Consider the following 56,225-nt stretch of genomic DNA (forward strand, 5'->3'; position numbering starts at 1 on the left):
CAGACGCTCTCCGAGGCGACGCAGCAGACGATCGACTCGGAGGTGCGGCGTCTGGTGCAGGAAGGCTATGACGACGCCAAGCGCATCCTCACCGAGAAGCGCGCCGATCTCGACGTTCTGGCCAATGGCCTGCTCGAGTTCGAGACGCTGACCGGCGACGAGCTGATCGGCCTGCTGCAAGGCAAGATACCGGTGCGCGAGGATGTGCCGCCGGCGGCGCCGCCCGCGCGTCCCTCGCCCGTGCCGACGGCCGGCGCGCGTCCCTCGCCGGAGCCGGACGCCGATGGGCTGGAGCCGCATCCGGTCTGATCGGATTTCCTCGAAAGCAAAAAAGCCCGGCGCGAGCCGGGCTTTCTTTTTTTCGCGCCTCTCGATGGCGCTTTTTGCGTCAGCGCCCCGCCGCGCGTAGCCCGGCGATGCAGCGCGCGAGATTGACGCGCGCGGTCGCGTCCCATGCCGCGCGCGTCTCCGCGCGGCGAAACACCGGCCTGTCGCCCTGCGCCAGCCCCTCCAGCATCTTCGCTTGATTGGCGGCGAATTCGGCCTCCTCGACGCCGATGGATTCCGAGCGAATCTTCTGCGTGTTGGCGGCGAAGATTTCCCAAGGCGCGGCGAGCGGGCTGAGATCGAGATCGACGAAGAGATCGAGATCGCCGGAGAAGCCGGCGTAATGCTCCGTCGTCGCGCGCGCGCGCGCGTGATCGGAGGTCGCCATCACCAGATCTTCGACGGCCTGCGCCTCGCCGCCCGTGAGAACCGTGTGGCGGCGGAAGGCCGAGACGCTGTCGCGCACATTCTGCCGGTCGAGCCGCGTCTTTCCATCCGGATCGCGCGCCAGATGCACGGCGTCGTGCCAGAAGATGGCGGCGGCGATGAGATCGGGCCGCGTGGCGAGCGAATCGAAACGCTCGAGCCCTGTCAGCAGCTCGTCTATATGCGCCCAGCTGTGATAGGCGCGATGCGGCTGGCGATAGGCTTCGTCGAGCGCCTGATAGGCGCCCGGCTCATGCGCCTCCGCGATTTGCCGCCAATAGCGCAGCCTGCGCGTCTCATCCGCGTTTTCCACTGTCGCGCCCGTCATTTGCTGTCCATCTTCCAAAAGGGCGCGCCTCCAGTCCTCGCCGGCGGAGCCGCCTCGAGAGCCGCGAGCCGCTGTTCCATAGCCATATAGCAACCACTCCAATGCGGTTCGACCGACGCCTTCAAATCCGCCGCCGCGACGCGGGCGCGGGCGAAGTCCCATTCGGCATGATAGCGCATCATCGTCACATGATCGTCACGCCACGCCACGAAGGCTTCGCTCGCCGCAAAGTTCTCGTCGCCGGCGAGCGCGTAGATGCGCGTCGGCGTCGAGCGTCCGACGACTTGCGCCGCGCCGAGATCGAGCCAGGCGAAATCAGCGGCGGCGTCACGCAAATCGCCGGAAACGAGAATATCCACGCGAAACCATTTACACAGTCCTTCGAGCCGCGATGTGAGGTTCACCACGTCGCCGAGGATCGAATAGTCGAAGCGTCGCGTCGAGCCCATATTGCCGACGCTGCACGGCCCCAGATTGAGTCCTATGCCCATCGCCGCCTTCCGATAGGCGCGTCCTTCGCGCCCGGCCTCGGCCGCGCGCTCGCCGTTGAAGCGCGTCATCGCCGCGCGCATCTCGAGCGCGGCGCGAATGGCCTTGCGCGGATGATCGGCGATATCGAGCGGCGCGTTCCAGAACGCCATGATGGCGTCGCCGATATATTTGTCGACCGTGCCCTCGCGATCGAGAATGGCGTCGGTCATCGGCGTCAGATAGGCGTTCATGAAATGTGTGAGCTCTTGCGCGCTCAGTCCCTCGGAGATGGTCGAAAAATCGCGCAGATCGGAGAACAGCACGGTGAGCTCGCGCGTCTCGCCGCCGAGCACCAGCCGCTCTGGATGCTCGACGAGGCCTTCGACGACGGCGGGCGCGATGAATTTACCGAATGCCATATGCACATGGCGCCGCGCGGCTTGATCCTGGCGCCATAACGCTACAGCGCCGACGCCATAGGCGAGCGCGACCGAGAGGCTGGGGAAAGCGGCGTCGACGAGCAGGCCGTAGCGATCGAAGGCGAGGAAAGACGCTGCGAAGAGCGCGCCGATCAAGCCGGTCGCGGCGAGCGCCGAAATCAAAGGCGTGACCAGCGGCAGCAGCGCAGCGATGAGGATGAAAGCGGCGCCGGCGACGACGAGCTCGAGGCCATTGGCCCAATCGGGCCGCGACAGCAGCGCGCCCGAGAGCAGCGATTCGAGAATCTGCGCATGAATTTCGACGCCGGGAATGGTCGGCTGCAACGGCGTCGCGCGAATATCGCCGAGGCCGACGGCGGTGGTGCCGATGAAGAGGATGCGCCCGTCGATCTCGTCGCGCGGGGCGCGATCCTCGAGAATCGCGGCCGCCGAGACGAGACGCCGAGGCGCCTCGGCGCCATAGCGCGGGCGAATGTCCGCTGCGGCGCCGACGGCGATCTCGAAGGCGCCGACCTTGACCGCATTGACGCCTGTCTGGCGTCCGAATGCGGTCTCGCCGCTGGCGTTGGAGGAGCGGACGATGATCGTCGAGGCGCCCTGGGCGACGCGCAGCGCCTCTAGAGCGAGGGAGGGCGTGACGCCGCCGCCGGGTCCTATGGCGAGCAGCGGAATGCGGCGCACGACGCCATCGCGATCGGGCGCCCAATTGGTCGCGCCGAGGCCGCGCGCCGCCGCCGCCAGCTCCGCGATCGGCGCGACGGCGGCGGGGAATTCGGCGAGGAAGGCGGAAGGATCGTCGCCGGCGATGGCGACGCCCGCCTTTTGCGGCGGCGCTCGCTTTTGCCCGGCGCCGGAGAGGGTGAGGCCGAGCGCCGCCGGCGCGGCGGCGATGGATCGCGCGAAAATCTGGTCATTGGGAATGGCGTCGGCGGCGATGGCGGCGATCTGCGTCTTGGCGGGACCGTCCGGCAGGCGTTGCGCATAATGATCGAGGCTCGTCTGATCCGTCTCGGCGAAGACGATATCGAAGGCGACGGCCGCCGCGCCCGCTTCGGCGAGCTTATCGACGAGCGCGGCGAGCCGCGTGCGCGGCCACGGCCATTGGCCGAAGGCGGCGAGGCTCTCCTCGTCCACCGCGATCACGCGCACGGGAAGGCCGGGATCATAAGGGCGCGGAGCGAGGCGCTGAAACGAGTCGAAGACGAAATTGCGCAGATCGTCCAGCGCCGGCGGCTGCAGCCGGCCGATCGCGACGATGCCGAGCGCCGCTGCGGCCGTCGCGAGGAGATAGGCCGGCCTGCGTTGCCGCGACCGTTTCAATCGCGCCTCCCTTCTCGGAACGAGTCTTCGTCAGATCGCTTATAGAACCGGGCCGCCGGGATCGGGCGGGGCGTAATAATAGTAGTCCTCGCTCGGCTCGGTCGGCGGCAGGGGCTGATGATGGACGCTCGCCTTGCTGCGCGCCAGCGCCTGCCCCGTCCAGAACGGGCTCAGAGTCTCGAGCCCCGGCTGCTGATCGATGGCGGCGAGGCCGAGCGGCGGGCGGGCGTCGTCCAATCCGAGCTCGGCCTCCTGCGCCGACGGCGCGCGCTTCGCCCCGGCGTGCTGACCGGGGCCGCTCGCCAGCCGGGCGGTCAGCCGGCGGATCGTCTCGATGCCGAAGAGGGCGGGCTCGCCCAGCTCGCCCTCGGCGGAGACGCACAGGCCGACGCCTGGGCGCGACAGACTGCGGGCCGCGCCTCGCGCGGCGATGGTCAGCACGCCGTACTGATTGATGACGAGCGCGCCGCAGCCCGGCTCGTCGAGCGCGATCAGCGCCGCGCCGCCGCGCACGCCGATCGTCGCCGAAGGGATGCGCAGCTCGGCGCCGCCGCCATGGCTGACGCCGCCGCCGACGAAGCGCAGCGCGCCCTTGGCCATGGACACGGCCTGCTCGCCGCCGCCGCCCGAATAGACGAAACGGTCGATCGTCACCTGGCTGCTGCGGCCGATCGACAAAGTGGAGGAATCGCGGAAGACGATTTGCGCGCCGCCCTCCGCGCCGGTCTCGACGCGCTCGCGATCGACGATATCGGCGCCCAGCGTCAGCGGTCGGGCCGGCGCTCCGGGAGGCGCGCTCTTCGCGCTCTGATTGACCGCGCCGACATTGCCGACGGCCTCGGCCAGGGCGCCGGAGGCGGTCGCCGTGAGCAGGGCCGCTATAGCGATTCTCTGCGCCATTCTGGACATCGGGGCTCCTCCTTCAGAATCGCGCGACGGGGCCGAACCATACGGAAAGATTATCCGTGCGGAAATTCGGCAGGTTGGACTCGTTGCGGGCGTATTCGAAAGCGGCCGAGAGGCCGATCTCGCGCGTGACCGGCGCCTCCACCAGCACGCCCGCCGCCCAGCCGACATCGCGGCGCGGCCGCCAGGGATCGACCATCGGATCGACGGCGTCGAAGGCGAGCTGGAAAATGCGGCCATAGGGCGCGATCGACCATTTGAGGCCGAGCGCGGCGAAAGGCGGATCGAAATCGATCCGCGCCAGCGCCTGCGCGTCGATCTCGTCGAAGGATTGCGAGCGCAGATCGGCGTTGTGGCGCGTGAAGGAGGCGCGCGTCTCCAGCCGCAGCGCGTCGGAATGACGCCAGATCGTCCCGATCGAGGCGGTGACGGCGCTGCCGGTGGAGATGGCGCTCAGCGAGGCGAAGGGGCCGCCGATGGAGACGCCGAGATAGCGATATTCGACGCCGGGCTCGAGGGTGAGCGCCGCGCCGGCGAGTGGCAGCCGCGCGACGACGCCGGCGCCGCCGGAATTGAGGAAATTGCCGCCGCCGACATAAGAGGTGAGGCCGGTGACATAGGGCTTGACGCTGGCGCCGGGGAGAAAATTCTCCTCGAGCGCGAAGCGCGGCCCGGCGGAGAGGCCAAAGACCCCGACATTATAGCTCGCCAGATGGAATTGCTGCGTGGCGTAGCCCTTGAAGCGTGTCTCCAGCTGCGCCGAGCGCGCGGCGTCGAGATCCGTGTCATTGGCGATGTCGACGCGCTCGAATGCGTTGAAATCGGCGCGGCGCGGCGCAGGCGACAGCACGCCGACGCCGCCGACCATGAACAGCCCATCGGTCGGAAAGAAGGAGGCGTTGGACTGCGAGCGCAGTCCCGTCTGCAGCCGCGCCGACCAGCGGCTCGATTCGGTCTGCCGCTCGACATCCGGCAGCACGGCCTCGATCTGCGCCTTTTGCGCGGGATCGAGATCGGGCGCCTCGAGCGCGGCGCGCAAATGCAGCGCGGCGGTCTGATAGGCGCCGAGGCGGGCGTAGAGCAGGCCCAGCTCCTTGCGCGCTCGCGCCAGCGACGGATCGAAGGCGAGGAGGCGCTCCAGCGCGCCAATGGCCGCCTCATGGTCGCCGAGATCGCGCGAGATCAGCACGTAACGATAGGTCGCGGCATAGTCGGTCGGATGCCGCCGCAAATGGTCGGACAGGCGCGTCTGTTCCGCGCGCTCTTCTGGCTCCGCCGCCGCCGGCCCTGCGACGATGGCCCCGCACAGCAGGACGGCCGTCAAAGTCGTCTGTCGAAACAAATCCACCACGGCCCCGCCCCTCGCGAAATTCGTCGGCGCCGGCAATGGCGCGGAAAGAAAAAGAAATTTCGCCGAAGGCGCGGTCAAGCTGACTCGAATCGCAGCCGGGCGCAAGCCACGCCTCGGCGCGCCACGGAATAACCTCTCGGTTGTCGCTGGCCGCCCTGCGCGAGACCGGATCGGGAGAGACGCGACGAGCTGGACGCGGGACGCATCGCCGCGAGCCTCTCGATGACGCCGAGGGCCGCGTCGAGCGCCATCGCGTCCGGCGGCGTCGCCCGGAAGCGCGGAGCGCCGCGCGGAACCGCGAGGAAGCGCCGGAGCACCAGCAGCAATTCCGCGGCGAGCCGGGTCGCGCCGATGTCGAGCGCCCTGCGCATGTCGGAAACGATGAGATCACGGACGAAATCCGCGCCGCGATCGCAGAGCATCAGATAGCTCTCATAGAGTGACTGATGAAAAGGCGAGGGCGTCGCGCCGTCGATCATCTCATGGGGGCCGAGCCCGCAGAGCGCGGCGCATCGGGAAAGCGGAATGAGGGCGAAGGACATTGCGGGCTCGTCTAGCGGGTCGAATGCTCGCATGGGGCGAGCCTCGCCACACTAAGCGGCGCGCCGCCGTGTTTCTGTGCGAGAACGCACAGAGATCGGGACTCAGCCGGCCTGCTCGAGGCAGGCGGTCAGACGCTGCTCCAGCGTCGAGGGGCGCAGCAGCACCAGCCCGCCGCGAATCTTCTCGGCGAGGCCCTCGTGGATCATCGCCTGCACCTCGCGATTGACCTGCTCGCGCCGGCAGCCGATGCGCGCGGCGAGATCGTGCTGCAGCGGCGGCGGCGAGATGATCGACTGGCCCTCATGGCCCTTGCGCGGCAGAGCGAGACGCAGCAGCTCGGCATAGAGCCGGTGGCGCAGATCGAGCACGGAGCGCTCGAACAGACGCGAGTTGAGATCGCGAATGCGCTTCGTCAGCAGGCGCAGCACCTTCTCGCAGACCGCCGGCTGGCTGAACAGCACGGTTTTGAACACGCTCGACGGCATGATGCACAGCTCGGATTTTGTCAGAGCCGAGACATTGGCCGAGCGCTCCGCGCCGTCGATCGCCGCCATCTCCCCGAAAATCTGGCCGGGATGGAGGTCGCAGAGAATGACCTCCTTGCCCGCCGGCGTGCGGATGAGCACGCGCAGATCGCCGGAGACGATGAAATAGACGTCGGTCGAGCGGTCGTCGTAATCGACGACGAGCTCGCGCTCATCGACGCGCCGCCAAATGCATTTGCGGGCGATCCGCTCCGCCTCGGCGGGGTCGAGCCCCTCGAAATAAGCAATGCGTAACAAAGAATTCGACACGGTATCGCCCCGCCCAGAGCCACAATCGCACTTTGACGAGTATTTCGCCGCGCGTCGAGGGGAAAGCGCTCACTGTTCGTGGACATAGTTTCCAGGCGCGGCGCAGAGCGGCGCGAAACCCTGCATCGCCGCTCCCATGGGCGGCGGCGAAACGCGCCCCGCCGAGCCGCGCGCGGCGAGCCATTCCGCCCAGAGCGGCCACCAGGAGCCTTCCTCCCGCCGCGCCGCGGCCAGCCATTTGTCGGCGGAGACATAGTGGCCGCCCGCCGGGCGCAGGCCGACATGATAGGAGCGGCCGCGACGGCCGGGCTCCGAGACCACTCCGGCGTTATGGCCGCCGGTGGTGAGCGCGAAGGTCAGCTCATTGTCGGTGAAGAGATGGACCTTATACACGGAGCGCCAGGGCGCGATATGGTCGGTCTCCGTGCCGATGACGAACATTGGCGCGGAAATATCCTTCAGCGCCACCACCTCGCCCTCCACGGCGTAGCGGCCGGCGGTGAGGCGGTTCTCGAGGAACAGGCCGCGCAAATATTGCGAATGCATGCGATAGGGCATTCGCGTCTGATCGGCGCTCCAGGCCATCAGATCATTGGGCTTCTGCCGCTCGCCGAGCAGATATTCGCGCACCGCCTTGGCCCAGACCAGCTCATTGGAGCGCAGCGCAGCGAAGGCGCCCGCCATCTGCCGCGTGTCGAGCACGCCCTGGTCCCACATCATGTCTTCCAAAAACGCCACTTGCGCCGCATCGACGAACAGCATCAGCTCGCCGGGCTCGCTGAAATCGGTCTGCGCGGCGAGCAGAGTGAGGCTGGCGAGACGCTCGTCGTGATCGCGCGCCATCGCCGCCGCGGCGATGGAGAGCAGCGTGCCGCCGAGGCAATAGCCGCAGCCGTGGACCTTGCGGCCGGGCAGCACGGCGTCGATCGCATTCAGCGCGGCGAGCACGCCGGAGACGCGATAATCGTCGAAGGAGAGATCGCGATCTTCCGGCGTCGGATTGCGCCAGGAGATCATGAAGACGGTAAAGCCCTGCGCGACGAGATAACGCGCCAGCGAATTCTGCGGCCGCAGATCGAGCACGTAATATTTCATGATCCAGGCCGGCACGATCAATATCGGCTCGGCGTGGACGGTCTCGGTCGAGGGGCCGTATTGGATGAGCTCGATCAGCTCATTGCGGAAGATCACCTCGCCCGGCGTCGCCGCCACATCGATTCCGACGCGAAAGCCATTGCCGCCATTGGGCGTGTTCAGAAGCGCGCGTGTATAGTCCTCGATGAAATTTTCCGCGCCGCGCAGGAGATTGGCGCCGCCTTCCTTCATCGTGCGGTCGATGACCGTGGGATTGAGCCAGAAGGCGTTGGAGGGCGAGAACAGCGCCAGCCATTGCTGCGCCATGAAGGCGACGCGCGCGGCGTCATTGGGCGTCATGCCGCGCGCCTCGCGCGTCGCCTGCCGCCACCAATGCTCGCTCGCGAGAAAACCCTGCTTCCAAAAGGCGAAAGGTGGCGCGTCCCAGGCGGGATCGTCGAAACGCTTGTCGAAAGGCGCGGGCGCGAAGGGCGCCGCGACGGTCTCGCCGCGCGCCGCATGAGCGACGAAGTGCGCGTATCTGGCGGCGTCCTGCATGGCGGCGAGCGATAATTCGATCTGCCGCCCTGGCGCGCGTGTCAGATGCGTCGCCCAATCGAGCCAGGCCGACATTTGCGCCAGCGGCGAGACGCCATGCGTGATGCGCGCCGTGAAGGCGCGGGCGGCGCGATCCAGCGTGTCGAAGGAGGGGATTTCGCCGCTACGGTCGATCTCCCGCGGCGTCGCTTCTGCGAGCGGCGGCGAAATGACGGTGGGGGAGACGATGTTCATCCGCGGTCGCTCCTGTGGAGGTGAGGGCTTATGTCGCCTATTTCATGAAATGCTAATGACCGCGCGCGGCGTCCCGCAGAGACCGTGGAAATTTATACCGCGAGTCGGGGATGCGCCATGCGCGATCTGCCGCGCTTAGGGAAACGGCGTCGAAGCCGCATTCTGTCATTGCTCGCGGGCAAATCTCGTCTCTATGTCGCGTCCCCGATAGAAACCGCCTTCGATCGAGACGACGTCCCGATCTATGATGAATGCGATGGTGACGCGGCGTTCGAAGCCGATCGTCCGCAAGCCGGGCAAGAGATCGTCACGCCTTCGCCCTCGCTCGGGGAAGGTGGAGAATCCCTGGCAATAGGCGACGATTCGCAGGATGAAGGCGTCGGCGACGCTTTCGCCCGCCCGGTCAGAAATCCAGGCGTGCAGACGATCGACCTCGCGCTCCGCCGCGGGCGTGAAGACGACCTTCGTCACGCGAGCTATCGCCCCGCTGCGCGCCGCGCCTTTATCCGTGCGAGCAATTCTTCGGCCGGAACGGCCCTGGAGGGGTCGGCGAGATATTCCGCATGGCCGGGGACGACGACATCGCGTAGCCATGTCTCGAGCGAAGCATCACGGTCCAGCAGAGCCTGCACGCCCTCGCTCATCAATGCGCTCGCCGAATCGTATTCGCCGCGGCGCAGCTTTTCTTCCACGACCTCGGCCATGTCGGGCGGCAAGGTGACGCTGAATTGCTGCTTGGCGGCCATGGTGGATTCTCCGAAGCTCGGAGCTTAGCAGAGCCGCGCGGCCGCGGCTATCTCTCCCTACAGCGCCCGCAGCTCATGCACGCTGAACAGCGCCTCCGCATCCGTCCATACGCGGCCGGGCGCCCAGCCGGCGTCGCTCGCCGTGACGCGAAACTCGTCCACGCCATATTTGTAGCAATCTTCCGTATGGATCGCCTCGCCGCGCGAGAAGGCGAAGTCGCGGCCGCCGATCTTCGCCGTCTGGCGGCGGCGGCTGACGAGGCGCATCTCTATGCGGCCGGCGCGCGCGTCATAGATCGCCTGATGGCCGAAGCCCGAGAGATCGAAGCCGCCGCCGAGCTCGCGATTTATGCGCGCGAGGAGATTGAGATTGAAGGCCGCCGTCACGCCATGCGCGTCATTATAGGCGGCGATGAGCCGCGACGGGTCCTTCTTCAGATCGACGCCGACGATGAGCCGGCCGCCCGGCCCGAGCAATACGCGCATGGCCAGCAGCAATGCGCGCGCTTCGTCCGGCGTGAAATTGCCGATCGTCGAGCCGGGGAAGAAGCCGATGCGGCGTCGATCGGCGAGCGCGGCGGGGAGCGGCGCCGGCCGCGAGAAATCGGCGACGATGGGGCAGACGCGCAAATGCGGGAAACGTGCGGAAAGACGTGCGCGCGCTTTCTCCAGCGCGCTGGCGCAGACGTCGATCGGCGCATAGACCGCGAGGCGCGGCGCGCTCTCGAGCAGAATTTCGGTCTTGCGGCTGGAGCCGGAGCCGAACTCGACCAGCGCTGCGTCCTCTCCGGCGCCGTCGAGCATCTCCTCGCCATGCGCGGCGAGTATGTCCGTCTCGACGCGCGTCGGATAATAATCCGGCAGACGCGTGATCTCGTCGAATAATTCGCTGCCCACCGCATCGTAGAAATAGAGGCAGGAAAGGCGCTTCTCGGCCCGTGAGAGACCGTCGAGCACATCTGCGGCGAAGCCGTGGCCCTTCGGCGCGGCTGGCTCCGCGCGATCGATATCATTGGTCATCGGCCGACATCCCTGGCGAGGCGCAGGCCGGCGAAGAGCCAGCGTTGGCGCGCATAGAGGAAGTTGCGATAGCTCGCGCGAATATGGCTCTGCGGCGTCGCGCAGCAGCCGCCACGCAGCACATGCTGGTCGCACATGAATTTGGCGTTGTATTCGCCTATGGCGCCGGCCGGCCGGCGATAGGCGGGGTAGGGGAGATAGGCGCTGCACGTCCACTCCCACACGTCGCCGAAGAGCTGGCGCGCATGGCCCTGGAATGTCTCCGCCGGCGGCAGCGGACGTAGCGCGCCGTCCTCGAGCAGATTGCCGGTGACCGCCTCCTGCTGCGCCACCGCCTCCCATTCGAATTCGGTGGGCAGGCGTGCGCCGGCCCAGCGGGCGAAAGCGTCTGCCTCATAGAAGCTCACATGGACGACAGGGGCGGCGGGCTCCAGCGGCCGCAATCCTTCCAGCGTCATGGCGAGCCAGAGGCCGCCGCGCCGCTCCCAATAGGCCGGCGCCTCCCAGCCCTCGCGCTGGATGGTCTCCCAGCCGTCGAAGAGCCAGAAGGCGGGATCGCCATAGCCGCCGTCCTCGATGAACTCCAGCCATTCGGCGTTGGTCACCGGCCGATCGGCGATCTCGAAAGGATGAATCAGCGCGTCATGGCGCGGCGCCTCATTGTCGAAGGCGAAATCCGTGTTGGCGTCGCTTCCGATGCGCACGATTCCGCCCGCGTAGCCGATCCAGCGCAGCGGCTCCGGCGCGCTGCAAAGGGCGCGCGGCGGCGCGGCGCGATAGGCCGGCCGCAGCGGATTGGCGGCGAAGAGCGCGAGAATATCGCTGAGGATCAGCTCCTGATGCTGCTGCTCATGCTGCAGGCCGAGCTCCAGCAGCCTCGCCGCCTCGCTCTGCGGCGCGAGGCCGGAGTCGAAGAGCCGCTCCAGCGCCTCCTCGACATGGCGGCGATAGGCCATGACGCGCTCGATCGAAGGCTGGCTCAGCAGGCCGCGTCGCGGCCGCGGCTGCCTGGCGCCGGCGCCCTCGTAATAGGAGTTGAAGCAATAGCCGAAAGCGGGATCGAAGAGGCGATAGCCGGGCAGAAAGCGCGCCAGCACGAAGCTCTCGAAGAACCAGCTCGTATGGGCGAGATGCCACTTTGTGGGGCTCGCTTCCTCGATCGCCTGCGCCGCCATATCCTCGGGGCCGAGCGGCGCGGCGAGCGCCAGAGTGCGCGCGCGCGTCGCCGCGAGCCGGGCGCGGCAAGTCTCGAGGGAAGACGTCTCGAGGGGAGGGTCGCCATGTGGAGGCGAAGCCAAATCCGGTCGCGCCATCGGCCGCGTCGCCATCGGCTCTCATCCTGGGCAAAGGTCGCGCCTTTTTCGGCGCCGTCGAACAGCCGGCCATATAGGCCGCGCCGGTGCGTCGGCAATCGGCGACAGCCTCGCTCGCGGCAAGGCTCGCGGCAAGGCTCGTGCGCAGGCGCACAGCCGCTCTGGATGGCGCGTCCTATGCTTCTCTCACGCTCGACGAGACGAGAGCGCGAAGCGAGGGGACGGGGCCGTGAAGACCGAAATCAAGAACAGCGAAACGTCGATCGAGATCATCCGCCGCGCCATGGACGCCAAGGGCAGTCTGCCGGTCGCCGCGGCGAGCCTTTCCGCCGAGGCCGATCTCTACGCCGCCGGGCTCTCGCCCTTCTGCGCCATTCAGGTGATGCTGTGGCTCGAGGCCACGCTCGATGTGGAGTTTCCCAAGTCCATGCTGCAGCGTCGCAGCATGGCGACCATGGGGACGATCGCCGCGCTCATCGGCGATCTGCTCCAGGCCGAGGCGCGCCAGCGGGCGGCGTGATCATCGCACCACGACGCGGGCGCCTTTGGCGACGCGCTTATAGAGATCGATCACATCCGCATTGAGCATGCGGATGCAGCCGGAAGACACCGCGCGTCCGATGCTCTCCGGCTCATTGGTTCCGTGAATGCGGAACAAAGTATCCTTCTGCCCCTGAAACAGATACAGCGCCCGCGCGCCGAGCGGATTTTTCAGCCCGCCGTCCATATGCTCGGGCAGATCGGGGCGGCGCTCCAGCATTTCCGGCGGCGGCGTCCAGCCCGGCCAGAAGGCTTTGCGGCCGATCTTCGCCTCGCCCTTCCAGGCGAAGCCCGTGCGGCCGACGCCGATCGCATATTCCACCGCCTTGCCATCCTCGAGCGAGAGATAGAGACGCCGTGCGCGCGTGTCGATCGTCAGCGTGCCGGGGTCCTCTGCGGTGGGGTCGCCTATGAAACGGCGCCGCGTCTGCCGCATGTCGACGTCGTCGTCATAGTCGATCGGCGTCGAGTAATTCGGGTCGGCGTCGGGCGGCAGGGCGGCGAGGCGGTCCCGGTCGCGATCGTCACGCTCGCGATTTTCCCTGGCGCGCGCTCGCGGGGCTTCGCGGCGTTCCTCGTCGAACGGCCAATTGGCGCGCGCGCGCTGGCGGCGCGGCTGCGCCTCGGCGTCGGGATCGGCCGCCGCGCCGTTCTGGGTCGACTCCGGCCAGAAATAATATTGCGCGGTCGCAGAGCCCGCATTGGCGAGCAGAGCGGCGACGCCGAGGACGAGACGCAGACGAAGCGACATGACGTGTATCCGATCGATTCCGACGGTCTTTGTCGACGACGAAAAAGGCGAAAAGCGGAACGGCGCCGCCAGCGACGGCGCATCCTCGCCACTAAGCTATATGGAGCGGCGGCGCGGGCGTGACAGGCTCGGCCGACTCGTCGTCGATCATCGCAGAGCCGGCGGCGAAAAGCCAAGGTCTCGTCGGATTTATTCGGCGTCCGCCTGTCGCGACGGCTCCGCTGCGGCGAAGGCGGGATGGGCGAGGCAATGCGCCTCTATGGCGAGAAGCTTCGGCAGCGTATCGAGCGGCGTCGAGAAGCGCCGCGCGGCGAAGAGCTGCGGGATGAGGCAGACATCGGCGAGCGTCGGCTGCGCGCCGAAGCAGAAGGGACCGGGCTGGACGAGCCGCTCCACCGCATCGAGCCCGCCCTGCAGGACCCAATGATGGATCCAGGCGTCGACGCCGGAATCGTCCTGCCCGAGCCGCTCGCGCAAATAGTCCAGCACGCGGCGATTGTTGAGCGGATGAATGTCGCAGGCGATGGCGAGAGCGACTCCGCGCGCCTTGGCCGCGAGCAGCGGATCTTTCGGCGTCAGCAGCGGTTGCGGCGCGAGCGTGTCGAGATAATCGATGATCGCCAATGATTGGGTGATGATGGTCCCGTCGTCGAGCTCGAGCGCCGGCGCGAGGCCTTGCGGATTCTTCGCGAGATAATCGGCTCGGCGCTGCTCGCCGCGTGCGAGATGCACGGGGATGCGCTCGACGTCCAAGCCTTTCAGCTCGATCGCGATGCGCACGCGATAGGCGGCCGAGGAACGGAAGTAGTCATAGAGCTTCATCGCCGTCGCCTCCGCCGCCGCCCGCTCTGGATTCGCTGGCCGCGCGCAATATGTTGAAGGAGAGCGTCATTCGCAAGGAGGCCGCAATGTCGCCTTCGCCGGAAAATCCGATGGGGACGGATGGTTTCGAATTCGTCGAGTTCGCCCATCCTGAGCCGGCGAAGCTCGCGGCTCTGCTCGAGCAAATGGGCTTCGTCGCCGTCGCGCGTCATCGCTCCAAGCATGTGACGTTCTATCGTCAGGGCGATGTGAATTATGTGCTCAACGCCGAGCCGGACAGCTTCGCCGCGGATTTCGCGCGCGCGCACGGGCCTTGCGCCTGCGCCATGGGCTTTCGCGTGGCGGATGCGCGCGTCGCCTATGAGCGCGCGCTCGCCTTGGGCGCGAGCGCGGCGGAGACCAAGATCGGGCCGATGGAATTGAAGATCCCGGCGCTCGTCGGCGTCGGCGGCGCGCTCATCTATCTCGTCGATCGCTATGGCGAGCGCGGCTCGATCTTCGACGTCGATTTTCGCTGGACCGGCGCGCGCGATCCGCATCCCGAAGGCGTCGGCCTCACGGTCGTCGATCACCTCACCCATAATGTCTATCGCGGCCATATGGACGAATGGGCCGGGTGGTACGAGCGCTTCTTCTCCTTCCGGCAGATTCGCTATTTCGACATAGAGGGAAAACTCACCGGCCTGCATTCGCGCGCCATGACCAGCCCCTGCGGGAAGATACGAATTCCGATCAACGAGAGCGTCGACGACAAGAGTCAGATCGAGGAATATCTCGTCGCTTATCGGGGAGAGGGCATTCAGCATGTCGCCTGCGCTTGCGACGACATTTATCGCACGGTGACGGCGCTGCGGGCGCGCGGGCTGCAATTCATGCCGGCGCCGCCGGAGTCTTATTACGCGCGCGTCGAGGAGCGGCTTCCCGGCCATGGCGAGCGGCTGGACCGATTGCGCGAGCTGGGAATTCTCATCGACGGCGAGGGGCGCAAGCTGCTGCTGCAGATTTTCTCGAAGACGGTGATCGGGCCGATCTTCTTCGAGTTCATCGAGCGCAAGGGCGACGAGGGATTCGGCGAGGGAAATTTCCGCGCTCTGTTCCAGTCGATCGAGGACGATCAGGTGAAGCGCGGCGTACTGCGCGCGGGAGGGTGAAGGGTTTCGCCGCTACGCGAACCCCACCTCCCCCTCGAGTGGGGAGGTCGACCGCCGAAGGCGGGCGGGAGGGGGTGACGCAGCAAAGACTCGCCGTCATTCGGAGATTGAGCCATGACTCTCCGCTACATGTCCGGCTTCGGCAATGAGTTCGCCAGCGAGGCATTGCCGGGCGCTCTGCCTGTCGGGCAGAACTCGCCGCAGCATTGCCCCTACAAGCTCTATGCGGAGCAATTGTCGGGCTCGCCTTTCACCGCGCCGCGCGGCGCCAATACGCGCAGCTGGCTCTATCGCATTCGCCCTTCCGTGCGGCATGTCGGGCGTTTCGAGCGGCTCGAGCTTCCCTTCTGGAAAAGCGCGCCTTTGCGCGAGGAGCATGATCTGCCGCTCGGCCGCTATCGCTGGGGGCCGCCGCCCATGCCCGATGGCGCGCTCACTTTTCTCGCCGGCGTGCGTATGATGACGACGGCCGGCGACGCCGATGCGCAGAGCGGCATGGCGGCGGCGCTCTATTTCGTCATGCGTTCTATGACCGATGATTATTTCTACGACGCCGACGGCGAATTGCTGCTGCTGCCGCAGGAAGGCGCGTTGCGTCTCGTCACCGAATTCGGCGTGATGGAAATCGCGCCCGGCGAAATCGGCGTCGTGCCGCGCGGCGTGAAATTCAAGGCGGAGCTGGTCGCCGGGCCGGCGCGCGGCTATCTGTGCGAAAATTACGGCGCGCCTTTCACTCTGCCGAATCGCGGGCCGATCGGCGCCAATTGCCTCGCCAACGCCCGCGATTTCGAGACGCCCGTCGCCGCTTTCGAGGACGTCGAGCGGCCGTGCCGGCTCACGGTGAAATGGGGCGGCAAATTCTTTATCTGCGGGCTCGATCATTCGCCGCTCGACGTCGTCGCCTGGCACGGCAATTACGCGCCCTACAAATATGATCTTCGGCGCTTTGCGCCGGTCGGCGCGCTGCTCTTCGACCATCCCGATCCGTCGATCTTCTGCGTGCTGACGGCGCCCTCGGAGCGGGAGGGGACGGCCAATATCGATTTTCTGATTTTCCCCGAGCGCTGGCTCGTCGCCGAGCACACGTTTCGTCCGCCCTGGTTCCATATCAATGTGATGAGCGAATTCATGGGGCTGATCTATGGGCGCTATGACGCCAAGCCGGAGGGATTCTCGCCCGGTGGCGTCTCGCTGCACAACAGCATGCTGCCGCATGGGCCGGACGCGCAGAGCTTCGCGCAGGCGAGCGCGGAGGCGCTGGCCCCGCAAAAGCTCGAGGGGACGCTCGCCTTCATGCTCGAGACGCGGCTGCCGCAGCATGTGACGCGCTACGCCGCGCGGCTCGAGACATATCAGAATGACTATGCCGATTGCTGGGCGGGGCTCGCGCGCCGCTTCGACGGGACGCCGTGAGGACAAGCGATGAAGCTCGCTTCTTTGAAAGCTGGACGCGATGGCAGGCTCGTCGTCGTCTCGCGGGATTTGACGCGCGCCACAGAGGCGGTGGAGGTCGCGCCCACTCTGCAGGCGGCGCTCGATGATTGGCCGCGCGCCGCGCCGCTGCTCGCCGTGATCGCCGAGCGGCTGGAGGCCGGGTTGATCCCCTCCTTTCGCTTTCGCGAGCATGAGTGCGCTTCGCCGCTGCCGCGCGCCTATCAATGGGCCGACGGCTCGGCCTATGTGAATCACGTCGCTCTGGTGCGCAAGGCGCGCGGCGTGGAGATGCCGCCCTCCTTTTGGAGCGATCCGCTGATCTATCAGGGCGGCTCGGACGGGTTTCTGGGGCCGCGCGATCCCATCCATTTTCTCGACGAGAAATTCGGCCTCGATCTCGAGGCGGAGGTCGCCGTCGTCACCGACGATGTTCCGCTCGGCCTGGACGCCGAGCCGGCGCGCGCCCATATCGCGCTCGTCATGCTGGCCAATGACGTGACCTTGCGCGGCCTCACCGCCAGCGAGCTGGCCAAGGGCTTCGGCTTTTTTCAATCCAAGCCCGCCTCGGCCTTTTCCCCCGTCGCCGTGACGCCGGACGAACTCGGCGCGGCGTGGGATGGCGCGACGCTCTCCGCGCCGCTGCTCTCCTTCATCAATGGCGCGCCGCTCGGCCGGCCCGACGCCGGCGTCGACATGACTTTCGATTTCGGCCGCCTCATCGTCCATGCGGCGCGCACGCGCGCGCTGTGCGCCGGCGCCATCATCGGCTCCGGCACTGTGTCGAATCGCGCCGCCGACGGTGGGCCGGGCCGGCCGATCGCCGATGGCGGGGTGGGCTATTCCTGCCTCGCCGAGCAGCGCGTCGTCGAGAGCCTGCTCGGCGGCGCGGCGCGCACGCGATTTTTGCTGCCGGGCGACCGCATCCGCATCGAGATGCGCGATTCCGCTGGCCATTCGATCTTTGGCGCGATCGAGCAGGAGGTGGTCGCAGCGAGCGAGATTTAGGAGTGAGGGGACAATATCTTTTTCACCGTGAGGCCGCCCAAGGGCGGCGCTCCCTCCGGGGGGAGAAGGGAGCGCCGCGCAGTGGCGGCCGACGAGAGGAGCGAGGCGGCATGGACCGGAGTGGTCCGCTCGGCGTCGCTCGAGAGGCGCAGCTGATCGGAGGGAGGTCCGATCTTCGCCTTTCAAGTCGGTCGACAGATTCCGCGAGCCTCGCCGGCCCTGAACCGCTTTTCCGTCGCCATGGCCCGCCTCGCATCGGGGGGAGATTCCGCGCCTCGGGGAAAGGCGCGTCGAGGATGAGACATGGGTGACGCAATTGCGGGGTCCGCCATCTGAGACGGCGAGCGCTCGCGGAAGTCCGCTCGAATCGTCACGACTCTCGGGAGAAGAGCGCGACAATTCGTGTTTCTTGTTCCTGTGGCCTACGTGACGCCCGCGCGTTCAGACGCGAGAGAAACGAGGAACGAATCTTAGGAGACAAGCCGGACGCATAGCGTCCGGGAGGGCCGCATCGACATCAGACGAAGGCAGGCGGCGCTCGCGAGCGGAGATTGTCCGGGCTCTCATCGAGGTCCCGACCGAGGCGAGAGGCAAAATCGAAACGCGTGGAAATCTCGAAACGATAAACGATATGCGTGATGGTCGCCGGCAGAGTCGGCGGCGCGCTGGAGACGCATGCGTCGCAGCAGACGACGAAGGGCGTCTCGGGCGCGCCATGGGCCTTTTGGAAGTCCTGGCAGAAAGCGGCGCGATCCTCGAAAATGCTGACGCCTGCTCCACCATGGCCGCGATGCGACGCGAAGCCCAGCGCGCCGACGATGATCGTCAGCGTATAGAGCCCCAGCGCCAGTCGCTGGAAAAAGGTCGAGCGTAATCTATCGGCCATGGTGAAAGAGACTTGCATTCATCGTTGTAAGAGTCAAGGAGAGCGCGAGCGGCGCTTCACCAAGAAAAGCCGCGCAGCTCGAAGGAGCGGGCGATGGAGAGGCCAGCGGTGAATTGATTGCGGGAGCCGATCTCATTGGGAATCGGGCTCGCGCCGACGCTGCCGGTCAGCCGCTGCAGGCCGCCGTAAATGGTGGCGTTGGTGTCCTTGGTGAAATCATAGCGGAAGGTGGCGAGCCCGCCGGCGGCGGTGAATCCGCCATTGGCCTCATAGGGCTCGATGCGGCCATTGGCCAGAGATTCGAAAGGCGTCACCGAGAAATAGGCGTTGGCGTATCGATTGTCGCCGAGGCTGAGGCGCGGTCCGAAGGAGAGCGTCGCGCGGCCGTCGCCGCCATAGAGATCGGCCCCCAGCGAGGCGACGAAGCCCTTGTGCCCGTCTATGCCCTGACGCAGCTCGGCGCGCGTGCGGAAATGCTCGCCCTGATATTCGGCGAAGCCGCCGATCTCATGAGTGAGCTCGACGGTGTGCACGCCGGTGAGCCCGTCGCGCTGGCCGCGCTTGAACACGAAATTGGCCACGGGACCGGCGCGAAAGCCGTTGGAGTCGAGAATGGCGAAGCCGAATCCGTCATCGGGCGTCGAGAACAGCTCCGGCTCGCCGATGCGTCGGAAGCTGATCGAGGGAAACGGATAGGGACGCAGCGTGCTCGAGCCCGGGAAGCTCGGCGTCAGGGCGCCCATGACGCCCACCGTCACGATCCAACCCTGGTCCGCCGCGGCGAATATGGGCGTCCGAGCAGGGGGCTCTGGCATGCGCAGGTCTTGCGCCTGTATGTCTTGCGCGCGCTGCTCTTCCGCATGCGCAAAAGGGGCTGTGCCGGCAAGGCCGACACAGGCGAGAAGGCCGATCATCGCGGCGTGGGCGCGAGGCATGGCGGGACCCTCGTTGCAGCGTAACCAATTCGTCATCATTATTATCAGCCGGCGGGCGAAGCTGCCAAGTCCGTGGAGGCGCGGCCACTTTTTCGCCGTCATGCGTCCACCGGGCGCGATCGGAGCGGAGCGATGGAAAAGGACAGGCTGGCGGCTTTCAGCGACGGAGTCGTCGCGATCATCGTCACCATAATGGTGTTGGAGCTGAAGGCGCCGCACAGCGCAGAATGGTCCGCGCTCCTTCCTCTGGCGCCGACTTTCGCCAGCTATGCGCTTAGCTTCGTCTATGTCGCCATCTATTGGAACAATCACCATCATCTGCTCTACGCGGTCTCGCGGGTGGATGGTCGCGTGCTATGGGCCAACACGCATCTTCTATTTTGGCTGTCGCTCATCCCCTTCGCCACCGCCTGGATGGCGGACAATGACTTCGCCCGCGCGCCCACCATTCTCTATGGCCTCGCGCTGCTGCTGCCGGCGATCGCCTATTATCTGCTGACATTGGCGATATTGCGGGCGGACGGCCCGGCCTCGCCGCTCGCCGGCGCGCTCGGCCGCGATGTGAAGACCAAAGCGTCGATCGCGCTGTATTTTTGCGCCATCGCCGGGGGATATTTCGTTTCTCCGCTGCTGGCGCTCGCCATCTATGTGGGCGTCGCGATCATGTGGTTCACGCCCGACCCGCGCATAGAGAAGGTCGTCGCCGGTCCGCGATAGATACAGAATCAGCGATAGATCCAGGCGTTGCGGGACAGCACGCCCTCGCCGCCCATCAGCCGCACGGCGACGTCGCGCGCGAGCGCCATCGGCCCCGAGAAATGGCAATTGGCGCCCTGGCGCAGCGAGGCGCGCTGAATGCGGATCGCCCGCTCGATTCGCGCCGATTGATAGGCGTGGAGCGCCGTCTCCACTTCCGCGCGCGCATCCGTGAAGGCATGGCCGAGCGCTGCGGCGTCCTCTATCGCCTGCGCCGCGCCTTGGGCGAGGAAGGGAACCATGGGATGCGCCGCGTCGCCGAGCAGCGCCACGCGGCCGCGGCCCCAGCGCGTGATCTCCGGCCGGGCGTAGAGCGGCCAGCGTCGCCAAGCGCCGCCGGCCTCCAGCAGAGCGCGCAGATCGCGGCTCCAGCGTCCAAAGCCCATGGCGCGGACCAGCTCCTCGCCGGTGCGCGTCTCGGCGGCGGGGCCGCGATCGGCGCGATCCTCGATAATGGCGACGGCGCTGACGATGCTCGCATCGCGCAGCGGATAATGGACGATATGGCCGCCCGGTCCGAGCCAAATATGAGTCTCGCGCTCGCGCAGGGCGGCGGGCGCCGAATCGATGGGCATCAGCGTCCGCCAGGCGGTGAGCCGCGCCGAGCGAGGCGCGTCGTCTGCGACGAGGCCGAGCGCATCGCGAATCGTCGAGCGCAGCCCATCGGCGCCGATCAGCGCCTCAGCCTCCAGAGTCGCCTCGCCGATCACCGGCCGCACGCAGCCCTCGTCCTGCGTGAAGCCCTCGCAGCGCGCGGCGGTGCGCGTCTCGACGCCGAGACGCAGCGCCTCGTCGAGCAGCGTCTTCTGCAAATCGGCGCGGTGGAAGACGCGAAAGGGCGCGCCCCAGCGGTCGCGCGCCTCGGCGAGCGGCAGGCGCGCCAGAACGGCGCCGTCGGCGGCGCGGCGAATATTGAGGGCGCGGGGCTCGAGGGCGACGGCGTCCAGCGCCGGGCGCATGCCGAAACCCTGCAGAATTCGCCCGGCGTTGGGCGAGATTTGCAGGCCGGCGCCCACTTCCTCTATGCGCTCGGCCTGCTCGAGGACGAGCGTTCTTTTGCCGGCGCGCGCCAGAGCGATCGCCGCGGCGAGCCCGCCTATGCCGGCGCCGACGACGATGAAGGGAGCGCCCATTCGCGCGGCGTCAGGCGGTCGGGTCGAGAACGGTCTCGGAATGGTAGACGCATTCGGCCGGATCGGCCGCGCCATGGCCGAGGGCGGCGTCGAAGACATAATGCGTCGAGCAATAGGGGCAGACCGCCTCGTCCGCCGCGCCCATGTCGATGAAGACATGCGGATGGTCGAAGGGCGGCAGCGCGCCGATGCACATGAATTCCTTGGAGCCGACCTTGATCTTGGCGACGCCCGGCTGATTGTGGAAGTGCGGTGTGGAATCGTGCGACATGGCGGGGAGTCCCTCGAGCGGTCGGTTGGCTGCGCGCAGCTATATTGGAGCCGCGCGGTTTTGGGTAGGGGGAGGAAGGTCGCGGGCGGCGCGGAAGCCGTTGATCGAACCAATCTGATTCACATAATAATCTGTACGGCCCAATGAAGGCATCGCCTATGACCGCCTTTACCGTCCGTGTGACGGACGCCACCGCCGCCAAGCTCGAGAAGCTGGCCAAGAAGCTCGACCGTTCCCGCTCATTCGTCGCGGCGCAGGCGATCGAGGATTTTGTGGAGCGCGAGGCGTGGCGGCTCGCCGAGATCGACGCTGGATTGGCCGACGCCGAGCGCGGAGATTTCGCCTCTGAGGCGGAACTGGCCAAGATAATCCAGAAATATGTGAAGCCCGCCCGCACGGCATGAGGCGCCGCTCGATCCGTTGGGGGCGATCGGCCGCACGGGACGTCTCAACGGCACGCGCGAGCTGGCGTTGGCCGATATTCCCTACATCATCCCGTATCGCGTCACATTGAGCGATGTCGAAATTTTGACTGTCATGCATGCGGCTCAAAAATGGCCGGAGGAATTGTGAGCGCGGACCCCGAAAGGGGAGGGAGCGCGCTCTGACATTGTGAAGGCATGAACTCCTTCACCCCCGCACCCGCACATATTCCCCCGGTGCGTCGCACAGCGGCTTCAGCTTCCCGCCGCCGGGGATGCGCGCCGGCACGCGTTGCGGCGCTTGCGCGGTGATCCAGGCGAGCCAGTCGCCCCACCAGGAGCCCTTGTTCTCATGGGCGGTCTTCGCCCAATCCTCATAGACGCCGACGGGCGGGCCGCCGGTCCAATATTGATATTTGTTCTTGGCCGGCGGATTGACGACGCCCGCTATATGGCCGGCGCCGGCGAGCACATAGCGCACCTCGCCGCCGAAATATTTCGCGCCCGTGAAGACCGAGCGCGCCGGCGCGATGTGGTCTTCCTTCGCCGCCAGCTCATAGATCGGGATCTTCACCTTGCGCAGATTGAGCGTGACGCCGTCTATGACCATGCGGCCCTGCGACAGCGCATTCTCTATGTAGCAATAGCGCAGATAGAAGAGATGGTTCGCGCGCGGAATGCGCGTGCAGTCCGAGTTCCAGGTGAGGAGATCGAAAGCCGCGGGCTCGACGCCCTTCATGTAATTGTTGACGAAATAGGTCCAGAACAATTCGTTTGGACGCAGCATATTGAAGGTCGTCGCCATTTTGACGCCTTCGAGATAGCCTGTGCGCGACATAGCTTCATCGAGCGCGGCGAGGCGCGCCTCGTCGATGAACACCTGCATGTCGCCGGCGTCGGTGAAATCCACCTGAGTCGCCAAAAAGGTCACGCTGTCGATGCGATCGTCGCCCTTCTCGGCCATATAGGCGAGCGTGGCGGCGAGCATTGTGCCGCCGACGCAATAGCCGGCCGCCGCCACATGTCGCGCGCCGGTCGCCTGCTGCACCGCGTCCAGCGCGGCGAGCACGCCTTCCTTCATATAAGCGTCGAAGCCCTTCTCCGCCTGGCTCTCGTCGGGATTGACCCAGGAGATGACGAAGACGGTGAGGCCCTGCGCCGTCGCCCAGCGCACGAAGCTCTTCTCGCGATTGAGATCGAGCACATAGAATTTATTGATCCACGGCGGCACGATCAGCAGCGGGCGCTCATAGACCGTCGACGTCGAGGGCGCATATTGGATGAGCTCCATCACCTGCGTGCGATAGACGACCTTGCCGGGCGTCGTGGCCATGTCGACGCCGAGCTCGAACTTGCTCTCGTCGCTCTGACGCAGCTTCAACATGCCATGGCCGGCGGAGAGGTCTTCGGTCAGCATCTTCATGCCGCGCACGAGATTTTCGCCGCGCGCGTCCAGCGTGGCGCGCAGCAGCTCGGGATTTGTGGCGACGAAATTGGAGGGCGACAACGCGCTGGCGATGAGCCGCGTGTAGAAGCCGGCCTTGGCCTTCACCTGCGGGTCGAGCCCTTCGGTGCTCTCCACCGTCTCGCCGGCCCAGCGCGACGTCAGCGCATAGGATTGGCGCAGCCAGTCGAAGAAGGGATTGTCGTTCCACTCCGGCGCGGCGAAGCGCTTGTCATGGGGGTCCGGCGGAACGATCGGCGGCGTGTCCTCGCCGGAGAAGCGGCGCAGCGTCTGGCTCCATATGTCGGTGAGGCCGGAGACGAGCGTCGCCTGGGCGGCGTAGGCCTGATCCGGCTTGGCCATCCAGCGCTCGGCGACGATGCCCAGCGTCTTGACGGCGTCGGCGACATTGCTGGCCAATTCGCTGCGCGTGTCGCCCGGCTCCATGCCGCCTATGGCGGCGGCCAGCGCCTTGCGGCCCTGATCGACGAGGCGAGCCAGATTCTCCGCGAAAATCTCGAAATCATGAGCGTTGGGCGCCGCCGCGTTCAGCGTCGGCGGCTTTAGCCGCGCGGCGGCCGGCGTGGGCTCCGGCTCCGGCGCTCGGGGCGCGAGCCGGTCGACGAGCCGGCGGCGCTGCTCCTCGGACAATTCCTCCACGGCGCCAGCCAGCAGCGCGGCTGCGGCCTCGAGCGCGGCGTGACGATCGGTCCCCGCATCCTTTGCGACGGCGGGGCGGGGCGCCGGCGCGGCTTCGGCGGGGGCGGGCTTTTTCGGTTTTGCTTTCGCCGCCGGTTTCGCCGGCGCCGCGACCACGGGCTTTTTCACCGCGCCGCCGCCTTTGGGCGCGCCGCCCTGCAGCGTGAGCGTCGACGTTCGCTCGCCTGCCGCGGCGCGCCCCTTCGGCGCCTCGGGCGCGGCTTGGGGCGCGGCTCGGAGCTCGGCCTGAGGCTCGGCCGCGGCGTGAAGCTGCGGCCGCCGTTTGGCTCCGGCTGGCGAACGTCTTTGTGCGGTCATCGGCGGTCCTGTCCTCGGCGGCTCGGCGCCGCCGGCCTCGTCACTTCCTTAGAGCATATCCCGCGAAGGTTCGGAAACCGTCTCTCGCGGAGAAAAGCGCTTCCTCCAATACTTAAGCGCGGCGATGCGTCGCGGAAGGGCGGGAGCCTCCTAATCGGCGCCCCCTTATCAAAGCCGCATTGACGCTCTATGACGGAAACCAGCATCCGGAGAAGCCGATGATTTGTCGCCTCGCGATCTGCCTGGTCCTGTTCGCCGTCGCCACGGGCGGCGCGCGCGCGCAGGAGGCCGGCTCGGAGACCGCGGGCGAGTCGATCGGCAAATTCTTCGAGGGAATGGAAATGCGGCGTCCGCCGCCGGCGCCGGCCGATTTCGTCGAGCGCTCGCGGACGGGCGCGACCGGCTACACGCCCTTCGCCGCGCCGACTCCGGCGGCCGACGTCAAGGCGGACGCCAAGAAGAGCGCCGCCCGCGCCGCTGCGGTCGAGAAAGAGCTCGTCGCCGCCGCGGCCGCCAATCGCGCCCGCGGCGCCCGCGTCAAAATTCCCGACGCGCCGAAAGAACGGCGCGCCGAGACGAAACAGCGCTAGAGCGCTAGATTCTTTCGTTGGACGCGAATTCTGATCGTTTCGAACATCCCGTTCGAGCGGACAGCGCTCTAGCTCTTTCGAAAGGGTTTCGCGTCACAATCGTCCGTCGCGCCTCGAAATAGGGGCCGGCGGAGCTTTCAACGGATATAGGCGATGTCGGACTTCTATCGCATCAAGCGGCTTCCCCCTTATGTTTTCGAGCAGGTCAATCGGCTCAAGGCCAAGGCGCGCGCCGGCGGCGCCGATATCATCGATCTCGGCATGGGCAATCCCGATCTGCCCGCGCCGCGCCATGTGATCGAGAAGCTCGTCGAGACGGCCGGCCGACCGCGCACCGATCGCTATTCGGCCTCCAAGGGCATCGCCGGGCTGCGTCGCGCCCAGGCTGGCTATTACGAGCGCCGCTTCGGCGTGAAGCTCGATCCCGAGACGCAGGTGGTGGCGACGCTCGGCTCCAAGGAAGGCTTCGCCAATATGGCGCAGGCGATCACCGCGCCCGGCGATGTGATCCTCGCGCCCAACCCGTCCTATCCCATTCACGCCTTCGGCTTTCTGATGGCCGGCGGCGTCATCCGCTCCGTGCCGGCCGATCCGACGCCGCAGCTCTTCCATGCGCTGGAGAAGGCGGTCGCGCATTCGATTCCAAAGCCCATCGCCATCGTCGTCTGCTATCCGGCCAATCCGACGGCGACGGTCGCCTCGCTCGATTTCTACAAGGATCTCGTCGCCTTCGCGAAGCGGCACGACATATTCGTGCTCTCCGACATCGCCTATGCGGAGGTCTATTTCGACGATAATCCGCCGCCGTCGATCCTTCAGGTCAATGGCGCGATGGACATAGCCGTCGAGTTCTCGTCTTTGTCGAAGACCTTCTCCATGGCCGGCTGGCGCATCGGCTTCGCGGTCGGCAATGAGCGCCTCTGCGCGGCGCTGGCGCGGGTGAAGAGCTATCTCGACTATGGCGCCTTCACGCCGGTGCAGGTGGCGGCGACCGCTGCGCTGAACGGGCCGGACGATTGCATCAAGGAAATGCGCGCTATCTACAAGAAGCGCCGCGACGTGATGGTGGAGAGCTTCGCGCAGGCCGGCTGGCCGATCCCTGCGCCTTCCGCCTCCATGTTCGTCTGGGCGCCGATCCCGGAGCGCTTTTCCGGCATGACCAGCCTCGAATTTTCCAAGCTCCTCATCGAGAAGGCGGATGTCGCCGTCGCGCCGGGCGTCGGCTTCGGCGAGCATGGCGAGGGCTATCTTCGTCTCGCGCTGGTCGAGAATGAGCAGCGCATTCGCCAGGCGGCGCGCAATCTGCGCCGCTTCTTCGAGGGCGCGGAGACGACTCTGCACAATGTCGTGCCGTTGCAGGCGCGCGGCTGACGCGCGCGACCGCCGCAGCGAGGGGAGGGCTTCAATGCGTTACGCTCTGGTGGTGATCGCCGCCGTCCTCGCTGTGAGCGCGGCTTTCGCGCTGGATAAGCCGCAGGATAAGCAGATCGAGCGCGGCCGCGCGATCGCCAATGCCAATTGCAGCCGCTGTCATGCGACCGGGGCGCAGGGCAAGAGCGCCAATCCGGCCTCGCCGCCCTTCCGCACGCTGACCAAGAAATATCCGCTCGAAAATCTCGAGGAGGCGCTGGCCGAAGGCATAGTCGTCGGCCATGGCGGGCTCGATATGCCGCGCTTCGAATTCTCGCCGGCGCAAATAGAGGCGCTGCTCGACTACATTGCGTCGATCCAGCGCAAGTGACGCCGACGCCAGCGCTTTGCATAATTTCTTAATGCCTGCTGCGTAATTTCGTCGCATGGAGGATCGAGCGCATGCGGCGGGCGTGCGCTCGAAGGCATGACGCCGTTTCTTCATTCCGGCGCCGATCCGGCTGTGCTCGATCGCGGAATATCTCCGCGAGCCGTCTCTCTCCCATCCGACATTCCGCCGCCAGGACTTTCATCGTCTCCGAGCGGCTCTTCTCCCGGAGGCACTTCATGCGCCTGTCGATTTCTCGCGCCGCGAGCCTGCTCGCCGCCGTCGCTTTTCTTGCTTTCCTCGCAACCGCCGGCGCCGGGCGCTATATTCTCGACGAGCTGCGCATCGGCGGACACGCCTATCAGAAGATTGCCGCGGGCAAGGATCTCGTCGCGGATGCGCTGCCGCCTCCATTCTCCCTTTTGGAAGCCTATCTCGACGTCGAGCTCGCCGCTACCTACAGGATCGACGCGCGTGAGGCGAAGACGCGCCTCGCTTCCTTGCGCAAGCAATATGAGGAGCGTCGCGCCTTCTGGTCCAAGTCGAAGCTGCTGCCGGCCGAGCTGATGACGCTCGCCAAAGGGCCGGCGACCGACGCGGCCGACGCCTTTTGGCGTGAGATCGACGCGTTTCTTCCGGCGCTCGAGCGCGGCGACGGCGCCGGCGTGGCCGCCTCCATGGATCGTCTCGACGCCAGCTTCATCGCCTATCGCGCATTCGAGACGCGCCAGCTCGAAGCGGCGAATGCTTTCGCCGCTTCGACGGAGAAGGACGCCGCTCTGCTCGGCGATCGCTCCGACATTGCGAGCCTCGCGGCCACGATCGCTATTTTGTGCCTTCTCGCCGGCGCGGGCCTGATCGCGCATCGCCATGTCGTGAGGCCGATCGTCACGCTCGCCAATTACACGTCCAGGCTCGCGCGCGGCCAGACATTGGACAAGCCGCCCGTGATGAGCCGCAGCGACGAGATCGGCGAAATGCGGGACGCTGTCGCCATATTCCGCGACAAGCTCGAGGAGGTGCGTCTCGCCGAGACGCGCTCCGCCGAGCAGAACGCCGCCGCCGCCGCCAAGCTGGAAGAAAAAGCCGCCGGCGCGAAATGGTATATCGAGAACCGCGATTTCTTCTTCTCCGAATATACCGCCGCCATGGAGCGCCTCGCCGAGGGCGATCTCGAGGTGCGGCTCGAGAAGGAGTTCATCAAGGATTACGAGAAGCTGCGCGCGCGCTTCAACACCGCCGTGGAGCGCATGCAGCACACGCTGCGCGGCATTGTGACGACGAGCGGCGCGATCGGCTCCAGCACGCGCGAGATCGCCCGCGCGGCCGAGGATTTGTCGCAGCGCAATGAGCAGCAGGCGGCGACGCTGGCGGAGACGGCCGCGGCCGTCGGCCAGATCACCGACACGGTGCGCAAGGCGGCCGAGAGCGTCGTCCATGCGCGCGTGATCGTCGGCGACGCCAAATCGGATGCGGTCAAGGGCGAGAAGATCGTCGGCGACGCCATAGAGGCGATGAGCGGCATAGAGAAATCATCCGAGCAGATCGGCCAGATCATCGGCGTCATCGACGAGATCGCCTTCCAGACCAATCTCCTCGCGCTCAACGCCGGCGTCGAGGCGGCGCGTGCGGGCGAGGCCGGCCGCGGCTTCGCCGTCGTGGCGACGGAAGTGCGCTCGCTCGCCCAGCGCTCGGCCGAGGCCGCCAAGGAGATCAAGGATCTCATCGCCGCCTCCAACACGCGCGTGCAGGATGGCGTCGCGCTGGTGGCCGAGACCGGCGCCTCGCTTCATCGCATCGTCGAGCAGGTCAATCGCATCGATGTGGTCGTCACCGGCATAGCGTCGAGCGCGGAGACGCAATCGACCGGCCTGCGCGAGGTGAACACGGCGGTGCAGGAGATCGATCAGGTCACGCAGAAGAACGCCGCAATGTCCGAGGAGACCAATGCGGCGACCCGCTCGCTCGCCGAGGACAGCGCCGAGCTGGTGCAGCTCGTCGCGCGCTTCAAGATCGGCGAGGTCGAGACGCGCGCGCCGTCGCGGCCCATGCTGAAGCGCGTCGCGACCGCGCGTTCCGGCTCCGCCGTGCGCAAGGAGGCGCCGCAGGAGGAAGAGTGGGCCGAGTTCTGAGGCCCGCTCCCGCAACCTCCCCCGCTTTGCGGGAGAGGGAAGGCGGCAAACATTTCACGAAACCTTCATCACACGCGGAATCTGCCCCCTCTCCCGCTTAGCGGGGGAGGGTTGGGGAGGGGGCCTTCGCTCAGCGCCCGAAGCCACCGCCTCCGCCGCCTCCGCCGAAGCCGCCCCCGCCCCCGCCATAGCCGCCGCCGAAACCGCCGCCGCCCCTTCCGGGGAAGCCGCCGCCCTCGTTCGGCGCCGGCGATTGCGGCGCAGCGCTCGGCGTCTGCGCCCGCGCCAGCTCTTCCTGGAAGACGCGGCAGCTCTTCTTCCTGTCGTAGCGTGCGAAGAAAGGGCTTGGAAAGGACAGGAATTCCGCGCGGGTGACGCGGCCTTTGCCGGCCATGTCGAAGTAATCGAAGGTCGCTGCGTGAAACACCGGGCTGAGGCGCGGAATAACCTCGAAATCCTGCGCGTCGATGAATCCGCGCTTGCGCTTGTCGGCGAGGCGGAACATGCGCTCGAGATATTGCTTCCACTGCTCGCAAGTATAGACGCCGCCGGCGCCGCCCCATTCGCTCGATGTGGCGAGCACATCATCCGGGCCGCCGCCGCCTCCGCCCGCGCGGGGGGCATCCCCGGGAACGCCACGCGGGCGATGCTGCTGCGCGAGCGTCGCGCTCGAAACCAAGGCCAATAGTCCGACCGTCGCGAGCCGGATCGCCGCATGTCGCATGAGATGACCTCCAGAGCCTGCCGCCGTCTCGCCCGCGGCGAGGACCGGCGGCTCTGCAATAGCACGGCCTTTGCCCGGACGGCGCGGTTTTCCGCGGCAGACGAAAGAGCCGCGCCGCGCTATAGACGCCTTCCCCGCCGGAACGGAGCCGCCGCGCCATGCCGAAAACTCTTCCGCGCTTTCTGCTTTTTCCTTTGCTCACTCTCGTCTGCGCCGTTCCGACGCGCGCGCAGGAGCGCGCCATGGAGCGCTCCATCGTTCCGCTCGATGTGGTCCACGGCGCCGATGGCGGCGGGCGCGCCTATGTCACGATGCGTTTCGGCAATGTGATGGGGCCGATGCGGCTCGACACCGCCGCCTCCACCAGCCGCATCAAGCTCGCGCCCTGGAACGCCGGCTTTCCGGCGCTGGGCGCCAGCGTATCCACCAGCGCCTCGGGCGTCGCTTCCCGCTGCGAGGATGTGGAGGCGGCCAATGTCGAGCTGAAGGCGGCGCAGGGCAATAATATCGGCCGGGCCAAATATCGCGTCACCCGCTGCGCGACCTCGGATGGGGATGATCTGCTCGGGCTCGATTTCTTCCAAGGCGCGCGCTTCTCGCTCGATCTCGAGAGCGGCGAGATGGTCTTCGTCCCGCAGAGTGATGGCGCGGGTTGGCGGTCCTTCCGCAAGCTCTGGCCGGATCAAAAGCTCGTCGGCCTCGAGGCGCGCATCGGCAAGACGGAGGCGGTCGGGCTCTTCGACACGGGGGCGGAAATCTCCGCCGTCGATCGCCGCTTTCTGGAGCGGCACAGAGCGCTCTTTGTCCTGGTGAAGAAAAAGGCCAAGGTGAGCGAGGCCTCCGGCAAGAAAATCGACACGAAAGTCTATAAGGCCAAGGAGATAGACATAGGCGCGGGACGCGTGCTGAAGGACGTCGTCTTCGTCTCCTATGATTTTGGGCCTTTGCGCGAGGCGCTCGGCGGCGAGGCGCCGATCATACTCGGCTTCGATGTTTTGAGCCGGTTTCGTTGGGAGCTGGATTTCGGGGCGGAGGGGCCGCGATGGAAGGCGGTGGGGAGGTAGCGTCTTTCTTCGAGAGCGCTTTTCTTCGCTCGACTTTCCCCTATGGAATGCTGCATCGGGATAGCAAAGCGTCGAGTCGGGCGGAGTAGATAGTTGCATTCTCACGAGAATTTTGCATTATTTCTGCAATGTGTCGCTCGCAAGAGCGTTTCTCGGCCGTGTCGTCGATGCATTTTTCAAATATTTCGACGGCGACTTCAAAAAAGAGATAGTCGATGAGCGTTTCGAGTTCGGATCGAAAAACCGTTTTGATCATTGGCGCTTCCTCGGGAATCGGAAAATGCTGCGCGGAACGGCTGGCGGCTTCGGGCTGGCGCGTTTTCGGCGCATCGAGGTCGGCGCCGCCGGCGGAGGCTTATGAAACGCTGCGGATCGACATAGAGGACGACGACTCCGTCCGCGACGGCGTGGCGCTCATTCTCGAGAAAAGCGGTCGCATCGACGCTGTCGTCAACAGTGGGGGCGTCAGCACGCGCGGATCGGTCGAGGATGTTCCTATGGCGGAAGCCCGGCAAATCATGGAGACGAACCTATTCGGCGTGCTGAGGGTGTGCCAGGCGACGCTGCCCGCCATTCGCGCCAGCAAAGGCGTCATCGTCAACATCAGCTCTTTCGGCGGATCGATCGGCACGCAGTTCGGAGGCCATTACGCCGCCTCCAAATTCGCTGTTCGCGGCTTGACGGAAAGCCTGCGTCGGGAACTGGCCCCCTTGGGCGTTCGGGTGGTCGATGTGTCGCCGGGCCTGTTCAAGACGCGGATGACGGAGAATGTCGTCATCTCGGAGGGAACGCTGCATGGCGCCTATGCTGGAGATTTCGCCAAGTTTCTGAAAGGCAAAGACAAGTTCATGAAGAACATGTCGACGCCGGAGCCCGTCGCCGCGCTGATCGAAAAGATCCTGACCAGCGATCATCCGAAAGGCTATTATTTCGTGGGGCCGTTCTTCCAGCGCATCGTGCTGGTTTTGAAGAAAATCCTGCCTCAGAGGGCGTTCGACGCGCTGATCGCCAGAGCGCTCGGTTGAGGGTTCGTCCCGCCGCGGTCCTCGCGCCGTGGCCGGCCTTTGCGCCGGCCGCCGCTTTTCGCTAATAGACTGACGGAGCCGTCAGAGGAAAGAAATGTCCCAAATTCCCGACTTCAGCAAAATCGCCTTCGCTCCCGTCGCCGCGACCCCGGCCGAGGCCGCCGAGCCGCGCCGCTGGAGAACGCCCGAGGGCATAGAAGTCAAGAATTCCTACGGCCCGCAGGACATAGACGGCCTCTCCTTCATCGACGGCTTCCCCGGCGTCGCGCCCTATGTGCGCGGGCCGTATCCGACCATGTATGTCGCTCAGCCCTGGACGATCCGCCAATATGCGGGCTTCTCCACGGCCGAGGACAGCAACGCCTTCTACCGCCGCAATCTCGCCGCCGGACAGAAGGGCCTCTCCATCGCCTTCGATCTCGCCACCCATCGCGGCTATGACAGCGATCATCCGCGCGTTTCCGGCGACGTCGGCATGGCGGGCGTCGCCATCGATTCCATCTATGACATGCGCACTTTGTTCGACGGCATTCCGCTCGATCAGATGAGCGTGTCGATGACGATGAACGGCGCCGTTCTGCCGGTTCTCGCGCTGTTCATCGTGGCGGGCGAGGAGCAGGGCGTGCCGCCGGCGCAGCTCACCGGCACGATTCAGAACGACATTTTAAAAGAATTCATGGTGCGCAACACCTATATCTATCCGCCGTTTCCGTCGATGCGCATCGTCTCGGACATATTCGCCTACACCAGCAAGAATATGCCGAAGTTCAACTCCATCTCCATCTCCGGCTATCACATGCAGGAGGCGGGCGCCTCCGCTGATCTGGAATTGGGCTACACGCTCGCCGATGGCGTCGAATATGTGCGCGCCGGCGTCGCCGCGGGGCTCGATATCGACGCTTTCGCGCCGCGGCTCTCCTTCTTCTTCGCCATCGGCATGAATTTCTTCATGGAAGTGGCGAAGCTCCGCGCCGCGCGCCTGCTGTGGGCGCGGCTGATGAAAGACCTCGGCGCTAAGACCGAGAAGAGCATGACTCTGCGCACCCATTGCCAGACGTCGGGCTGGTCGCTCACCGCGCAAGATGTTTACGTCAACGCCATCCGCACCAGCGTCGAGGCGATGGCGGCGACGCAGGGCCATACGCAATCGCTGCACACCAATGCGCTGGACGAGGCGCTGGCGCTGCCGACCGATTTCTCCGCCCGCATCGCCCGCAACACGCAAATCGTGTTGCAGGAGGAGAGCGGCACGACGCGCATCATCGATCCTTGGGGCGGCTCCTTCTATGTGGAGAGGCTGACCGCCGAGCTCGCCGAGGCGGCGTGGAAGCACATAGAGGAGATCGAGAGCCTCGGCGGCATGGCCAAGGCGATCGCCGCGGGCCTGCCCAAGCAGCGCATCGAAGAAGTCGCCGCCAAGACGCAGGCGCGCATCGACACGGGACAGCAGGTCGTCGTCGGCGTGAACAAATTCCGCCCCGATAGCGACGTCGCGCCGGATGTGCTGAAGGTCGATAATTCCGCCGTGCGCGCCGCGCAGATCGCCAAGCTCCAGCGCCTGCGCGCCGAGCGTGACGAGGCGAAGACGCAAGCCGCGCTCGACGCTCTGACGGAAGGCGCCAAGGGCGACGGCAATCTTCTCGCGCTCGCCATCGAGGCCGCGCGCGCCAAGGCGAGCGTCGGCGAAATCTCCTATGCGCTTGAAAAAGTGTTCGACCGCCATAAGCCCAAGGCCAATGTCATTTCCGGCGTCTATGCGCGCGAGGCTGGCGCCGATTGCGACAAGGTCGCGCGCGTGCGCAGCATGACGGCGGCCTTCGCCGAGAATGACAAGCGCAAGCCGAAGATTCTCGTCGCCAAGCTCGGCCAGGACGGCCATGACCGCGGCCAGAAGGTCATCGCCTCCGCCTTCACGGATTTGGGTTTCGAGGTCGTCATCGGCGATCTCTTCGCGACGCCGGAAGAAGTGGCAAAGCGCGCCGCGGAAGAACAAGTGCATATCGTCGGCGTGAACACGATGACCGCCGGCCATCTCGCTCTGACGCCGGAATTGCGCGACGCGCTGAAGGCGGCCGGGCGTGAGGAGGTGATGATGGTCGTCGGCGGCGTCATTCCCGAGCAGGATTTCCAGGCGCTCTACGACGCCGGCGCCGCGGCGATCTTCCCGCCCGGCACCAATATTCCGGAAGCCGCCGAGAAAGTGCTGCAAGAGCTGAACGTCCGCCTCGGCTATGCGCAGCGGGAGACGGTTCGGAAGTAAGGGAAGTTTCCCCCTCTCCCCGCGCGCGGGGAGAGGGCCGGGGTGAGGGGCTCGGGGCGTCAGCCACCGACGGAAAACGCCCCCGGCCCCTCATCCGCACCTTCTCCCCGCATGCGGGGAGAAGGAAGGCGGCATAGGCCGGGCGACAGCAATCCTCAGAAATCGTCAGGCGGAACTCGCCTCGGTCGTCGTCGCTGCGGCGCCCGGATCGCCAGGCTCTGTCTCCCAAGCGACGCCGGGAATGGCGACGATCCGCCAGCCGCGCTGGTCGAGACGGCAGACGATCGCCTGCTGTTCCTCCATATAGGCGAGCAGCCGCCGCGCCCGTCCGGGCGAGCGCGTGCCATAGGCGCTGGCGACATCGGCGTCGGAAGGGCAGGGGCGATGGTCGAAGGCCGCGCGCGCCAGCGATAGAAAAACGCCCTGCATATCCTCCGGCAGAGCGCCGGCCATTGCGAGCACCTCGGCCCAGGGCGAATCCGCGGACTCGGCTTCCGCGAGCTCAATGCCGGCATGGGCCACGGCGAGGCGGCGGCGGAAGGCGGGCAGGCTCAAGGGCTCGCCGCCGATGCGGCGAATCCGGCAGCGCACCAGAAAATCCTGATAGAGCACGGCGATGGTGCGGAAGTTGGCGTCGCTGTCGCTCAAAATCTCGCGCAGCGCCGAATCGATCGCAGCCTGACGCTGCTCGGGCGAAATGCTCGGCGGCGACTCGGCGGCGGGCGGCGCCGGCGGCGCGCTGCGGGCGAGCCGCGCCAGCACATCGGCGGTCGGCGCGGGCGGCGGCGGCCGGCGCGGGGCCTCGAAGCGCGCTTCATTGGCGCCGGGCGTGAAAATGAGATGCGCGTCGTCGGCGCCGGCCTCCGGCAGCGGCAGCAGCCTGGGGCTGACATTGCGCGCGGAAGTCTCCACCGGGCCGATGCGCACGGGCAGCGGGCGGCGCGCCATGGCCGGGCCGAGCGCGACGAAATTGCCGCTCTGCAAATCGCGGAACATTTCCGCCTGCCGCCGCTCCATGCCGAGCAGATCGGCGGCGCGCGCCATGTCTATGTCGAGGAAAGTGCGGCCCATGAGAAAATTGGACGCCTCCGCCGCGACATTCTTGGCGAGCTTGGCGAGGCGCTGCGTGGCGATGACGCCGGCGAGACCTCGCTTGCGGCCGCGACACATGAGATTGGTCATGGCGCCGAGCGAGGCTTTGCGCGCCTCGTCCGACACTTCGCCGGCGACGGCGGGCGCGAAGAGCTGCGCCTCGTCCACCACGACGAGCAGCGGATACCATTGGTCGCGCTCGGCGTCGAAAAGCCCGCCGAGAAAAGCGGCGGCGGCGTGCATCTGCTGCTCGGCGTCCAGCCCTTCGAGATCGAGCACCACAGAGACGCGGTGTTGGCGGGCGCGCGCGGCGATGCGCGTGAGATCGGCGATGCCGCAGCGGGCGTCCACCACCACATGGCCGTAGCGCTCGGCCAGCGTGACGAAATCGCCTTCCGGATCGATGATCGCCTGCTGCACCCAGGGCGCGCTCTGCTCCAGCAGGCGGCGCAGCAGATGCGATTTGCCGGAGCCGGAATTGCCCTGCACCAGAAGGCGCGTCGCCAGCAGCTCCTCGAGATCGAGCGTTGCGACGCCGCCATCGGCGCGGGTCCCGAGATCGATGGAAACCTTGGCGGGCGCCGTCATCGCGGCGCCCCTCCGGCCGTGAAGGAGGGAAAGATCATGGCGCGGAGTCATATCGATTCGCGCCGCGCGTTCAACTGCGTCGCGCAGCCTGTGGACAAGCGCGCGCTGTCGGCGGCGTGCTCCGGGCGCCTTTTCTCCGTTCCATTCTCTTTGTGACCGGCCGCGCCGCCGCCGCTTGACTCGGCCTCGTTTGTTCCGTATGTGTTCTCTTGTTCGTCAAATGTTCTGAGCGTGCGTAAACAAGTCCCCTAGAGTTGTAAGTAGCCGTTGTAAGCGTCGCATCGAGGCTCGCGGTCGCGAGGCGCCCCAGTGTCGCGCATGGGCGTCTCGCGCCGCGAGCCGAAGCGAGGCCGGCGCCCGGCGAGACGCCGGCCGCAGGGCCGGCAAGGAGATCATCGCCATGGCGAGCTCGGCGAAACGTCTGATCGAGAAATCGGAGAAGAGCGACTGGCGCCGGGCGGCGCAGCTGAGCCGTGAGGCGATCGGAGCGGTCGTGAATTTTTCCAGCGAGGAGCGTCCGATCGTCGATCCGGCGCGGCGGCGCGGGCGCGGCGCGCTCTCCAATGAGAGCGGCCGTTTCGAGCGCGAGCGGCGCGTCGAGGCCGATGACGGCTGGAATGGGCTGGAGGAGCTCGGCGAGTTCCGCACCAATGTCCATGTCGAGCGGGCGAAGACGATCATCACGCGCAACGACTCGCCGGACATTTCCTTCGACCGATCCATCAATCCCTATCGCGGCTGCGAGCATGGCTGCGTCTATTGTTATGCGCGGCCGAGCCACGCCTATATGGGCCTCTCTCCGGGCCTCGATTTCGAGACGGAGATTTTCGTCAAGGAAGGCGCGGCGCAATTGCTCGAGCGCGAATTGTCGGCGCGCAATTATTCGCCCAAGACCATCGCCGTCGGCGCCAATACCGACCCCTATCAGCCGCTCGAGAAGCGCTATCGCGTCACGCGCGGCTTGCTCGAGGTGGCGAGCCGCGCCGATCATCCGATCGGCATAGTGACGAAATCATCGCTGGTCGTTCGCGACATCGACATTCTCGCGCCTATGGCGCGCAAGGGTCTGGTCAAGGTCGCGATCTCGCTGACGACGCTCGATCCGGCCTTGGCGCGGGCGATGGAGCCGCGCGCCGCCTCGCCGGAGCGGCGGCTCGCCACGATCGAGCGGCTGGCCGAGGCGGGAATTCCGGTCGCGGTTCTGGTCGCGCCGATCATTCCGGCGATCAATGACGCCGAGATCGAGACCATATTGACGCGCGCCCATGCCGCCGGCGCGCGCGAGGCCGGCTATGTGATGCTGCGGCTGCCGCTCGAGCTGCGCGAATTGTTCAGCGAATGGCTCGTCACCCATTTTCCGGCCAAGGCGCGGCATGTGCTTTCGCTGGTGCGCTCGGCGCGCGACGGCAAGCTCTACGACCCTTCCTTCGACAAGCGCATGAGCGGCGACGGCCCTTACGCCTGGATGATCGGCCGTCGTTTCGAGCTGGCGGCGCAGCGTCTCGGCTTTTCCCGCACGCGGCTGCGCGCCGATCTGTTCCGGCCGCCGCGCAGCGACGCCGAGCAGCTGAGCCTTTTTTAAAAAAAGGCGCGCCGGGGCCGATTGCTCCGGCTCCGCCGCTGTGTTTGTTTCAGCCGCCCTTTTTCGACGAGCCGAGCGAGCATGCCTCCCCATTTTCTCACCGAGACGCGCGTCCTGCGCGGCGGCGCTCGACCCATCGCCGGCGTCGACGAGGTCGGGCGCGGGCCGCTCGCCGGCCCGGTCGCGGCCGCTGCCGTGATTCTCGATCCTGACCGTCTGCCGGATGGCGTCGACGATTCGAAGGCTCTGTCCGCCAAGGCGCGGGACGCCGCCTTCGAGCGAATCGTCTCCAGCGCGCTCGCCATCGGCGTCGCTTTCGCCAGCGTCGAGGAGATCGATCGGCTGAATATTCGCCGCGCCGCGCTGCTGGCCATGGCGCGCGCCGTCGCCGCGCTTCATATCGCGCCGGGCTTCGTGCTGGTCGACGGCCGCGACCTGCCCGAGCTCGCCTGTCCGGGCGAGGCGATCGTGAAAGGAGACGCGCTCTCTCTTTCTATCGCCGCCGCGTCGATTGTCGCCAAGGTCGCGCGTGACAGCCAGATGCGCCGCCTCGCCCGGCTCTATCCCCATTACGGATTCGAGACCAACGCCGGCTATGGCACGCGCGAGCATCTCGCCGCCCTCGAAGCCCATGGGCCGACGCCCTTTCACCGCATGAGCTTCGCGCCGCTGCGGGAGCCGCGCGCGCCGCGCCGCGAGGCCGCCGCCCTCTGACCGCCTGTCATGAGCGTTCGTAAATATCTGGTGAAAATGGAATTTCTTAACGAAGGCGTGCGGAAAAGAGACAGCCGCGCACGGGCTTTCTAAACCCGGCTTTTACCGCGATCGGGCAATGTTCGCATCGTTGGTTGCGTAGCCGGTGATTGTTCATGAGTAGCGCGCGCGTCGGGGCGGCCCGCCCCAAGTCCCAGATAAAGGTCTCGCGTACTGGGACGTCGAATTACGGGTCGCCTCGCGCGATGTCGCGTAACGAGGTCGTCGTCGGAGACAGCGTCGAGGTCATGCTCGGCCTGCCGGAGGCGAGCGTCGATCTCGTTTTCGCCGACCCTCCTTACAATCTCCAGCTGGCCAATCGGCTCACCCGGCCGGATCAGAGCGTCGTCGACGCGGTCGACGATGATTGGGACAAATTCGCCGATTTCGCCGCCTATGACGCCTTCACCCGCGACTGGCTGGCGGCGGCGCGGCGCGCGATGAAGCCCAACGCCACTATTTTCGTCATCGGCTCCTATCACAATATATTCCGCGTCGGCGCGATCATGCAGGACCTCGGGTTCTGGATCCTGAACGACATCGTGTGGCGGAAGAACAATCCGATGCCGAATTTCCGCGGCCGTCGCTTCACCAATGCGCATGAGACGCTGATCTGGGCGGCGCGCGACGCTTCGGCGCGCAATTACACATTCCACTACGACGCCTTGAAGGCCGGCAATGAGGATTGCCAGATGCGCTCGGACTGGCTGCTGCCGATCTGCTCGGGCGGCGAGCGTCTCAAGGATTCGAGTGGCCGCAAGACGCATCCGACGCAAAAGCCCGAGGCTCTGCTCGCCCGCATCATGCTCGCCGCCACCAATCCCGGCGATCTCGTGCTCGATCCTTTCTTCGGCTCCGGCACCACGGGCGCGGCGGCCCGGCTGCTCGGCCGCGATTATCTCGGCATAGAGCGCGAGCAGATCTACGCCGCTGCGGCGCGCGCGCGCATTGCGGCGATCTCGCCGCTGCCGGCCGAGGCGGTGGCGCCGGCGCCCTCCAAGCGCAATGAGCCGCGAATCGCTTTCGCCAGCGTCGTTGAGGCGGGCCTCGTCGCTCCCGGCGCGACGCTCACCGACGCAAAGGGCCGCCACAAAGCGGTCGTTCGCGCGGATGGCGCGCTGTCGATCGGCGCCATCGTCGGCTCGATTCACAAGACGGGCGCCTTGGTGCAGGGCCTGCCCGCTTGCAATGGCTGGACTTTCTGGCATTTCGAATCGGGCGAGGGCCTCGCGCCGATCGACGATTTGCGCGCGGTCGCCCGCGCGCGTCTGCGCGACGCCGCGGAATAGTCGCGAGAGCGACGCCCCGCGGCGCGGCGCGAGCCGCGGGAAGACGCATGCGACTGGAAAATATTTTCGCCGATCTGCCGGAAAAAGCGGAGCAGGAGCAGTTTCTGCCGCTGCTCGCCGGCTCGAACATGCGCGTCGAGCGCATCGTCTCCTTCGGCCAGGCGAGCCCGCCCGGATTTTGGCACGATCAGGAGGAGGCGGAATGGGTGATCCTGCTCGCCGGATCGGCCGGACTGCGTTTCGAGGGCCATGACGAGGTGCTGACGCTCGCCCCGGGCGACTATCTCGAGATCGCCGCGCATCGGCGTCATCGCGTCGAATGGACGGATGAGACGCTGCCGACGGTCTGGCTCGCTGTCCATTTTCGCGCCGAGGGAGCCTGATGCAGCGACAAACGGTCGAAAACCGTCACTGTTATATACGTGACAATATAGGTGCGCTTCCCGCCGTGGTGTCGCATAATTTCATAGATATCTGAAATTAAAATAGAAAATCATTGCATGAGCGGTGGCGCGCCGCTTGCTACCTCCTGTACAGATCAGGAGTGAGCGATGCGCCCTCGACACGAATTTGAGACGCCGCGGCGGAAGCGACCGCTGGCCGTCATATTGGGAACGAACGAGATCGCCTCGGCGGTCGCCGTGCATATGAACCGGATCGGCTGGGCCTGCGTGCTGAGCCATGACGCCTTCCCACCCGTCATCCGCCGCCAGATGGCCTTTCACGATTGCCTCTATGGCGAGCGCATCACGCTCGAGGAGGTCGAGGCCGAGCGCGCCGATTCGACCATGGAACTGGTCGAGATCCTCGACTTCACGACCAAGGTCGCGGTGACGCCGCTGCAGTTCCACGATCTCGCGGCCGTTCGCACGGCCCATGCGCTCGTCGATGCGCGCATGCAGAAATATCGCGCGACGCCGGATTTGCGGCATCTCGCTAAAGTCGCGGTGGGCCTCGGGCCGAATTTCGCCGTCGGCCGCAATTGCGACATCGCGATCGAGACCAAGCCTTCGCAGGCGGGCCTCATCGTCCAGGAGGGCGAGACCGAGCCGGCCGACCATGTGCCGAACCGCCTCGGCGATGTCGGCGAGGAGCGTTTCGCCTATTCCAGCAAGCCCGGCCTGTGGCATTCGGCGATCGATATCGGCGTCCGTGTGTTCAAGGATTTCGTCGTCGGCCATTTGGACGGCGAGCCGGTGATGGCGCCGCTGGACGGCGTGCTGCGCGGGGTCATCCGCGACGGCCTCCACATCCCGGCCGGGGTCAAGCTGCTGGAGATCGATCCGCGCGGCCGCTCCGCCAAATGGACCGGCATCGACGAGCGATCGGGGCTGGTCGCGAGCGCCGTCGGCCGGGCGATCCGCATCGAGCTCGCCAAGCGCGAGGCGACGCCGATCGCGGGGCCTTTCGTCGCCCACTGACAATCCTGTTGCCAATGTGACAGGATCGTCGTCTTTCAGCTATATTTTGTTCGATACAGATCGCGGCGTCGTAGGAGGCGCGGAACGATGCGAACAGAAGTGGATACGCCGCAGGTCGGCGTTATTTTGAAGCTGCCCAATGGCGGGGTTCTCGCTCCCGCGGATCTCGAGCTGATCGACGCACTGCGCAAGGAACGCTCGATCATCGGCGCGAGCCGGGCGCTCGGCCTATCCTATCGCAAATGCTGGCTTTCGGTGGATGCGCTCAATCGGACTTTCGAAAGTCCGGTGGTGGCGACCTTCCCCGGCCGGCGCGAGGGCGGGGCGGAGATCACGCCTTTCGGCGAGCGGCTGGTGGGCGTCTATCGCTCGATCGAGCGTCACGCGGCCAATTCGGCCAAGCGAACGCTGGACGAGATCATCGGGGCGCTCGACTGGTCCTACCAGAAGTCGGCCACTGACGCGGAAACGGAGCCGCGTCGGGATCGAGCGTCCGGCCGCTGACGGCGACCGTCTTGATCATCGCCCATGCCGAGAGTCCCTCGACCAGGGCGAGCCGTTCGACCGATTCATGCGTGATCAGCGCGTCCACGCGGGCGCCGCCGAGCGAAAGGCGCGCGCGCGTGAAGGGCGGCGGCAGAAAATCCAGCTCGACGATGGTGCCGGGAAGGCGATTGAGTATGGAGACATCCATCGGCCGCGAGAGGGCGATGGAGACGTCGCGCGCGTCGATCTCCACCTCTATGGCGGTTCCGACGATGGCGTCGACCATAGGCACGCGCAATTCCCCGCCGACGAAATACAGCGTGGAGAGGCCGGCCTCCGGCTCGTGCCGCAGCACGCGCGCCGGGAAAATCGATACGTAATGGTGGGTCTGCGCAAAGAGCGGCGTTGTCTTGTCCAGCATGATCGCCGAACTAGCGAGAAATACGCCAATCTCACATTTTACTGGGAAAAACGCCCGTTTTGACGCTGAAAAGGCGTCGTTCGGCGGTTTTTCGCTCGGAACACGGACGCCGCTCGGCGGCGCCCGCTTCGAAATGCTCAGTTCGGATTGCGAGCGGCGATCGCCTCAAATTGCTCGCGGGTCAGGCGGAAATAGCCGCGGCCGCCCGCGCGCGTCTCGTATTTGTCGCCGGCGCGCTGGCACAGCAGCTTGTACCATGCCTGCTTGTCGAGATGGGCGGGAAGGCCATTGATTTCCCAGACGGTCGTATCAGGGCGGAAGCGCACCATGATGATGACGCCGTCGCCCACCGCGGTCGCGGCACTGGCGTCCTTTTCCACCGGCTCGACAGCCGCAGGAATATTCGCGACAACATGGCCGGCTTCGGTCGAGACCTCTGAAGAAACATTCGGTTGCACATCGTCCTCCATATCGCCGGCTCGCGGCGCTCTCCGAATTGTCGGGCCATCGACGGGCCGGCCGAGCCGGCGTCTCCGCCCGAGACGTTTCGTTCTATGCGAGCCGTATACCAAACTATATTGCAAAAGTTCCAGACTGGCGGTCCGCGCCTGCGGCATTAGGTCACTCTGGCGCGGCGCCCGGAGGCGAGGCGCGCGGGTCCGAGTGGCGCCGTTTTCGCGACAAAGGCCAGATTCTTGCTAAGGCCCATAATCCGTATCACCTCAGCCGAAGTGAGCCCGTCATGTCAGAAAGACATTCCTGCGTTCTCGTTCTCGGCATCGGCGAAACCGCGTCCGCGATAGCGCGTGAGCTGTTCCTCGCCGATCATATCGTCGCCGTCCACGAGGCGGCGCCGCCGCCCGATCTCCGCCGTAAGATGACGTTTTCGGACGCCTGGTTCGACGGCTCCAGCGTTCTCGAGGGGGTGGAGGCGCGCCGCGCCGATCTCGTCGCCGAATTCATGCTCGGCCTGCGCAGCCGCATGTTCGTGCCGGTGCTGACGCATCCGCTCAACGAAATTCTCGAGCGCTGGCCTTGGGAAGTCGTCGTCGATGCGGAGATGAATCCGCGCAAGGACCCGTTCTCCGTCAAAAATCTCGCCGGCCTCACCATCGGCGTCGCGCCGGGCTCGATCCCGGGCGAGAATTGCGATCTCGCCATAGACGCTTATGGCAAGGATCCGGGCGCGATACGGCGCCCCGGCGAAGGCCCCGGCCCGAGCTACGAGGCGGACCCGCCGGAGGCCGAGCCGGTGCGCGCTCCCGTCTCCGGACTCTTCAAAATGCACAAGGAAATAGGCAATATCGTCGAGGCGGGAGAGGCTTTCGGGGAGATCGACGGCGCTCCCGTGCCGGCCCCCTATGGCGGCCGCATTCGTGGCATCATCAAGCAGGGCAGGGCGGTCGCCAAAGGCACGCCGCTCGCCGATATCGCCGCCTCGACCGGCGCTCAGGTCGCCGGCATGACGGCGCGCAACCGACTCATCGCGCGCGGCGTCTCCTTTGCGATCGAGATGCAGGCGGAAGGCTGGACGCCCTTCTCCTGGGACGCGTTTCTGGAAGGCGGCGGCGGCCTCTCGATCTGAGCGGCCGCCCTACAACTTCAGTGCGGGGGGAGGCGCGAGGGCTTGCCATCTGCGCCGGTGAAGGGAAACAGCCCGCCTTGGAAACATTGTGACATATGTGTCGCCTTGGCGATGGCCTCCTCGGCCTGCGCCGCGGGAAGGTTCTCGCGCGCCGATTGCGTGAACAGCTCCATCCAGCGGGCGAAATGCTCCGGCTCGACGGGCAGGTTTATGTGAACGGCGAAAGGATGGCCCTCGTAGCGATCCGTGCCCAGCAGCGATTTGGACCAGAAATTCGCGATGATTTCGAGATGCTGGTCGAGCTCCGGGATCGCGCTGAAAATCGGCCCCAGCAGGGGATCGGCCAAGCCTTTGTCGTAGAAGGCGCGCACGCAGGTCGTGATCGCGGCCTCGAGCGTCGTCGGCTCGGCGGTCGCTTCGGTGGAAGCTGACATTGTCTCTCCTCCTATTCCTTCAGCGATACAGCAAGGCGGGCGCCAGCGCGCGCTCAGCCAGAGTCTTTGTTTTGACGTGCTTCCAACGCCGAACCGGTGTCCACTTCAGCTGGAAACGCTCTAATCCGCGTTGAAGCGCACGGCGCCGAATTGCGAGATGTCGTAGCCGCCGAGCCGCGCGGCGCGTTCCTGAAACGCCTCGCTCGCGCAAAAGCGCATGAGCGTCTGCCAGGGCGGATCGAAATAGGCCTTGCGCCAGACCACGAGATCGAAGCGCTCGACGATCTGCGGCGCGAAATCGAGGCCGAACTGGCGCGCGCAAGCCTCGAGGCCGAGGCCGACGTCGGCGCCGCCGGCGGCGATGGCGGAGGCGAGATCGGTTTCCGAGCGCTCCACGGCGGGAACAAGGCGCAGATGCTCGCGCTTCATCCCCGCCTGCGCGAGCAGCTGGGTGAGGACGAGCTCGCTGCCCGCCTCCGGCTGGCGTGATTGGAAGGCGAGGTCGCGCACATCGGCGAGCCCGTCGATGCGCCGGGCGAGGCCCTTGCGAAACATCAGCCCGCGGCGGCGCTTGGCCCATTCCACGACGACGACCGGCTCGCCCGCGAGCCGCCGCTCCACCGTCTCGACATTCCAGCCGTCGTCCGGCTCCGGAATATGCAGTCCGGCGGCGATGCAGCCGCCCGCGGCGGCGCGCTCGAGCCCGTCCAGCGCGCCGTCGAGCAGCGCCGCGACGCCGCAGCGCGATTCGCGCAACGCCCATTCGAGCAGCGGATCATGGCCGCCGGCGACGACGAGCGGACGCGTCGCCGAGCCTTCGCCGCGCGGAGCCCGGCCGCTCGCGCCCGCGGCCAGCCACTCCTCGATCTCGATGCGGGGAAACAGCAGCTTGCCGGTGACGCGGCGTACAGGCAAGGCGCCTTCCGCGGCGAGATCATAGACCTTGCGCTCCTTGACGCGCAGCAGCGCGGCGAGCTCGCGCGTGGTGAGAAATTCAGACATTGTGTGTTTTTTCCGAGATGCGGAAAATTAACATAGCCAGCCTTCGGCGACAATCTCCCAATTATCCCGCACCGCCAACAAAGGCGCGCGATCCAGAGCCAGTCGCAATTTGCTATTCCTATGCGAAATTATGTGAAAGACTCACAAATAGGCAAAATATATGCATAAGTAAGACAAGGCTCATCCATCCGAGCCGATCATCGGAGTGGTTCTCATGGTCAAACTGGCAAGTCTGGCGCTCGTCGCCGCTTTTCTGTCGCTGAATTTCACCCCGGCCTATGCAGAGGCTCCCGCGGCCGATAAGGCTACCGGCGCCAAGACGGTGACTGTGTTCGCGGCGGCGAGCCTCAAGAATGCATTGGATGACGCCGCTGCGGCCTTCAAGAAGAAGAGCGGCGTCGAGGTCTCCATCAGCTATGCGGCCTCCCTGCCGCTGGCCAAGCAGATCGAATCGGGCGCGCCGGCCGACATCTTCATTTCGGCCGACACCGCCTCCGCCGATTATCTCTCCTCGCGCGGGCTGCTGAAGGAGGGCTCGCGCACCGATCTGCTCGGCAATAGCCTCGTGCTCATCGCGCCCAAGATCGCCAGCACGAAGAAGCTCACGCTGGATAAGGCCTCGCTGCTGGGCGCGCTCGGCGACAGCGGACGCATCGCCACCGGCGATCCGGCCTCCGTCCCTGTCGGCAAATACGCCAAGGCGGCGCTGCAGAAGCTCGGCCTGTGGGAGGATTTGGAATCGCGCTTCGCCTTCGCCGAAAATGTGCGCGCCGCGCTCCTCTTCGTCGCGCGTGACGAGGCGCCGCTCGGCATCGTCTATCTGACCGACGCGCATTCGGATCCCAAGGTCTCGGTCGTCGCGACCTTCCCGGCCTCGTCGCACCCGCCGATCGTCTATCCCTTCGCGCTGACCGCCTCCTCGACGAGTGACTCGGCGGCGAAATTCTTCGCCTTTCTGAAGGGTCCGGAGGCCGCCGGCTTCTACAAGAAGCAGGGCTTCGCCGTTCTGCACTGAAACGGCTTTCCCTCGCCGCCGCTCCCAGTCTATCCTTCGGCGGCGAGGGAACCATGACCGTAGCGCATAATCCCAAAGACCTTTCGCGGACGGCCGCGCCGTTTCGCCTCGACCGCGCCCGTCTCGCCGAGCTGGCGGAGATGGCGCTCGCCGCCGTGCGCCGCGCCGGAGCGAGCTACGCCGATATTCGCCTCGGCGAGACGCGCCGCCAATTCGTCCAGGCGAAGGAAGATCGGCTCGACGAATTTTTCGAGAGCGTCAGCCCCGGCTTCGGCCTGCGCGTGCTCGTCGATGGCTGCTGGGGCTTTTATGGCGCGCGCTCGCTGGAGCGAGGCGCCATAGCCGCGGCGGTGGAGCGCGCCATCCACAACGCCCGCGCCGTCGCGCCCATCCGCGTCGCGCCCGTGCAGATCGAGGAGACCGAGCCGCATGTCGCCGAATGGATCATGCCGCTCGGCGTCGATCCTTTCGCCGTCGATGCGCCCGCCAAGGTCGAGCGCCTCGTCGCCGTCAACGCCGCGGCGCTGGCGGCGGGCGCGGATTATTGCGTCTCCTCCTTCGCCTTCGCCACGGAGGAGCGGCTCTTCGCCGACAGCCGCGGCAGCCGCATCTTCCAGTCGCGTACGCGCACGCAGCCCTCTTTCGAGGTCACGCTGATCGACAAGGCCTCCGGCCGTTTCGCGACGCGCGAGAGTCTCGCTCCGGCGCGCGCCGCCGGCTGGGAGCATGCGCTCTCCTGCGATCTCCTCGGCGAGGCGCGGCAGGCCGTCGAGGACGCGCGGCAAAAGCTGGGCGCCAAGCCCGTCGAGGCGGGCGTGACCGATGTCGTCATCGACCCCACCAATCTCTGGCTCACCATTCACGAGACGGTCGGCCATTCCACCGAGCTCGATCGCGCGCTCGGCTGGGAGGCGAATTTCGCCGGCACCTCTTTCGTCAAGCCGCATATGCTCGACAATCTGCGCTTCGGCAGCGAGCTGATGACGATCAAGGCCGATCGCTCGCAGGAGGGCGGACTCGCCAGCATCGCCTTCGACGACGATGGCGCGCCGCGCGAGCGCGCGGAATTCGAGATCGTCTCCAAAGGCGTGTTCCGCAATTTCCAAATGGCGCTGGGTCAGGCGCATCTCATCGGCGCCGAGCGCTCCAACGGCTGCGCCTATGCGGATGATCCGACCGCGTTTCCCATTCAGCGCATGCCGAACATCTCGCTCGCGCCCAATCCCGAAGCCTGCAAGCTCGAGCAGCTGATCGGCGGCGTCGAGAAGGGGCTCTATATCGTCGGCGCGGGAAGCTGGAGCATCGATCAGCAGCGCGACAATTTCCAATTCGGCGGCCAGATGTTCTACGAGATCCGCGACGGCAAGCTCGGCGAGCCGGTGCGCGACGCGGCCTATCAGGGCCGCACCATTCCGTTTTGGAATTCGCTCGATGGACTCGGCGACGCCTCCACCTACCGGCTGTGCGGCACATTCACTTGCGGCAAGGCGGAGCCGATGCAGCTCGCGCCGGTCTCTCATGGCGCGCCGGCGGCGCGCTTCCGCGGCGTGACGGTGCTGAACACCGCGCGCGACTGAAATCCTTCACGGCGAAGGCCCCCTCCCTCACCCTCCCCCGCTGCGCGGGAGAGGGAGGCGGCAAACGCTACACGAAATCTCCATGAAGCGCGCAATCTGCCCCCTCTCCCGCGAAGCGGGGGAGGGCTGGGGAGGGGGCTCGAGCACATTCGCTATCATCGCGCGAAGCCACTCGATTGCTTCGCCTGTGGCTCGCAATGACGTTGTGCGCCTTTAGAATTTGAACTTCACCCCTCCGATGAAAGCCCGCGGCGAGCCGGCGATGATCGATGCGCCGGTCGAATTGGCGAGCAATATCGCCGGCGTCTGCACGGCGGTTCCCGTCATCAGCGTGTTGGTCAGCACATTGGCGCCGGCCACATAGGTGCGGTCGAAGAGATTCTTCACATCGAAATAGACCTCTATGTTCTTCACATAGCTGTCCGCGATGGCGCGGCTGTAATGCACATTGAGATTGACGAGTCCATAGCCCGGGATCGACGTCAGATTGGCGTTGTCGATCGTGTAGGAGCTCTTGAACACATATTCGACGAAAGCGCCGAGCCCTTTGAAATCGCCGTCCGCAATGTCATAGCCGGCGCGGCTCGTCAGAGTATGCGTCGGCACATTGGGGATGCGATTTCCGGTGCGATTATAAGAGACGGTCGATGAGAGATTGTCCCAGAAATTGGTGAAATACTGGTCATTATAGGCATAGGCCGCGATGAAGCGCCAACCATCGAAAGGCCGCCAATCGACGCTCGCCTCGACGCCGCGATGGATCGAGGAGGGCGCGTTGAGCTGATAGCTGACGAGACCATTCGATTGAGTGAGTATCTCGTTGCGGAACCATTCGTGATAGAGCGTGACGCTCGCCGTCAAATTCTTCGCCGGAGTCCAATCGACGCCGAGATCGACGCCCATATTGGTCTGCGCCTTCAGCGAGGCGTTGTTGCCCGCGCCCGTCGGCGTATTGGTGAGATACATGAAATTCGGCGTGCCATAGCCCGTCGCATAGCGCGCGCGGAATTGCCATTCCGGGCTGTAGCGATAGGTGAGCGAGGCTTCGGGCGCCGTGTTCCAATAGTCATTGTCGACGCCGACCTGCGTCGGCCGCGTCATGGTTCCATTGCTCGCGTAATTATAGACGCTATAGACGCCGGAGATTCTGTTCCAATTGGAGCTGAAGCCGATCGCCGCGGTGAGCTGCGGCGTCAGCGCGATCTCCTCGCGCGCGCGAAGGCCGATATTGGAATGATTGGATTCGATATTGCCGACCGCGCCGCCGATCGCGCCATAATTCCACACATTGGGAACCTGCGAATACAGCGGATTGACGCTTTTGAGGCCGTCGTAGAAGAAGCCGAGATAATGCGTCGCCGGCAGGCCGAAGATCGCGCCATGATTGGTGATGTCGGTCGAGGCGCTGAGGCCAAAGGACGGGCCGCGGATCGCGACCGGGCCGCCGAGGCCGCCGAGCGCCGCCGGGCCGACCTTCGGCGGCGGCCAAGTGCTGTTGATGTAATCGAGATAATCATAGGTGAATTGCGTGCGCCATGTGGTGGCGTTGTCGAAATCGTGCTCATAGCGCAAGCCGACAATGTCGCGCATCACATGCCAATGCGTGCCGAGCTGCCAGACGCTCTGATTGGAGAGCCCCGACGTAGCGCTGGTGAAGGAGCCATTCGCCGGCACATTGAGATTGTTGCAGAAGGGCAGATTGGCGGGCGTCGCTATGCGGCAATTGACATTCTTGCCATAAGGGTTGGTGTAGAATTGCGTCAGCGAGCTGCGGTTCATGAATTCCGCGAAGGAGCTGCTGGCGAGAAATTTGAACGTCAGCCGATCGGTCGGAAGCGGCGTCCAAGTGGCCAGGACCTTGCCCTGGTCGAACTCATGCGCGCCGCGCGCGAGATAGCCGTCGCCGCGTGTGTCGGAGCCGAAGATCGCAATGTCGAGATCGCCGAGATCGCGGTCGGTGAATTTCTTTCCGACGCGCAGATAATTGTTGAAATAGCCGAAGCTGCCGAATTCCGAGCCGGTCTCGACGCCGTCGATCTCCTTGCCGGTCAGGCTGCGGAAATTGATCGCGCCGCCATAGGCGTAATTGCCGAACATCGCCGAGGAGGGGCCGCGATAGACGTCGACGCCCGAGAAGGAATGCGGGTCCAACATGTCGGTGCGGCCATTGCCGTCCGCGGTGACGATCGGAAAGCCGTCCTCATAGAGCATGATATTGCGGACGGAGAAGGGGTAGGTCATGCCGAGCCGATTGCCGGAGCCGCGGATCGACGGCAGCAGCTCGCGCGGCATCGTGCCTTGCGAGATGGAGACGCCGGGACTGTATTGCAGCATGTCCTGCACAGTCTGCATCGGCGTCGTTTCGAGGAATTTGTGATCGACGGTCGTCACCGTCTGCCCAGGCGGATCGCGGTAGATCGGCAGCTTGGCGCGTTCGGCGTCGAAGCCCGGCGCGGTGGAGACGCCGCTCGCGCGCTTTTGCTCCGCGCCTATGTCGATGGGCGGCAGCTCGGCTCCACTGGCGTCGGTCATGGTTCCGCGCGCCGCCTGCGCGAGAATGATGGAGACGGAGCGTCCATTCTCCGACAGGCGATAGGAGAGGCCGGTTCCCGAGAGCAGCCGGTCGAGCCCTTCGCGCACCGAATAGGCGCCGACGACGCCGCGCGTTCGCATCGCCTCTGTGAGGCCGACGTCGAAGACGATATGCAGGCCGCTGCGGTCGGCGAAAGCGTTGAGCGCCGTCTCCATGGCGCCGGCCGGAATGCGATAGTCGCGCAGCGCCCCGTCGCGCTCCTGCGGCGAGATAGAGGCCTGCGCGCTCGTCACCGGAGCCTCGGCCCCGAGCGTCATCGCGCTCAGCGCCAAGGCGATCGCCGTCGAACTCATATTCACGCCCTCGCCTACCGACTTCTTCCTCGCCATGGCCATTTCGTCCCGCCGTCGCAATGCCCGCCATAGAGTTCGGGCTCTCGGGAACAGGACGCAGCAGGCGGAAAAAGCGGAACCTCCCTCGCTCGAAAAAATTCGCGCGCCGATGAAGCGTTCGAATTCAATACAGAAGGATCAGATAGCTGGTGACATGGATGGCGCGCAGGCCGAGCGAGGCCTCTATTTCCGCCAAGGATTGCAGCGCGTCCTCCTGCGCGCCGAAGACGCCGGAGATGCGCCGCGCGCAGATCGCGCGATCGACGCAATAAATATAGCCGCGATGATAGCGGCCGAGCGCGGCGAGCACATCGCCGAGCGGCTGCCGATTGACGATGAGCTTGCCGCGCCGCCAGGCGGTCGCCGTGTCGATATCGATCGTCTCGGGCGCGCGCGCCGGCGCGTCGCGCTCGAAGGCGGTCTGCTGGCCCTCTTCGACGATCGTGGTCTTGCCGCCGCTGGCGACGCCGACGCGGTGCTCCGTCACAGTGACGCGCGCGCCGCTTTTTTCCAGCGCCACATCGAAGGCGGTGCCGAGCGCGGTGACGCGGCCGTCGCCCGCCTCGACGACAAAGGGGCGCGAAGCGTCGGGCGCGACGTCGAACCAGGCCTCGCCCGAGAGGAGGCGGAGCCGCCGCTCGCCCGCCGCATAGCGCACTGCAATGGCCGAGCGCGAGTCGAGCAGCACATGCGAGCCGTCGTCCAGCGTCACCAGACGCTTCTCGCCGACGCCGGTGAAGTGGTCCGCCTCGAGCCGCAGGACGATTTCATCATAAGAGGCGAAGACCGCGACAGCCGCCGCCGCGGCGAAGGCGAGGGCCGCCGCCCGCATCTCGCGCGCGGCGCGCGGCGCCGGCCGCATGCGGTGGGCAGGGCTCATGCCGGCGAGGTGGCCGTACATATGCAGCACGTCGTCGAAAGCGGCCGCATGCGCCGGCTCGGCGCGCCAGGCCTCGAAGGCGGCCGTCTCCTCGGCCGAGAGCTTCCCCTCGCGCAGGCGCACGAACCATTCGATCGCGGCGTCCCCGGCTTCGTCCGGCGCGGGTTCTCTCGCCTTATCCCCGGTCATCTCTCCATCCGTCCTCGAGGCGCCGCGCGCGACAGTATAGATGACGCGGCCCCGGCGCGAGGCGGAACCTCGAAACGGGAAAAAATCACTCGGCCTCGCTCCGCAGCGCGGCGCGGCAGGCGCGCAGCGCGAGGCTCACATGCTTGCGCGCCATGCGGTCGGATATGTCCATCCGCCGCGCCACCTCGGCGAGCGGGACGTCATTATAGATATGCAGCTCGAAGGCCTCGCGGCAGCGCGGCGGCAATGTCTCTATGGCCGCCTTCAGCAGCGCCGAGCGCCGCTCATAGTCGAGCCGCTCCTCGATCGGCGTTTCCGGCGCCGGCGGGTCGATCACATAGTCGCCGAATTGGAGACGGCTCTCCTCGGTCTTGCGGCGGCGGGCGAAGTCGCGGGCGAGATTGACCGCGATCTGTTTCAGAAAGGCCGGCGGGTCCTCGATGGTCTCGGGCCGATCATGGCGGACCATGCGCAGGAACGTCTCCTGCAGCAGATCCGGCGCATCGACGGCGCCGACCTTGCGCACGAGAAAGCCGAAGAGATCGCGCTTATGGGCGAGGAACAGCTCGCGGAACCGCCAGGGTTTGGCGTCCGCAGGCCGATCGCCGCGCGACGAGATCGATCGAGACAATGGAAACGCCCTGGCTGGCGCGCGAGCGCGATGGAACCGAAAAGTCGAGACCGGCCGCTCGCCCGAGGGGCGGCGGCATTCGATTTTCAGGCCGATGGCGGCGCGCGTGAGGACCAGGAGCTCGCCCAGCCGAGCGGCGGCGCGCGCGGCGACAGCGCCCGCGCGCCTATGCTGGCGACGCCGTCCGGCCGCAGCGAAAGCGGCGCGGCGATGGGCGCGAGGGCGGGCGGCTCGGCGCCGCGATCCGAGCACAGGACGCAATGATGCTCGCCGGCGTGATGGGCGAGTGGCGTTCCGTCGCTGTCGCGGGCGGCGGCGCAGAGCGCGCTGGCCGAGAGAGCGGAGGAGAAGCCGACATCGCCATGCGCGCGCGCTATCGAGCCGAAGAGGGCGACGGCCTGCAATAGGGCGAGAATCACCGTTGCGCAGGCGAGGAGCCGGCGCGCCGGGCGGCGCATGGAGGAGAATGTCCTCATCGGGCGCAAAAATAGGTCCGCTGGAATTCCCGGGTCAATGATCCGGGGCCGCTGCGGCCGAATATCCGAGCCGCTGTTGCGCGGCGGCCACAGTCGCGGCCGCGCCAGACGCTTTCGAACGGCGGACAACCATCTTATCATGCGACTGCCGGCCGCCGCCGGACCCGTCGAATGAGAAAGGCCGGCCATGTTCCTGACGCGAGACGACGCCCTCGCCCTCGCCGATCGTCTGCGGTCCCTGTCCGCGGCGGAGTCCTGCGTGATCCGTATCGAGGGCGAGGAGGCGCAGAGCCTGCGCTTCGCCGGCGGCGGCGTCACCACCAATGTCGCGACGGCGCGCGTGAACACGCGCATAGAGTCGCATGTCGGCGGGCGGGTCGGCGCGGTCTCGGTCGGCGGGCTCGAATGGGAGGAGCTCGCCCGCGCCGTGGCGCGCTCGGAGGAGATCGCGCGCCTCTTGCCGGCGGACCCCGAATTTCTGTCGCCGCTCGGCGCGCAGGCCTATTCGGAGAGCGCCCGCTACGACGAGGCGACCGGAGCGCTCGATCTTCGCTTTCTCGCCGAGGCGACCGCGCGCGTCGTCGCCGAGGGGACGGCGCGAGGCGTGAACATGTTCGGCTGCGCGGCGGCCGGCCGCCGCTTCTCGGCGCTGGCCTCGAGCGCCGGACTCTTCGCGTATGATCGCGAGAGCTTCGTCGATCTCTCGACCACCGCGCGCCATAAGAGCGACGGCTGGTCCGGCTGGGCCGGCGCCCGCCATTTTTCGGTCGCGCAGCTCGATCCCGCCGACATAGGCCGCCGCGCCGCGCTGAAGGCCGCCCGCGACGAGGAGCCGCTCGATCTCGAGCCCGGACGCTATACGGTGATATTGGAGCCGACGGCGGTGGGCGAGCTGGCGCAATGGCTGATGTGGATGCTGCGCGCGCGCCCGGCCGACGAAGGCCGCAGCTTCTTTTCGCGCGCCGGCGGCGGAACCAAGCTCGGCGACGCTTTGTTCAGCGCCGATTTCTCCATGCGCTCCGATCCGCGCGACGCGATCGCGCCAGAGGCGCCCTTCGGCGAAGAAGGGCTCGCGCAAGAGGCGCGGCGGTGGGTGGACAAGGGCGTGCTGAAGACGCTCGCGCGCCCACGCTATTGGGCGCAGAAGACCGGCGCCGAGGCCATTCCCGCGGCGCATAATTTCACCGTGGCCGGCGGGACGACTCCCCTCGAGGAGATGATCCGCGGCGTGCGGCGCGGCATATTGGTGACGCGCTTCTGGTACACCAATATAGTCGAGCCGCGCGGCCTGCTGCTCACCGGGCTGACGCGCGACGGCAATTTCCTCATCGAGAATGGCGAGATCGTCGCGCCCGTGCGCAATATGCGCTTCAATGAAAATCTCCACGGCGCCTTCTCGCGCATAGCGGCGATCGGCGCGAGCGAGCGCGTGAAGACCGAGATGGGCGGCGCGGCGATCTCGGCCCCGCCGATGCTGATCGAAGGTTTCGAGTTCTCGTCGAAATCGAGCGGGATTTGAGCGCGCCGCGCGAAGCGGTCAGCGATAGCTCACGAGGCGCGCGGCGCCTCGTCATAGGATTTCTCTTCCACGATCAATGAGCCGCAGGCAAGGTTGATGCGCTTCTTCAGCGCCGCGCGATGGTCGTTGCGCTGATAGACGCTGCGCGCCAGCGCGATGAACTCATCGCCGAAATCGCCCCGCTTGTCGCAATTGCGAATATCGTCCTCGATATTCCACAGCGCGAGATTGGTCTCCTCCAGCTCGCGCGCCAGCGCGTCCAGCGCGCCGCCGACGAAGCCGCGCTCGTCGCGCAGTCCCTGTAGCAGAGCGAGCTCGCGCGCCACATTGGCGAGCTTTTCGGCGTCGGCGATCTTGCGCGCCTTTATCTCGAGAATCGTGATGCGGTCGATGAGATCACCCACCGAGCCGGGAATGAGAATGGCGTCCGCCTCGGCCGGCCGCGCATGCGACGCCGCGAGCGCTGCGAGCTCACGCGCGATGCGCGCGAAGACGTCGCTCCAATCGCCGCGCTTCTCCTGACGGAACAGGCGCGCGCTGTGATACCAGGGGCTGTCCTCGCGCTCCAATTGCCAGCGCCATTCCGGCGCATGCTTGATCGCGATCCACACCGGCTTGCCGAGCGCGCCGGCGAGATGGGCGATGGAGGTGTCGATCGTCACGACGAGATCGAGATTCTCGATGACCGCCGCCGTATCGACGAAAGCATCCGCGCCGGCGTCGAAATCCGCGCCGAAGGACATGACGCGCATGGGCGCGTCGCGCAATTGATCGGCGCCGAAATTCTTCTGAAGGCTATAGAGCCGCACGCCCGCAATGGCGCCGAGCGGCGCGAAAGCCGAGAGCGGCGCGGCGCGCGCATGGTCGGAGCGCGAATGCGCGCTGCCTTGCCAGGCGATTCCGACCTTCAATCCTTCGCCGGCAAGACGCTCGCGCCACAAAGCGACGCGCTCCGGCTCCGCATGAAGATAGGATTCGCCCGGTATCGTCTCCGCGCGCGTGCCGAAGGCGTGTGGCAGGCTGCACAGAGTGACGCAATAATCATAGGCCGCATCCTGCGCCGGAGCGGCGATGATCTCGACAGTCTCGCCGAGGCCGCGCATCAGGCGCAGCAGCGCGGGGCGGCAATGATAGGCGACCTTGGCGCCCGCCTTCGCCAGCAAAGGCGCATAGCGGATGAATTGCAGCGCGTCGCCGAGGCCCGCCTCGTCGAGAATGAGGAGCGACTTGCCGGCCAGCGGCTCGCCGCGCCATTCCGGCCAACGATAGGCGACCTCGGTCTTGGGGCGATCGTCCAGCACCCAGCGATGCTCGAACAGCTCTAGGCCTTGCTCGAACTCGCCGCGCAGCAGCAGCAGCGTGCCCTTATTGGCTTTCGTCTCCGCATGGCGCGGATCGATCGCGAGCGCATGGTCGAATTGCGCGCGCGCCTCGTCGAAGCGGCCGAGCTCCTTCAGCACGATGCCGCGGCCGCAATGCACGTCCGGCTCATCATCGGCGAGGCGCAGCGCCTCGTCGAAGGAGGCGAGGGCGTCGTCGAGATCGGAGCGGCGCATCTCGACCATGCCGCGACAGCGCCAGGCGAGCGCGAATGTCGGATCGGCGGCGATGGCGGCGAGCGCGCAAGACAGCGCCTCCTCGAGCCGGCCGAGCTCGAACAGGCACATGCCGCGATTGGTCAGCAGCTTGGGATCCTGCGGCGCGCGCGCGAGGGCTTCGTCGAATATTGCGAGCGCGGCGGCGTAGCGCTTGGTTTCGTGCAGCGCATTGGCCTTGGTCAGCAGCGCCGGAACATGGCCGGGCGCGAGGCTCAGCACAGTGTCGCAGAAGGAGACGGCGTCCTCGTAGAGGCGCAGGGCGACGAGCGCCGCGAGCGCGCCATCGGCGGCGTCGAGACAGGAGGGATCGAGCGCGAAGGCGCGCGCGAAGCAATCGAGCGCTTCCTCATGCCGCGCGAGACGCGCGAGCGAGACGGCCTTGTTGCGCAGCGGCACGGGATCGGCGGGAAGAAGCGCGACGGCGCGGTCGTAATCTTCGATCGCGCGCGCATCCTCGCCGATCGCATGCAGCGAGAGGCCGCGATTGGCGAAGCCCTGCGCATGGTCGGGCGCGCGCGCCAGCAATTGCCCATAGGCCTCGACGGCCTCGGCGCTGCGTCCGGCCATTTGCAGAGCGACGCCGTAATTCAGCCATCCCTCGACATTGCCGGGATCGAGCCGCAGCGATCGCGCGTGGTCGGTTACGGCCGCCTCCGGCCGTCCGGATTTTTGCAACGCCACCGCGCGGCCGTAGAGCGCTTGCGCATGATCGGGATCGATGGCGATCGCTTTGCCGAAATGATCGATCGCCGCTTCGTCCTGTCCGAGCGAGACGCGGACGAGGCCGGCGAGATAGCTCGCGAACGCATGC

At 66.3% G+C, this 56,225-nt stretch carries 53 protein-coding genes and 1 pseudogene (1 of these 54 running past the window's edge); 25 read left to right on the forward strand and 29 right to left on the reverse strand.

Annotated elements, in window-relative coordinates; genetic code table 11:
* Positions 1-309: pseudogene (locus EDE12_RS19370) on the forward strand (cell division protein FtsH); the annotation flags it as partial.
* 79 nt (positions 310-388) lie between these two features.
* On the opposite strand, the gene EDE12_RS19375 reads toward EDE12_RS19370, so the two are convergent.
* The 11 genes from EDE12_RS19375 to egtB form a co-directional block, all read right to left on the reverse strand.
* Entirely contained in the window at positions 389-1,081 is a 693-nt protein-coding gene (locus EDE12_RS19375) for a hypothetical protein (protein WP_024880863.1), read from the reverse strand.
* Entirely contained in the window at positions 1,078-3,312 is a 2,235-nt protein-coding gene (locus EDE12_RS19380; protein ID WP_036291113.1) for an adenylate/guanylate cyclase domain-containing protein, read from the reverse strand. The genes EDE12_RS19375 and EDE12_RS19380 overlap by 4 nt, the downstream gene beginning before the upstream one ends.
* A gap of 39 nt (positions 3,313-3,351) precedes the next feature.
* Complete coding sequence (locus EDE12_RS19385) at positions 3,352-4,221, reverse strand: FecR family protein (protein ID WP_084768567.1); 870 nt, start codon at positions 4,219-4,221, stop codon at positions 3,352-3,354.
* A gap of 13 nt (positions 4,222-4,234) precedes the next feature.
* Positions 4,235-5,566, reverse strand: a complete 1,332-nt coding sequence (locus tag EDE12_RS19390) for a tetratricopeptide repeat protein (protein ID WP_245275802.1) — start codon at positions 5,564-5,566, stop codon at positions 4,235-4,237.
* Positions 5,567-5,643: 77 nt separating this feature from the next.
* A complete protein-coding gene (locus EDE12_RS22145) occupies positions 5,644-6,111 on the reverse strand; it encodes a hypothetical protein (protein WP_024880859.1) in 468 nt (155 codons plus the stop codon).
* A gap of 102 nt (positions 6,112-6,213) precedes the next feature.
* Complete coding sequence (locus EDE12_RS19400) at positions 6,214-6,906, reverse strand: Crp/Fnr family transcriptional regulator (protein WP_051465447.1); 693 nt, start codon at positions 6,904-6,906, stop codon at positions 6,214-6,216.
* A gap of 69 nt (positions 6,907-6,975) precedes the next feature.
* Positions 6,976-8,772: an alpha/beta fold hydrolase gene (locus EDE12_RS19405; RefSeq protein WP_084768566.1), complete on the reverse strand. Its 1,797-nt coding sequence runs from the start codon at positions 8,770-8,772 to the stop codon at positions 6,976-6,978.
* A gap of 165 nt (positions 8,773-8,937) precedes the next feature.
* Complete coding sequence (locus EDE12_RS19410) at positions 8,938-9,243, reverse strand: type II toxin-antitoxin system RelE/ParE family toxin (RefSeq protein WP_024880856.1); 306 nt, start codon at positions 9,241-9,243, stop codon at positions 8,938-8,940.
* Positions 9,244-9,248: 5 nt separating this feature from the next.
* Entirely contained in the window at positions 9,249-9,518 is a 270-nt protein-coding gene (locus EDE12_RS19415; RefSeq protein ID WP_024880855.1) for a type II toxin-antitoxin system ParD family antitoxin, read from the reverse strand.
* A gap of 57 nt (positions 9,519-9,575) precedes the next feature.
* Positions 9,576-10,538: an L-histidine N(alpha)-methyltransferase gene (egtD, locus tag EDE12_RS19420; protein ID WP_026599239.1), complete on the reverse strand. Its 963-nt coding sequence runs from the start codon at positions 10,536-10,538 to the stop codon at positions 9,576-9,578.
* Complete coding sequence (gene egtB, locus EDE12_RS19425; protein ID WP_026599238.1) at positions 10,535-11,866, reverse strand: ergothioneine biosynthesis protein EgtB; 1,332 nt, start codon at positions 11,864-11,866, stop codon at positions 10,535-10,537. Before egtB ends, egtD begins: the two co-directional genes overlap by 4 nt.
* A 214-nt stretch (positions 11,867-12,080) precedes the next feature.
* On the opposite strand from egtB, the gene EDE12_RS19430 reads away from it, so the two are divergent.
* The gene (locus EDE12_RS19430) at positions 12,081-12,371 is read left to right on the forward strand and encodes a phosphopantetheine-binding protein (RefSeq protein WP_026599237.1); all 291 of its coding nucleotides are present in this window, start codon (positions 12,081-12,083) and stop codon (positions 12,369-12,371) included.
* Here EDE12_RS19430 and EDE12_RS19435 read toward each other — a convergent pair whose 3' ends face one another.
* Positions 12,372-13,142 (reverse strand): L,D-transpeptidase, encoded by a 771-nt coding sequence (locus tag EDE12_RS19435; RefSeq protein ID WP_026599236.1) that lies wholly within the window; start codon positions 13,140-13,142, stop codon positions 12,372-12,374.
* Positions 13,143-13,331: 189 nt separating this feature from the next.
* Positions 13,332-13,964 carry a maleylacetoacetate isomerase gene (gene maiA / locus EDE12_RS19440; protein ID WP_026599235.1) on the reverse strand — a complete coding sequence of 211 codons (633 nt, stop codon included), beginning with the start codon at positions 13,962-13,964 and terminating at the stop codon, positions 13,332-13,334.
* 50 nt (positions 13,965-14,014) lie between these two features.
* Here maiA and hppD point away from each other — a divergent pair, with 50 nt between their 5' ends.
* The 3 genes from hppD (at position 14,015) to EDE12_RS19455 (ending at position 17,554) form a co-directional block, all read left to right on the forward strand.
* The gene (gene hppD, locus EDE12_RS19445; protein ID WP_051592541.1) at positions 14,015-15,115 is read left to right on the forward strand and encodes a 4-hydroxyphenylpyruvate dioxygenase; all 1,101 of its coding nucleotides are present in this window, start codon (positions 14,015-14,017) and stop codon (positions 15,113-15,115) included.
* Positions 15,116-15,229: 114 nt separating this feature from the next.
* Complete coding sequence (gene hmgA / locus EDE12_RS19450) at positions 15,230-16,528, forward strand: homogentisate 1,2-dioxygenase (RefSeq protein WP_026599233.1); 1,299 nt, start codon at positions 15,230-15,232, stop codon at positions 16,526-16,528.
* 9 nt (positions 16,529-16,537) lie between these two features.
* Positions 16,538-17,554 (forward strand): fumarylacetoacetate hydrolase family protein, encoded by a 1,017-nt coding sequence (locus tag EDE12_RS19455; protein WP_026599232.1) that lies wholly within the window; start codon positions 16,538-16,540, stop codon positions 17,552-17,554.
* A gap of 517 nt (positions 17,555-18,071) precedes the next feature.
* Here EDE12_RS19455 and EDE12_RS19460 read toward each other — a convergent pair.
* Together EDE12_RS19460 and EDE12_RS19465 are read right to left on the reverse strand one after the other, a co-directional pair.
* The gene (locus EDE12_RS19460; RefSeq protein ID WP_026599231.1) at positions 18,072-18,458 is read right to left on the reverse strand and encodes a hypothetical protein; all 387 of its coding nucleotides are present in this window, start codon (positions 18,456-18,458) and stop codon (positions 18,072-18,074) included.
* A gap of 38 nt (positions 18,459-18,496) precedes the next feature.
* Positions 18,497-19,375 carry a MipA/OmpV family protein gene (locus EDE12_RS19465; RefSeq protein ID WP_026599230.1) on the reverse strand — a complete coding sequence of 293 codons (879 nt, stop codon included), beginning with the start codon at positions 19,373-19,375 and terminating at the stop codon, positions 18,497-18,499.
* 132 nt (positions 19,376-19,507) lie between these two features.
* On the opposite strand from EDE12_RS19465, the gene EDE12_RS19470 reads away from it, so the two are divergent.
* Positions 19,508-20,092: a TMEM175 family protein gene (locus EDE12_RS19470; RefSeq protein WP_024880845.1), complete on the forward strand. Its 585-nt coding sequence runs from the start codon at positions 19,508-19,510 to the stop codon at positions 20,090-20,092.
* An 8-nt stretch (positions 20,093-20,100) separates the two neighbouring features.
* Here EDE12_RS19470 and EDE12_RS19475 read toward each other — a convergent pair whose 3' ends face one another.
* Entirely contained in the window at positions 20,101-21,264 is a 1,164-nt protein-coding gene (locus tag EDE12_RS19475) for an FAD-dependent monooxygenase (protein WP_026599229.1), read from the reverse strand.
* A 10-nt stretch (positions 21,265-21,274) separates the two neighbouring features.
* Positions 21,275-21,535, reverse strand: coding sequence for a zinc-finger domain-containing protein (locus EDE12_RS19480; RefSeq protein WP_024880843.1), 261 nt, complete (start codon positions 21,533-21,535; stop codon positions 21,275-21,277).
* Between the two features lie 158 nt (positions 21,536-21,693).
* On the opposite strand from EDE12_RS19480, the gene EDE12_RS19485 reads away from it, so the two are divergent.
* Together EDE12_RS19485 and EDE12_RS19490 are read left to right on the forward strand one after the other, a co-directional pair.
* Positions 21,694-21,939 carry a CopG family ribbon-helix-helix protein gene (locus EDE12_RS19485; RefSeq protein ID WP_024880842.1) on the forward strand — a complete coding sequence of 82 codons (246 nt, stop codon included), beginning with the start codon at positions 21,694-21,696 and terminating at the stop codon, positions 21,937-21,939.
* Between the two features lie 16 nt (positions 21,940-21,955).
* The gene (locus EDE12_RS19490; protein WP_348625820.1) at positions 21,956-22,108 is read left to right on the forward strand and encodes a hypothetical protein; all 153 of its coding nucleotides are present in this window, start codon (positions 21,956-21,958) and stop codon (positions 22,106-22,108) included.
* Positions 22,109-22,165: 57 nt separating this feature from the next.
* Here EDE12_RS19490 and phaC read toward each other — a convergent pair whose 3' ends face one another.
* A complete protein-coding gene (gene phaC / locus EDE12_RS19495) occupies positions 22,166-24,418 on the reverse strand; it encodes a class I poly(R)-hydroxyalkanoic acid synthase (protein ID WP_026599228.1) in 2,253 nt (750 codons plus the stop codon).
* A gap of 218 nt (positions 24,419-24,636) precedes the next feature.
* On the opposite strand from phaC, the gene EDE12_RS19500 reads away from it, so the two are divergent.
* From EDE12_RS19500 to EDE12_RS19515, 4 genes are all read left to right on the forward strand, one after another.
* Positions 24,637-25,008 (forward strand): hypothetical protein, encoded by a 372-nt coding sequence (locus tag EDE12_RS19500; RefSeq protein ID WP_036291776.1) that lies wholly within the window; start codon positions 24,637-24,639, stop codon positions 25,006-25,008.
* Between the two features lie 153 nt (positions 25,009-25,161).
* Positions 25,162-26,379: an LL-diaminopimelate aminotransferase gene (locus EDE12_RS19505; RefSeq protein ID WP_024880839.1), complete on the forward strand. Its 1,218-nt coding sequence runs from the start codon at positions 25,162-25,164 to the stop codon at positions 26,377-26,379.
* 34 nt (positions 26,380-26,413) lie between these two features.
* Entirely contained in the window at positions 26,414-26,749 is a 336-nt protein-coding gene (locus tag EDE12_RS19510) for a cytochrome c (protein ID WP_026599226.1), read from the forward strand.
* Between the two features lie 236 nt (positions 26,750-26,985).
* The gene (locus EDE12_RS19515; RefSeq protein WP_026599225.1) at positions 26,986-28,878 is read left to right on the forward strand and encodes a methyl-accepting chemotaxis protein; all 1,893 of its coding nucleotides are present in this window, start codon (positions 26,986-26,988) and stop codon (positions 28,876-28,878) included.
* Positions 28,879-29,008: 130 nt separating this feature from the next.
* Here EDE12_RS19515 and EDE12_RS21970 read toward each other — a convergent pair whose 3' ends face one another.
* Positions 29,009-29,602 carry an EF-hand domain-containing protein gene (locus EDE12_RS21970; protein WP_026599224.1) on the reverse strand — a complete coding sequence of 198 codons (594 nt, stop codon included), beginning with the start codon at positions 29,600-29,602 and terminating at the stop codon, positions 29,009-29,011.
* 158 nt (positions 29,603-29,760) lie between these two features.
* Here EDE12_RS21970 and EDE12_RS19520 point away from each other — a divergent pair, with 158 nt between their 5' ends.
* From EDE12_RS19520 to scpA, 3 genes are all read left to right on the forward strand, one after another.
* The gene (locus tag EDE12_RS19520) at positions 29,761-30,666 is read left to right on the forward strand and encodes a retropepsin-like aspartic protease (RefSeq protein ID WP_036291104.1); all 906 of its coding nucleotides are present in this window, start codon (positions 29,761-29,763) and stop codon (positions 30,664-30,666) included.
* 215 nt (positions 30,667-30,881) lie between these two features.
* Positions 30,882-31,691, forward strand: a complete 810-nt coding sequence (locus EDE12_RS19525; protein WP_024880834.1) for an SDR family oxidoreductase — start codon at positions 30,882-30,884, stop codon at positions 31,689-31,691.
* A 94-nt stretch (positions 31,692-31,785) separates the two neighbouring features.
* The gene (scpA, locus tag EDE12_RS19530) at positions 31,786-33,951 is read left to right on the forward strand and encodes a methylmalonyl-CoA mutase (protein WP_026599222.1); all 2,166 of its coding nucleotides are present in this window, start codon (positions 31,786-31,788) and stop codon (positions 33,949-33,951) included.
* 165 nt (positions 33,952-34,116) lie between these two features.
* On the opposite strand, the gene EDE12_RS19535 is transcribed toward scpA, so the two are convergent.
* On the reverse strand, positions 34,117-35,631 hold the full coding sequence (locus tag EDE12_RS19535; protein WP_024880832.1) for an ATP-binding protein: 1,515 nt from the start codon (positions 35,629-35,631) through the stop codon (positions 34,117-34,119).
* 400 nt (positions 35,632-36,031) lie between these two features.
* Here EDE12_RS19535 and EDE12_RS19540 point away from each other — a divergent pair, with 400 nt between their 5' ends.
* The 6 genes from EDE12_RS19540 to EDE12_RS19565 all read left to right on the forward strand — a co-directional run bounded on the left by EDE12_RS19540 (position 36,032) and on the right by EDE12_RS19565 (position 41,180).
* Complete coding sequence (locus EDE12_RS19540; RefSeq protein WP_026599221.1) at positions 36,032-37,213, forward strand: PA0069 family radical SAM protein; 1,182 nt, start codon at positions 36,032-36,034, stop codon at positions 37,211-37,213.
* A gap of 81 nt (positions 37,214-37,294) precedes the next feature.
* The gene (locus tag EDE12_RS19545; RefSeq protein WP_026599220.1) at positions 37,295-37,927 is read left to right on the forward strand and encodes a ribonuclease HII; all 633 of its coding nucleotides are present in this window, start codon (positions 37,295-37,297) and stop codon (positions 37,925-37,927) included.
* Between the two features lie 155 nt (positions 37,928-38,082).
* Positions 38,083-39,255 carry a DNA methyltransferase gene (locus EDE12_RS19550; RefSeq protein WP_026599219.1) on the forward strand — a complete coding sequence of 391 codons (1,173 nt, stop codon included), beginning with the start codon at positions 38,083-38,085 and terminating at the stop codon, positions 39,253-39,255.
* A gap of 47 nt (positions 39,256-39,302) precedes the next feature.
* A complete protein-coding gene (locus EDE12_RS19555; RefSeq protein ID WP_024880828.1) occupies positions 39,303-39,638 on the forward strand; it encodes a cupin domain-containing protein in 336 nt (111 codons plus the stop codon).
* A 168-nt stretch (positions 39,639-39,806) separates the two neighbouring features.
* Complete coding sequence (locus EDE12_RS19560) at positions 39,807-40,676, forward strand: xanthine dehydrogenase (protein ID WP_024880827.1); 870 nt, start codon at positions 39,807-39,809, stop codon at positions 40,674-40,676.
* An 87-nt stretch (positions 40,677-40,763) separates the two neighbouring features.
* On the forward strand, positions 40,764-41,180 hold the full coding sequence (locus tag EDE12_RS19565) for a LysR family transcriptional regulator (RefSeq protein ID WP_026599217.1): 417 nt from the start codon (positions 40,764-40,766) through the stop codon (positions 41,178-41,180).
* On the opposite strand, the gene EDE12_RS19570 is transcribed toward EDE12_RS19565, so the two are convergent.
* Positions 41,095-41,583 (reverse strand): TOBE domain-containing protein, encoded by a 489-nt coding sequence (locus EDE12_RS19570; RefSeq protein WP_026599216.1) that lies wholly within the window; start codon positions 41,581-41,583, stop codon positions 41,095-41,097. The two genes, EDE12_RS19565 and EDE12_RS19570, sit on opposite strands and share 86 nt — an antisense overlap.
* 137 nt (positions 41,584-41,720) lie before the next feature.
* Positions 41,721-42,053 carry a hypothetical protein gene (locus EDE12_RS22345; RefSeq protein WP_245275801.1) on the reverse strand — a complete coding sequence of 111 codons (333 nt, stop codon included), beginning with the start codon at positions 42,051-42,053 and terminating at the stop codon, positions 41,721-41,723.
* A 272-nt stretch (positions 42,054-42,325) separates the two neighbouring features.
* On the opposite strand from EDE12_RS22345, the gene EDE12_RS19580 reads away from it, so the two are divergent.
* A complete protein-coding gene (locus EDE12_RS19580; RefSeq protein WP_026599214.1) occupies positions 42,326-43,168 on the forward strand; it encodes a hypothetical protein in 843 nt (280 codons plus the stop codon).
* Between the two features lie 17 nt (positions 43,169-43,185).
* Here the strand turns inward: EDE12_RS19580 and EDE12_RS19585 are convergent, their stop codons facing one another.
* A complete protein-coding gene (locus EDE12_RS19585; RefSeq protein ID WP_026599213.1) occupies positions 43,186-43,602 on the reverse strand; it encodes a group III truncated hemoglobin in 417 nt (138 codons plus the stop codon).
* 120 nt (positions 43,603-43,722) lie between these two features.
* Complete coding sequence (locus tag EDE12_RS19590) at positions 43,723-44,604, reverse strand: helix-turn-helix transcriptional regulator (RefSeq protein WP_026599212.1); 882 nt, start codon at positions 44,602-44,604, stop codon at positions 43,723-43,725.
* Positions 44,605-44,818: 214 nt separating this feature from the next.
* Here EDE12_RS19590 and modA point away from each other — a divergent pair, with 214 nt between their 5' ends.
* Positions 44,819-45,619 (forward strand): molybdate ABC transporter substrate-binding protein, encoded by an 801-nt coding sequence (gene modA / locus EDE12_RS19595; protein WP_026599211.1) that lies wholly within the window; start codon positions 44,819-44,821, stop codon positions 45,617-45,619.
* Between the two features lie 53 nt (positions 45,620-45,672).
* Positions 45,673-47,196: a TldD/PmbA family protein gene (locus EDE12_RS19600; RefSeq protein ID WP_026599210.1), complete on the forward strand. Its 1,524-nt coding sequence runs from the start codon at positions 45,673-45,675 to the stop codon at positions 47,194-47,196.
* 213 nt (positions 47,197-47,409) lie between these two features.
* Here EDE12_RS19600 and EDE12_RS19605 read toward each other — a convergent pair whose 3' ends face one another.
* From EDE12_RS19605 to EDE12_RS19620, 4 genes are all read right to left on the reverse strand, one after another.
* A complete protein-coding gene (locus EDE12_RS19605) occupies positions 47,410-50,082 on the reverse strand; it encodes a TonB-dependent receptor (RefSeq protein WP_245275800.1) in 2,673 nt (890 codons plus the stop codon).
* 163 nt (positions 50,083-50,245) lie between these two features.
* Positions 50,246-51,190, reverse strand: coding sequence for a FecR domain-containing protein (locus EDE12_RS19610; RefSeq protein WP_026599208.1), 945 nt, complete (start codon positions 51,188-51,190; stop codon positions 50,246-50,248).
* A gap of 85 nt (positions 51,191-51,275) precedes the next feature.
* Positions 51,276-51,821: an RNA polymerase sigma factor gene (locus EDE12_RS19615; protein WP_026599207.1), complete on the reverse strand. Its 546-nt coding sequence runs from the start codon at positions 51,819-51,821 to the stop codon at positions 51,276-51,278.
* Positions 51,822-51,907: 86 nt separating this feature from the next.
* Positions 51,908-52,279, reverse strand: coding sequence for a DUF2946 family protein (locus EDE12_RS19620; protein WP_024880815.1), 372 nt, complete (start codon positions 52,277-52,279; stop codon positions 51,908-51,910).
* A gap of 205 nt (positions 52,280-52,484) precedes the next feature.
* Here EDE12_RS19620 and EDE12_RS19625 point away from each other — a divergent pair, with 205 nt between their 5' ends.
* Positions 52,485-53,816, forward strand: coding sequence for a metallopeptidase TldD-related protein (locus EDE12_RS19625; protein WP_026599205.1), 1,332 nt, complete (start codon positions 52,485-52,487; stop codon positions 53,814-53,816).
* 29 nt (positions 53,817-53,845) lie between these two features.
* Here EDE12_RS19625 and EDE12_RS19630 read toward each other — a convergent pair whose 3' ends face one another.
* Positions 53,846-56,225, reverse strand: partial view of a DUF6165 family protein gene (locus EDE12_RS19630; RefSeq protein WP_026599204.1) — the 3' portion only. The gene runs 152 nt beyond the window's last position; 2,380 of the gene's 2,532 nt are visible here — the last part of the coding sequence; its start codon lies beyond the right edge, outside the window; it ends in the stop codon at positions 53,846-53,848.

The sequence above is a fragment of the Methylosinus sp. sav-2 genome, assembly GCF_004366495.1.
Lineage (GTDB): Bacteria > Pseudomonadota > Alphaproteobacteria > Rhizobiales > Beijerinckiaceae > Methylosinus.

Bases quoted from the DNA above. Each gene is read 5' to 3' on its own strand.
- EDE12_RS19375 (WP_024880863.1), bottom strand. From the start codon at position 1,081: ATGACGGGCGCGACAGTGGAAAACGCGGATGAGACGCGCAGGCTGCGC.
- EDE12_RS19385 (WP_084768567.1), bottom strand. From the start codon at position 4,221: ATGTCCAGAATGGCGCAGAGAATCGCTATAGCGGCCCTGCTCACGGCG.
- EDE12_RS22145 (WP_024880859.1), bottom strand. From the start codon at position 6,111: ATGTCCTTCGCCCTCATTCCGCTTTCCCGATGCGCCGCGCTCTGCGGG.
- EDE12_RS19405 (WP_084768566.1), bottom strand. From the start codon at position 8,772: ATGAACATCGTCTCCCCCACCGTCATTTCGCCGCCGCTCGCAGAAGCG.
- EDE12_RS19415 (WP_024880855.1), bottom strand. From the start codon at position 9,518: ATGGCCGCCAAGCAGCAATTCAGCGTCACCTTGCCGCCCGACATGGCC.
- egtD (WP_026599239.1), bottom strand. From the start codon at position 10,538: ATGACCAATGATATCGATCGCGCGGAGCCAGCCGCGCCGAAGGGCCAC.
- egtB (WP_026599238.1), bottom strand. From the start codon at position 11,866: ATGGCGACGCGGCCGATGGCGCGACCGGATTTGGCTTCGCCTCCACAT.
- EDE12_RS19435 (WP_026599236.1), bottom strand. From the start codon at position 13,142: ATGTCGCTTCGTCTGCGTCTCGTCCTCGGCGTCGCCGCTCTGCTCGCC.
- maiA (WP_026599235.1), bottom strand. From the start codon at position 13,964: ATGAAGCTCTATGACTACTTCCGTTCCTCGGCCGCCTATCGCGTGCGC.
- hppD (WP_051592541.1), top strand. From the start codon at position 14,015: ATGTTGAAGGAGAGCGTCATTCGCAAGGAGGCCGCAATGTCGCCTTCG.
- hmgA (WP_026599233.1), top strand. From the start codon at position 15,230: ATGACTCTCCGCTACATGTCCGGCTTCGGCAATGAGTTCGCCAGCGAG.
- EDE12_RS19455 (WP_026599232.1), top strand. From the start codon at position 16,538: ATGAAGCTCGCTTCTTTGAAAGCTGGACGCGATGGCAGGCTCGTCGTC.
- EDE12_RS19460 (WP_026599231.1), bottom strand. From the start codon at position 18,458: ATGCAAGTCTCTTTCACCATGGCCGATAGATTACGCTCGACCTTTTTC.
- EDE12_RS19465 (WP_026599230.1), bottom strand. From the start codon at position 19,375: ATGCCTCGCGCCCACGCCGCGATGATCGGCCTTCTCGCCTGTGTCGGC.
- EDE12_RS19470 (WP_024880845.1), top strand. From the start codon at position 19,508: ATGGAAAAGGACAGGCTGGCGGCTTTCAGCGACGGAGTCGTCGCGATC.
- EDE12_RS19475 (WP_026599229.1), bottom strand. From the start codon at position 21,264: ATGGGCGCTCCCTTCATCGTCGTCGGCGCCGGCATAGGCGGGCTCGCC.
- EDE12_RS19480 (WP_024880843.1), bottom strand. From the start codon at position 21,535: ATGTCGCACGATTCCACACCGCACTTCCACAATCAGCCGGGCGTCGCC.
- EDE12_RS19485 (WP_024880842.1), top strand. From the start codon at position 21,694: ATGACCGCCTTTACCGTCCGTGTGACGGACGCCACCGCCGCCAAGCTC.
- phaC (WP_026599228.1), bottom strand. From the start codon at position 24,418: ATGACCGCACAAAGACGTTCGCCAGCCGGAGCCAAACGGCGGCCGCAG.
- EDE12_RS19500 (WP_036291776.1), top strand. From the start codon at position 24,637: ATGATTTGTCGCCTCGCGATCTGCCTGGTCCTGTTCGCCGTCGCCACG.
- EDE12_RS19505 (WP_024880839.1), top strand. From the start codon at position 25,162: ATGTCGGACTTCTATCGCATCAAGCGGCTTCCCCCTTATGTTTTCGAG.
- EDE12_RS19510 (WP_026599226.1), top strand. From the start codon at position 26,414: ATGCGTTACGCTCTGGTGGTGATCGCCGCCGTCCTCGCTGTGAGCGCG.
- EDE12_RS19515 (WP_026599225.1), top strand. From the start codon at position 26,986: ATGCGCCTGTCGATTTCTCGCGCCGCGAGCCTGCTCGCCGCCGTCGCT.
- EDE12_RS21970 (WP_026599224.1), bottom strand. From the start codon at position 29,602: ATGCGACATGCGGCGATCCGGCTCGCGACGGTCGGACTATTGGCCTTG.
- EDE12_RS19520 (WP_036291104.1), top strand. From the start codon at position 29,761: ATGCCGAAAACTCTTCCGCGCTTTCTGCTTTTTCCTTTGCTCACTCTC.
- EDE12_RS19525 (WP_024880834.1), top strand. From the start codon at position 30,882: ATGAGCGTTTCGAGTTCGGATCGAAAAACCGTTTTGATCATTGGCGCT.
- scpA (WP_026599222.1), top strand. From the start codon at position 31,786: ATGTCCCAAATTCCCGACTTCAGCAAAATCGCCTTCGCTCCCGTCGCC.
- EDE12_RS19535 (WP_024880832.1), bottom strand. From the start codon at position 35,631: ATGACGGCGCCCGCCAAGGTTTCCATCGATCTCGGGACCCGCGCCGAT.
- EDE12_RS19540 (WP_026599221.1), top strand. From the start codon at position 36,032: ATGGCGAGCTCGGCGAAACGTCTGATCGAGAAATCGGAGAAGAGCGAC.
- EDE12_RS19545 (WP_026599220.1), top strand. From the start codon at position 37,295: ATGCCTCCCCATTTTCTCACCGAGACGCGCGTCCTGCGCGGCGGCGCT.
- EDE12_RS19550 (WP_026599219.1), top strand. From the start codon at position 38,083: ATGAGTAGCGCGCGCGTCGGGGCGGCCCGCCCCAAGTCCCAGATAAAG.
- EDE12_RS19555 (WP_024880828.1), top strand. From the start codon at position 39,303: ATGCGACTGGAAAATATTTTCGCCGATCTGCCGGAAAAAGCGGAGCAG.
- EDE12_RS19560 (WP_024880827.1), top strand. From the start codon at position 39,807: ATGCGCCCTCGACACGAATTTGAGACGCCGCGGCGGAAGCGACCGCTG.
- EDE12_RS19565 (WP_026599217.1), top strand. From the start codon at position 40,764: ATGCGAACAGAAGTGGATACGCCGCAGGTCGGCGTTATTTTGAAGCTG.
- EDE12_RS19570 (WP_026599216.1), bottom strand. From the start codon at position 41,583: ATGCTGGACAAGACAACGCCGCTCTTTGCGCAGACCCACCATTACGTA.
- EDE12_RS22345 (WP_245275801.1), bottom strand. From the start codon at position 42,053: ATGGAGGACGATGTGCAACCGAATGTTTCTTCAGAGGTCTCGACCGAA.
- EDE12_RS19580 (WP_026599214.1), top strand. From the start codon at position 42,326: ATGTCAGAAAGACATTCCTGCGTTCTCGTTCTCGGCATCGGCGAAACC.
- EDE12_RS19585 (WP_026599213.1), bottom strand. From the start codon at position 43,602: ATGTCAGCTTCCACCGAAGCGACCGCCGAGCCGACGACGCTCGAGGCC.
- EDE12_RS19590 (WP_026599212.1), bottom strand. From the start codon at position 44,604: ATGTCTGAATTTCTCACCACGCGCGAGCTCGCCGCGCTGCTGCGCGTC.
- modA (WP_026599211.1), top strand. From the start codon at position 44,819: ATGGTCAAACTGGCAAGTCTGGCGCTCGTCGCCGCTTTTCTGTCGCTG.
- EDE12_RS19600 (WP_026599210.1), top strand. From the start codon at position 45,673: ATGACCGTAGCGCATAATCCCAAAGACCTTTCGCGGACGGCCGCGCCG.
- EDE12_RS19605 (WP_245275800.1), bottom strand. From the start codon at position 50,082: ATGAGTTCGACGGCGATCGCCTTGGCGCTGAGCGCGATGACGCTCGGG.
- EDE12_RS19610 (WP_026599208.1), bottom strand. From the start codon at position 51,190: ATGACCGGGGATAAGGCGAGAGAACCCGCGCCGGACGAAGCCGGGGAC.
- EDE12_RS19620 (WP_024880815.1), bottom strand. From the start codon at position 52,279: ATGCGCCGCCCGGCGCGCCGGCTCCTCGCCTGCGCAACGGTGATTCTC.
- EDE12_RS19625 (WP_026599205.1), top strand. From the start codon at position 52,485: ATGTTCCTGACGCGAGACGACGCCCTCGCCCTCGCCGATCGTCTGCGG.